Source organism: Methylobacterium ajmalii (genome assembly GCF_016613415.1).
GTDB classification, from domain to species: domain Bacteria; phylum Pseudomonadota; class Alphaproteobacteria; order Rhizobiales; family Beijerinckiaceae; genus Methylobacterium; species Methylobacterium ajmalii.
In genome coordinates, this window is record NZ_JACWCT010000037.1 from 16044 (window position 1) to 71681 (window position 55638).

Below are 55638 nucleotides of genomic sequence, written 5' to 3' on the forward strand. Positions count from 1 at the left end.
GCATCGCCGAGAACGAGCCGGTCCAGAACTCCCAAGGCAGCCCTCCAAAAAGCAGCCTTCAATCACTTCTCGCCCAACCAGGAAACCCCAAGAGTCCACACCGCCTAGCGCCCCGTCTGCCGATAGCAGCGAATCTCCGCCTCGGCCTGAGCCCGGCGCAGCTCCGCCACCTGGTCGTCGAACATCTTGGTCGAGCGGAACTCGTTGGCGCGCTGGCCGATGCCCTGGCGCATGCCCAGGATGGTCGAGGCCTGGACGTACTTGTCGTAGGGCAGGATGGCCGCGATGGCGTCGATCGAGCAGGCGCATTTCGTCAGCGCCTCCCGGGTCTGGCCGTTCGCCGCCATGCATCCGAAGACGTAATCGGCCCGGGCCTCGGTCGGGTAGTCGTTGTCGTCGGCACGCGCGGAGGTGAGCCCCGCCGCGAAGGCGAAACCGCCGAGGAAGACCGCCTTAGCCAGCATTCGGTTCATGGGTCAGCGTTTCCTGGAGCAGGATCCCGCCCTCCGGGTTGGTGGCCCGCGCGTCGATCGAGACGATCTGGCCGGGCACCGCGGGGGAGAGCACGAAGGTGTAGGTCAGGCCGTCGAAGCCGCGCAGGCGGTCGCGCACCGGATCGTCGACGAAGGGCCGGACGACGATCTGCCAGCCCGGCTTCTTGCCGCCGCCGGTATCGACCTCGGTCGCGGTCACGCTGGCATTCTCGCGCAACGCGCGCCGGATGGCGTTCTTGATGTAGCGCGGGTTGCCCTTGAGCACCTTGGCCAGGTCCTCGAGATGATGCTCGAGGAAGCGCACCAGCACCGGGTTGCCGGGGAAGTCCTGGTAGGTCGCGGTCGGCATCCGGCGCTCGCCGGAGAACATCTCGACCCGCAGGTTGCGGGTGTCCGGCTTCTCGCCCGCGCTCACCTCCTCGCGGATGCGGTCCTCGATCGGCGGCCCGAACGGCGCGCCCTCGATGCCGCTGAAGCGGGTGTAGCGGTAGCTCAGCGCCTGCCCGACCGGGGCGTTGCCGATCTGGTTGGTCTCGAACAGCAGGGTGGTGGGATCGGGCGGCCCGTCCTTTCGCGCCGCGTTCGCCGGAGCGGCATCGTTTCGGGGCACGGCGCCTTGTGGCACGGCGTCTTGCGGCACGGCCTTCGCGCCGGGCGCGGCGTCCTGCGCGGAGGCGGCGCCCGCGAGGCCGGCGGCCAGGGCGGCAACCAGGACGAGACGTCTCTTCACACGGGCGCTCCCTCGGGCGTGGCGACGCGGGGCGCGCCGCCGATGGTGCGATACTGATAGTCCGGCGCCGTCTCCAGCGCCGATTCGGCCACCGCCAGGGCCTGGACCTTGCCGTGCAGCGGCGAGAGCGAGCAGGCCGGGTCGGTGGCCTTGGCGTCGCCGGCGAGCGCCAGGGCCTGGCAGCGGCAGCCGCCCCAGTCCTTCTCGCGCCGGTCGCAGGAGCGGCAGGGCTCCTGCATCCACTCGGTGCCGCGATAGGCCCGGAAGGCGGGCGAGTCCGCCCAGATCTCGCCGAGCGGGCGGTCCTGGACGTGCCAGAATTCGAGGCCGGGGATCGTCTCGGCGGCGTGGCAGGGCAGCACCTTGCCGGTGGGCGTGACGTTCATCAGCCGCCGGCCCCAGCCGCCGGCGCAGGCCTTCGGGTACTTGGCGTAGTAGTCCGGCACCACGAGATCGATGACGAGCTGGCCTTTCAGCCTCTCGCGCGCCTCCTCGACGATGCGGATCGAGCGGTCGACGTCGGGCTTGGCCGGCATCAGGGCGGCGCGGTTGACGTAGGCCCAGCCGTAATACTGCGTGTGGGCCACCTCGAGCCGCTTGGCGCCGAGGCGGACCGCAAGGTCGATCAGCGCCGGCACCTCGGCGATGTTGCCGCGGTGGATCACGGCGTTCAGGGTCAGCGGCAGGCCGAGCGCCGTCACCCGCTCGGCGAAGGCGAACTTTTGCGGCTGCGCGTCCTTCAGGCCGCCGATCCGCTCGGCATTGCCGGCTTCCGCCGCCTGGACCGAGAGCTGGACGTGGTCGAGCCCGGCCTCCGACAGGGCATCGAGCTTCCCCAGCGCGCCCGCCACCCCGGAGGTGATCAGATTCGAGTAGAGGCCGAGCTCGGCGCAGGTGCGGGTGATCTCGACGATGTCCTGGCGCGCCGTCGGCTCGCCGCCCGAGAGGTGGACGTGGAGCACGCCGAGGGCCGCCGCCTCCCGCAGCACCCGCTGCCAGGTCGCGGTGTCGAGCTCGGCCGAGCGCCGGTCGAGCTCCAGCGGGTTCGAGCAGTACGGGCAGCGCAGCGGGCAGCGGTGCGTCAGCTCGGCCAGAAGCCCGATCGGAGCCGGCAGGGGCGGGGGCGCGACGGCGTTCATGGTAGCTCTCCCAGGCTCTGCACCCGCGGCGTCAGGCAGCCGGCACGGTCTCGAGCACGCGCTTCACGAGGAGGCCGTCGAGCATCGCGATCACGTCGGGCTCGATGACGCTGCGCTCGGCCTCGTATTGCCGCGCCAGCACCTCCGCGATGGCGCGGATGCTGCGGGTGCCGTCGACGAGGCTGAGCACTGCCACGGCGTTCGGGTCGAGGTCGAAGGTGCGCTCGGGCGCCAGCAGGACGTGGGCGTCGCGCACCGTGTCGTGGCGCAGCCGCACCCCGCGGGGCAGGCGCGGCACGCTGTCGGGGGTCAGGCTCACGCGGCGACGCTCCCGATCGCGTCGGACCGCAGGCCCTCGCCCGGGCGCCAGGCATCCGGCGGAATCATCCCGGGCGCCACGTAGGCGAAGTAGAGTGCGTCGAGCTGGGTCCACAGCACGCTGCACTTGAAGCGCAGGGCGTCGAGGGCCTGACGCTGCTGCTCCGGCGTCACGGCATGGCGCACGACGTAGTCGAGGGCGAAGTCGGCGTCCCGCGGCGCCTGCGTCAGGCGCTTGTCGAAATACGCCAGGGTCTCGCGGGTGATGAACTCGTAGTTCTTGAGCATCCCGGCGACGCGCTCGGAGATGATGGTCGGCGAGAACATCTCGGTGAGCGAGGAGGCGATGGCCTCGAGCAGCGAGCGCTCGGCGACGAAGTGGACGTAGGCCTCGACCGAGAAGCGGGTAGCCGACAGGATGCCCCGCGTGGAGAGCACGTAGTCGCGGTCGAAGCCGACGCCCTCGGCAAGCTTCAGCCAGCGCTCGATGCCGCCGTCGCCGTCGTGGTCGCCGTCATGGTCGACGATGCGCTGGCGCCAGACCCGGCGGAGCGCGGCATCCGGCAGGCGCGCCAGCAGGGTGGCGTCCTTCACCGGGATCATCGCCTGGTAATAGTAGCGGTTGAGCGCCCAGGCCCGGACCTGGTCCTTGTCGAGCTTGCCGTCGTGCAACAGCCGGTGGAACGGGTGCAGGTTGTGGTAGCGCCGCGCGCCGATGTCGCGGAGCGCCGCCTCGAGCTCGGCCGGCGAGAGCAGGCGGCCGGGGGTCTCGGTCGGGGGAAGGGGCATCGAGAGGGCGGTGGTGGCGAGGGAAGCGGGCATGGCGTCGGGCGTCCTGGCGTATCCGGTTTCTTCGTTGTCCGTGATCCCGTGGGGGGACATTGATCCGCCTCAACGACGGGTCAAGAGCGACCAAAGTGCCCGGGGCGTCCCTCTCATCCCGGTGAGGCCCTGAGGATCCTGTACCGTCCTCGTCCGATGAATGCGCACCTTGGGGCAGGGCGGCACGAGCCGCCCCCTCACAGGCTCAGCGCCAGCCCGTCATGGGCCACGACCCAGCCGGCGGCCTCTATGCTGCGACGCTCGGGCGAATCCTCGACCAGCACCGGATTGGTGTTGTTGATGTGGACGAAGACCTTCCGGCCGATCGGCACCTCGGAGAGCGCCGCCACCGAGCCGCCCTCGCCGGTCATCGGCACGTGGCCCATGCGCCAGCCGGTCTTGGTGCCGACCCCGGCCCGGATCATGTCGTCGTCGGCCAGCACGGTCCCGTCGAACAGGAGCGCGTCCACGCCCGAGAGCCGGTCCTTGAGGCCGTCGGTGACGCGGGCGCAGCCCGGCACGTAGGCGAGGCGCCTGGGTCCGGCCTCGATCATCGCGCCGACCGTGCTCTCGGTCTCGGCACCGATCTCCGGCGTGCCGTCCTCGAGCCAGAGCGGCACCTTGCCGGGAACCGGAAAGAGCGTGACGGAGAGGCCCGGCACCGGCGAGAACGTTTCGTTCAGCGCGATCTCGGTGCGCTCCACCACGCCCTGGGCCATCACGTCGAACACGCGGTTGGCCGCGATCGAATCGAGGATACCGCGCGTGGCGTGGAGGCGGAAGGGCTGGCCCTCGCGCAGGGTGAGAAGGCCCGCGACGTGGTCGACGTCGCCGTTGGTCAGCAGCACGGCCCGAATCGGCGAGTGCCGCAGGCCCTCGCGCGGGTGGAGGGCCGGCGTGTGGAAGAGCTGCTGGCGGATGTCCGGCGAGGCGTTCACCAGGAGCCACTCATCGCCGTCGGCGGAGACGGCCAGGCTCGACTGGGTGCGCGGCAGGACGCGGCGGTCTCCCGACCGCGCCATCGCGCAGATCGGGCAGCGACAGTTCCACTGCGGTACGCCTCCGCCCGCACCGGAACCCAGAACGATGGCCTGCATGGTCCGTCCCGGTGCGGTGGCTTGATCCTGGACTGAGGGACTTGGCCTCAGTTGAAGGGATCGATCTCGGCGGACTCGTAGCTGGTGACTTCCATGCCGACGCAGACTTCGGCGACGACGGGCATCGACCACTTCATGATGCTTCTCCTGGACAGTGCGTGAGGGTTCGGGACGACGATATCGAGGCTGGGCGCCATCCGGCGGGGATCGCCGGAGGCGCTTCAGGCGAGCCCTTAGTTGAAGGGATCGATCTCGGCGGACTCGTAGCTGGTGACTTCCATGCCGACACAGACCTCGGCGACGACGGGCATCGACCACTTCATGGCGCTTCTCCTATCGGCGGAAACCTCTAAGAGTTTCCTAAGATGTTGAGATGACAGTGGTTTTCTGTCACGCAGGATATATCGGCAATCCCGGCCCGGAGCGCAAGCGCTATTTTGCCGAAATCCAGGGCCGCGGTGGGCCCGGGCTTCTCAGACCGGTCTTATTGTGCAGGACGGGCATGACGTTAGCCCGCATCGATTGCGCCCAAAATAATTTCGTCACTGACGAAAACCGGCCTCGTGCAGGTCGAGCATGAAGCCGCGGCCGCGCACGGTGACGAGGCTCGGGCCGCCGGCGCGGGCGATGTCGGCGAGCTTGGTGCGCAGGTAGCCGACATAGACGTCGACCACGTTGAGGGAGAGGCCGCCCTGGCTGGCCCAGAGCCGGTCGAAGATGTCGCCCCGGGTGACCGGGCGGCTCGCCTGCTCCATCAGGATCGCCAGCAGCTCGGCCTCGCGCTGGGTCAGGCGGGCGGTGGTCTCGCCGAACCGCACCTGGCGCGTGGCGAGGTCGAGGGAGAGCCGCCCGGCGGTCATCAGCGTGCGGGCCTCGCCGGCCGCGCGCCGCCGCTGCAGGTGGACGCGCAGGCGCGCGAGCAGCTCGTCGAACACGAACGGCTTGACGATGTAGTCGTCGGCCCCGACCGACAGGCCCTCGACCCGGTCGCCGACCTCGTCCTTGGCGCTCAGGAACAGGATCGCGCCGGGATAGCCGCCCTCGCGCAGGGAGCGGCAGACGTCCTGGCCGGTGCCGTCCGGCAGCATGTTGTCGAGGAGCACCGCTTCGGGCACCCGCTCGCGGGCCGCCGACAGGGCCTCGTCGACGCCGCCCGCGAGGTCGACCGCGAACCCCTCCGCGCTCAGGCCCCGGGCCAGCATGGCGCGGATGTCGCCGTCGTCCTCGACGATCAGAACGCTGTTCATGATTGCCCCCGGATACCCTCTCGCCAGCTCATGCCGCGTCCTCTCTCATGGTCTCGCCGGGCAGCTCCAGGACCACGCGGGCCCCGGTCGCCCGGTCGTCCGGTCCCCCCGCCTGCGAGCGGATGGTTTCCAGGCGGATCTCGCCATCATGGCGCTCAACGACCCAGCGCGCCAGTGCGAGCCCGATCCCGAATCCGGCCGAGACGGCGCCCCGCGCCTCGCCGCGCCGGAAGCGCTCGAACAGGGCCTCGGCCGCCGGCGGGAAGCCGGGGCCGTCATCCGTCACCGTGACGACGGCGCCGTCGGCCTCGCCGCGGGCGGAGAACCCGACCCGCACCCGGGTCGCTCCGGCGGCGTGCCGCAGGGCGTTGTCGATCAGCCCCTCGACGATCTGGCGCAGCCATTCGGCATCGGCCACGACCTCGACGTCGGCCGGGCTCGGCGCCAGGGCGAGGTCGATGCGGCGGCGCCTCGCCTCCGGGGCGCAGCTCTCCACCGCCTCGGCAAGGATCGTCGCGAGGCCGACCGGGCGGCGCTCCAGCTCGATCTGGCCGGATTCCGATCGGGCGACCCGGAGCATGTCGCCGACCCTGCGGTGCAGCCGCAGCGCCCGGTTGCGGATGGTGGCGATGACAGGCCGGAAGGCGTCGGGCGTGTCGGGGGAGCGGGCGGCGAGGTCGCATTCGCCGAGGATCACGGTGAGCGGCGTGCGCAATTCGTGGCTGACATCGGCGAAGAAGCGCCGGCGCGAGCGGTCGATCTCCTCCAGCCGGGCGTTGGCGCCGCGCAGGTCGGCGGTGGCGCGGGCGACGATTTCCTCCAGCGCGGCCCGGTCGGCGGCGACCCGGGCCTCGCGCCGCTTCAGCCGCGCCGCCATCCGGTTGAAGCTGGCGACCAGCAGGCCGAGCTCGTCGCGGCTCGCCACCGGCAGGCGGGTGTCGAGCTCGCCCCGGCCGATGGCGGCGGCGCCGGCCCGGATCGCCTCGAGGCGGCGCAGGATCGGCCGGGTCAGGCTCTGGTGCAGCAGCAGCAGCAGGATCACGATCAGCCCGGCCGCCGCGAGGGCGACGCCGCGCATCCGGCCGGCCAGGGTGCGGACCTCGGCGGAGGAGGCCTCGACGGCCCGGCGTTCGGCCTCGACCAGGAAGGTGAGGGGCTGCCCGGTCATCGCCCCGAAGGCGTTGAGCGCGCCACGGATCGCGTCGGCGCGGCGGGCCGGATCCGGCTCGCGCTGGATCTGCGCCACCTGGCGGTCGAGGGTGGCGCGGGCCGCCCGCAGGCGGGCGAGCGGCCGGGCGCGCGCGGTGTACTGGGTGCGGTCGAGGACGCCGCCGGAGCCGGCGACCGCGCGGCTGAGGCCGTCATCGACCGCGACCAAGGCCCGGTCGACCTCGTTGCGGGCGTTGGCCAGCCGCTCGGGCCGGCCCGGATTGTCGCCGACCGCCTCGATCGCCGCGAGGCCGAACTCGGTCAGGCGGCCGGACAATTCGGCGATCAGCTCCAGGCGCACCTGCGCGTCGAGCGTCGCGTCGAGCGTGCGCTCGGCGGTGTGGAGCGCCGCGTAGAGGCCGATCGCCGCCAGCACCACCAGCGCCGCCGCGCTGCCGACGAGCAGTCCGAACCGTAGCCTGAGCGATCCCATTCCGGCGCCGTCCTCCCGCGTCGTCTGCCGCATCCATCCTGCACGGGACCGGGGAGGGGGCGAGCGGCGGACCTTGCGTGAGCTGGTGCCTCAAGCGGGCAGGCACCTCAAGCCCACCAAGGTCTCCCTCACCGCCCGGTCGAGGGGCGTGTGCGGCTCGGCGCCGAGGAACGCCAAAAGCCCGGCATTGTCCATCCGCAGCGGCTCGCACCAGAGGTAGCGCATCTCGCCGATCTCCCGGGCGAGCGGCCAGAACGGCGCGGCGAGCGGCAGCAGGAGCCAGGGAAAGCGCCGCACCGGAACCTTGCCGCCGGCCGCCCGGACGATGGCGGCGACCATCTGCCGTCCGTCCGGGTCCCAGTGACCGTCCATGCTGAAGGCGGCAGCCCGGGGCAGGTCGGCCTCGCGCTCGGCGAGGCGCACCATCGTCTCGGCGACGTCGGGCAGGTAGGCCCATTGGTGGCCGATACCCGGCGTGCCGGGATCGAGCACGCGCCGCACCGGCTTGCCCGGGCTCACGAGGGCGGAGGAGAACCAGGAATTGGCGGTGGTGTTCGGCCCGAAGAAGTCGCCGGCCCGCACGATCAGGCTGCGGATGTCGGCCTCCCGCAGACGGCGCTCCATCGCGATGCGGATGCGGCCCTTCACTGTCCGCGGCGTCTGGGGGGCGTCGTCGCCCGGGTTCGGGCCGGCGTCGCGGCCGTAGACGTAGACGTTGCCCGGCAGGAGCAGCCGGGCATCCACGGCCTTCGCCGCCGCGATTCCGGCGTCGAGCATCGGCAGGACCAGCCGGTCCCAGCCGCGGTAGCCGGGCGGGTTGACCGCGTGGACGATCAGGGACGCGCCCGCGGCCGCCGCCGTCACGTCGGCCGGCACCATCGCGTCGCCCCGCACCCATTCGAGCCCGTCCGCTCCCATCGCCACCCGGGCGGGATCGCGGTGTAGGGCCCGCACCCGCCATCCGCTGGCAGCGAGCCGCCGCGCCACCGCGCCGCCGACCCCGCCGGTCGCCCCCAGGACCAGTGCCGTCCTCGTCGTCATCGCGCATCCCTTCCCGTCGATGCGCGGAGATGTGCCAAAGCACCGGTCCTTCGAAAATTGCCGAAGCGCGATGATCGGCTATACGAAATCATATGGCCGAACCGAGCTGGGACCATTACCGCGCCGCGCTCGCCGTGCTGGAGGAGGGTTCGCTCTCCGGCGCGGCGCGGGCGCTCGGCCTGACGCAGCCGACGCTGGGCCGGCAGGTCGCGGCCCTGGAGCGGGCGCTCGGCGTCGCGCTGTTCACCCGCTCGCCCACGGGTCTGGCACCGACCGAGGCGGCGCTGATCCTGGCGCCCTACGCCCGCTCCCTGAAGGCGACCGCGGACGCGCTGCACCGCGCGGTGGCCTCGGACGCCGAGGGCCTGTCGGGCCGGGTCCGGATCACCGCCTCCGAGGTGGTCGGCGCCGAGGTGCTGCCGCCGATCCTCGCCGCGCTGCATGCCCGCCATCCCGGCCTGTCCGTCGACGTGATGCTGTCCGACCGGATGCAGGACCTCCTGCGCCGCGACGCCGATATCGCGGTGCGGATGGCGCCGCCGACGCAGGCCGCCCTGGTGGCGCGCCGGGTGGGCACCATCCGTCTCGGCCTCTACGGCCATCGCCGCTACCTCGCGGCCCGCGGCCTCCCGGAGCGCCCGGCCGACCTCGCCCACCACAGCGTGATCGGCTTCGACGCCGAGACGCCGTTTCTGCGGGCGATGATGCGGGAGACCCCCGCCCTCGCGGCGGCGCGCTTCGCCTGGCGCAGCGACAGCACGCTGGCGCAGCTCGCCGCGGTCCGGGCCGGGTTCGGCCTCGGCGCCTGCCACACCGCGCTCGCCGCCCGCGACCCGGACCTGATCCGGGTCCTCCCGGAGATCGTCTGGGACTTGCCGACCTTCGTGGCGATGCACGAGGACCTGCGCTCCCTGCGCCGTTGCCGGGCCGCCTTCGACACCCTCGCCGACGGGATGGCGGCGTATTGCGCGGGGTGAGACGAGGGGGCTCGGGCGGCCCCCTCCGGTCAGGTCTTGTCGAGGCCGGCGATCGCCCGGGCGAAGTCCCGCGCCGCGAAGGGTTCGAGGTCGTCCACTCCCTCACCGACGCCGATGAAGTGGACCGGCAGGCCGAACTTGGCGGCGAGCGCCACCAGGATGCCGCCCCGCGCCGTCCCGTCGAGCTTGGTCATGACGAGGCCGGTGACGCCCGCGGCCTTCTGGAAGATCTCGACCTGGCTCAGCGCGTTCTGGCCGACCGTGGCGTCGAGGACGAGGAGCACGGCGTGGGGCGCCTCCGCATCGAGCTTGCGGATGACGCGCAGCACCTTCTCCAGCTCCGCCATCAGCCCGGTCTTGTTCTGAAGCCGGCCGGCGGTGTCGATGAGCAGGATGTCGGTGCCGGCGTCGCGCGCCGCCTGGAGCGCGTCGTAGGCGAGGCCGGCGGCGTCCGACCCTTGCGGGCGCGCCACCACCGGCGCGCCGGTGCGCTCGCCCCAAACCCTCAGCTGCTCGATCGCCGCGGCCCGGAAGGTGTCGCCGGCGGCCAGCATCACGCTGTGCCCCTGCGCCCGGAACTTTTGAGTGAGCTTGCCGATCGTCGTGGTCTTGCCGGCACCGTTGACGCCGATCATCAGGATCACGAACGGCTTCTTGGTCGTGTCGATCACGAGGGGTAGCGCCACCGGATCGAGGGCGCGCTCGACCTCCGCGGCCAGGATCGCCCGCACCTCGTCGGGGGCGATACCCTTTTCGTAGCGGCCCTTCCCGACGGCCTCGGCGATCCGGGTCGCGGTCTCGAGGCCGAAATCGGCCTGGATCAGCGCGTCCTCCAGCTCCTCCAGGGTGTCGGCGTCGAGCTTGCGCTTGGTGAACAGCCCGGTCACCCGGTCCGACAGGGCCGAGGAGGTGCGCTTGAGTCCGCCGGTCAGCCGGCTCCACCAGCCGCGCTTCTCAGCCGCCGCCTCGGGCTCGGCCGGGGGCTGGTAGATCACCAGCGGAGCGGCCTCTTCGGCTTCCGGAGCGTCCGGCTCCTCGCTCGTGGGCGCCTCCGGCTGCTCGTGAGTCTCGGTCGCCTCCGGCTCCTGAATCTCGGCGGCGGCGGGCGCGACCTCGACCGGCTCGGGCTCGGGAGCGGCCGGCACCACGCCCTCGGGCTGGACGCCCTCGACGGGTTCGAGGTCGGCCCCGGCCAGCTCGTCGGGGAGGTCGTGCTCGGGGGCGGTCTCGGGCGAGGCCTCGGTCACGGTCGGGGGAGCCGGGAGCACGTCGTCGGCGCCGGTGGCGAAGTCGGGCACGCCCTCCGAGAGGGTGCCGGTCGGCTCCGTCGGCATCGTCGCGGCCGGATCGGGCTCGGCGGGCACGGCCGGAGCGTCGGCGGGGGTCTCGGCAGGCGTCTCCGTCGGCGTCTCGGCCTTCCGGCCGAACAGTCGGCCGAACCAGCCCGGCTGTTTCGTCTCACTCATCCGCACTTGCTCCAGACCCTGCGGACGATCTAGGGCGGCCTGCCCCGAACTTCGCCCGCCCCCGCCGCCCCTGCGACAGACCGATGATCGTTGACGACATACTCTCGCGGCTCCTCTACCGCGATGCCCTCGTGCTCGTCATCGACAAGCCGGCGGGTCTGCCGGTGCATCCGGGTCCGAAGGGCGGCGAGACGCTGACCCAGCACCTCGACGCCCTGCGCTTCGGCCTGCCGCGCCGGCCCGAGGCCGCCCACCGCCTCGATCGCGACACCTCCGGGTGCCTCGCGCTCGGCCGCCACGCCAAGGCGCTCGCGCGGCTCAACGCGCTCTTTGCACAGGGGAAAGCCGACAAGACCTACTGGGCGCTGGTCGAGGGCGGGCCGTCGGAAGAATCGGGCGAGATCGACTTGGCCCTCGTCCGCCGCTCCGACGACCCCCGCAGCTGGTGGATGAAGACCGATCCCGCCGGCGACCCCTCGCTCACCCGCTGGCGGGTGATGGGGCGCGACCCGGCCGCCGGCCGGACCTGGCTGGCCCTCGCCCCGGTGACCGGGCGCACCCACCAGCTCCGCGTCCATTGCGCCGCGATGGGCTGGCCGATCCTGGGCGACTCCGTCTACGGCAGCGCCCCGCGCCAGGGCGGACCGGGCCTGCAGCTCCACGCCCGCACCCTCGCCCTGCCGCTCTACCCGAAGAAGCCGGCGATCACCGTCGAGGCGCCGGCGCCGGGGCACATGCGCGAGGGGCTGCGGGCTTGCGGGCTTGCCGAAGGGTGAGGGGGCGGCGTCCTACGGACCTCCGGCGCCCGTTCGGTCCGCTCCACGAGCCGTCGCGTGGCACTCGTTCCGAAGTGAAATCGAAGAGGCGTCAGAAGAACGATCGCACCAAGCCGCTCACCAGCAGGTTCCATCCGTCGATCAGGATGAAGAACAGCACCTTGAACGGCAGCGAGATCACCGTGGGCGGCAGCATCATCATGCCCATCGACATCACGATGGTCGAGACGATCATGTCGATGACGAGGAAGGGGAGGGCGATGAGGAACCCGATCTCGAAGCCGCGGCGCAGTTCCGAGATCATGAAGGCCGGGATCAGGATCCGCAGGTCGATCTTCTCGCCCTCCTGGGGCTTCGGGAAGGTGCGGCTGGCGAGGTCCTGGAAGGTCTGAAGATCCTTCGGCCGGACCTGGGCCGACATGAACTCGCGGAACGGATCGGTGATGCGGGTGAAGGCCTCCTCCTCGGTGATCCGGTTCTCCTGGAGCGGGCGCACGCCCTCGTTCCAGGCCCGGTCGAAGGTCGGCGCCATGACGTAGAAGGTCATGAACAGCGACAGGCTGACGAGGAACAGGTTGGCCGGCGTGCTCTGCAGGCCGATGCCGGAGCGCAGGAACGAGAACGCGACGGCAAAGCGCGTGAAGCTCGTCACCATCACGAGGAGCCCCGGCGCCAGCGACAGCACCGTGAGGAGCGCGACGATCTGGAGGATGCGCCCGCTCGCGGCGCCGTTGCCGGGCGGCAGGAGGGCGTCGAGGCCCGGGATGCCGGTGACGCCGGCGGCTCCCCCGCCGGCACCCTGCGCCAGGGCGGCTCCGGCCGAGAGCAGGAAGAGCGTCGCCGCGAGGGCGACCTTGCCGGAATGCCTCACTGGACCACCAAAGCCTCGACGATGAGCTCGCGCACGGCGCCCTTGGTGCGCAGGGCCACCCGCTCGTTGAGATCCTCGCGCAGGTGCTGCAGGCCGCTCGCCCCCTCGATCTGGGCGGTCGAGAGCGTGCGGAGGTAGGCGACGAGGTCGGCCTTGATCTCCGCGAGGGTGATGTCCGGGGTCGGCAGGCTGCCGGTCTTGAACACCACCGACGATTCGATGCGGACCCAGGAATCGGCCGGCTCGGCGAGGTTCGTCACCACCGAGCCGACGCTGCGCAGGGTCAGCTCGCCGGTGTAGTTCAGCACCTTGGCGGCCTTCTCGTGCTCCTGGGCCTCGCGGGTCTTCTGGTCGACCGCCTTCTCGACGCTCGTCATCAGGTACATGCCCAGACCCGCCCCGGTGCCGACGGCGACCAGGGTGCAGAGGGCGAGCGCGCCGATCCAGGCCTTGCCGCCGCCCTTCTTCTCGTCCTTGTCCGCCATCGCACGCTCCTGGATGCCGCCGTCAGAACGGCGCGACGGTCTCGAAGATCTGCTGGCCCAGGGTCGGGCCCTGCACGTCGGTCAGGCGGCCGCGGCCGCCGTAGGAGACGCGGGCCTCGGCGATCTTGTCGTAGTCGATGGTGTTCTTGCGCGAGATGTCGCGCGGCCGGACGATGCCGGCGACGTTGAGGACGCGAACCTCGTTGTTGACCCGGATCTCCTGCGAGCCGCTGATCAGCAGGTTGCCGTTCGGCAGCACCTCGGTGATCACCGCGGCCACCGACAGGCTCAGGTTCTCCTTGCGGTCGATGGTGCCCTGGCCCTTGGTCTCGGTACCCGAGCGGATGCCGGTATCGGCGGTGGCCGAGTCCTTCAGGCCCGAGACGCCGTAGCCGAAATCGAAGCCGAGGCTCGACTTCTGGCTGCGCGAGCGATCGCTGGCGTTGTCGAACTGCGCCTTGTCGTTGATCAGGATGCTGACCGTCAGCACGTCGCCGATGTTGCGGGCGCGGGGATCCTGGAACAGGTCGGCGCTCGCCGGCGACCAGGTCGAGTGGTAGCCGTGCCGGCTCTGGAGCGAGCCGAAGCTCGACGGCAGGGCCTCGCGCGGGGCGGCGAGCCCGGTCCCGATCGGCGTCAGGACCGGCGGGCGGCCGAACTCGTCGAGCCTGCTCTGGCAGCCGGCGAGGGAGAGACCCGCCACGGCGAGGGCAAGGAGGCGGGAAGCCGGAGCTCTGCGGGTCATCACGATCTCTCGTTGTCCTTGCGGCGGCCGGCCTCGGCCATCTTGCGGGCCAGCGACGCGGCGCGGGAGGCCTCCATCTCGGCGAGCACCGCGCTCGCCGTGCGGGCGTTGAGCTTCACCAGGATCGCCGCGGCGTTGTCCTCGGGCATGTTGGTGAGCTGGAGCGCGGCCGCGTCGGCGCGCATCTTGGCGTAGACCGCCACCACGCTCTCGTCGGCCTTGGCCAGGAACTCCTTGCGCCGCTGGACCACCGCCTCGTACTCGGCGCGCTTCTCCTCCAGGCGGCGGATGCGCTCCTCGACCTGCTTCTCGAGCGCGGCGAGCTGCTCCTTCTGCCAGGCGAAGCGGGCATCGGCCGCCGCGTCCGCGATGGTGGCGCAGTAGCCGGTCTTCGACGGATCCTTGGCGGCGGCCCCGGCGGCGAAGTCCTGGGCGGTCGGCTCCTTGGGGGCGTCGCGGGCGGCGATGGCGCGCATCGCCGCGTCCTTGGCCGGGTCGCTCGCCGCGCCGCCATGGCCGTCGCCGGCGGCGAAGGCCGGGCCCGCGAGGACCAGCAGGAGGGCCGTGAGGAGGATCCGGGTCATTGGACGACGAGCTCCGCCTGGAGGGCGCCGGCGGTCTTCACCGCCTGGAGGATCGCGATGATGTCGGTGGGCTTCAGGCCGACCTGGTTGAGGCCGCGCACCAGCGTCTGCAGGTCGGAGCCGCCGAGCACCGCGAGCTTGCCCTGCTCCTCGCGCGCCGCCACCTCCGTGCGCGGCACCACCGTGGTCTGGCCGTTGGAGAACGGTGCGGGCTGGGACACCTCCGGCGTCTCGGTGACCCGCACCGTGAGGTTGCCGTGGGTGACCGCCACCGTGGAGATCTGCACGTTGCGGCCGATCACCACCGTGCCGGTGCGCTGGTCGACCACGACCCGGGCCGGCACGTCGGGCTGGATCGTCAGGTCGCCGATCTCGGCCACCAGCCGCGGCAGGATCATGTCGCGGGGGCGCTGGAGCACCACCGAGCGCTGGTCGCGCGGGCTGGCGATGCGGCGGTGGAAGCGGCCCATCGCGTAAGCGTTGATCGCGTCGGCCACCATCGTGGCGGTCTTGAAGTCCGGGTTCTTCAGCTCGAAGATCAGCTCGGGCAGGTCGCGGAACGCGCCCGGCACCTCGCGCTCGATGAGCGCGCCGTTGGGGATGCGGCCGGCGGTCGGCACGCCCTGCGTCAGCTGCTCGGCCTGGCCCTGCGCCGAGAAGCCCGAGACCGCGAGCGGGCCTTGCGCGGCGGCGTAGACGTTGCCGTCGCCGCCCGACAGGGGCGTCATCAGCAGGGTGCCGCCGCGCAGCGAGGTCGCATCGCCGAGCGAGGTCACGGTCACGTCGATGCGCGAGCCGGCGCCGACATAGGGCGGCAGGTCGGCCGTCACCATCACGGCGGCGACGTTGCGGGTGCGCAGGCGCGCGTCCCGCACGTTGATGCCCATCCGGTCGAGCATCGATTGCAGCGACTGCTCGGTGAACTGGGCGTTGCGCAGGGTGTCGCCGGTGCCCTGCAGGCCGGTGACGAGGCCGTACCCGACGATCTGGTTGTCGCGCACGCCCTTCAGGCTGGCGACGTCCTTGATGCGGGCGTAGCCGCCGCCGGCGATGACCGGGGCGACCGCGAAGGCCGGCACGGCCGGGGCCGCGAGGGCCGAGCCGAGCGCGAGAAGGCCGAGGACGACGCGCGCCGCGCGCAAGCCGGCGCGCATCAGAAGCCGCCGATCTTGATGCGGCCGTCGGCCATCACGGTGCCGAGCACGATGCGGTTGGTGTCGGTGTTGCGCACCCGGATCGTCTCGCCGAGGCCGCCGTTCTGCAGCGGCTGGCCGACCGCCGTGATGACGAGGCCGTTCTCCTCGAAGACCATCTGGGTCGGCGTGCCGCGGCTGACGAGGCGCGGGTCGTCGACGGCGTTGACCGGCACCGGCTCGCCCGGCAGCAGCATCCGGCGGGCGGTGCGCCCGACGATGGCGAGCGGCGCGTCGATCACCGCGGCCCGGGCCCGGTAGGTCGTCGGGTAGGACTGGAGCCGCAGCATCGTCTCCTTGATCGTGTCGCCCGGGTAGATCGTCACGGTCGGGACCGGCAGCAGCATCTCGCCCGCGGTCAGGGCGGCAGGCGAATCGACCGACGACGACGACGGGGCCGGGGCGGCCACGCCGAGGGCGGCCGGCAGGCAGAGGCCGACGAGCGCCAGGAGGAGGCGGGAGCGCCGGAGGCGGAAATGCCAGAGGGAGGAGGACATGGAGCGAGGGGAGGACATGGGGTGCCGCGCCGGGAGGAGGGGCGCCGCCGGGTCCGGCGGCGAGGCAGTCTCACCGTGGAGGGGGTCCGGAAGGCCGGGACTCCCGGGATCCCGGCTCAGCGGATGCCCTTGGAGATCGTGCCCGCCATCTCGTCGACGGCCTGGATCACCTTGGAGTTCATCTCGAACGAGCGCTGGGCGGTGATCAGGCTGGTGATCTCCTTGACCGGATCGACGTTCGATCCTTCGAGGTAGCCCTGCTGGATCTTGCCGTAGCTGACGTCGCCGGGATTGCCGATCACCGCCGCGCCGGAGGCCGGAGTCTCGCGGTAGAGGCCGTTGCCGAGCGGCTCGAGGCCCGATTCGTTGGCGAAGTTGGCGATGGTGAGCTGGCCGATGTTCTGCTGCGCGACCTGGCCCTCGATCTTGGCGAAGACCTGGCCCGACTGGTTGATGGTGATCTCGGTGGCGTTGTTCGGGATCAGGATCGCCGGGTCGACGGTGTAGCCCTCGAGCGTGACGAGCTGGCCGGTGGCGTTCTTGTTGAAGGCGCCGGCACGGGTGTAGTTGACCTCGCCGCTCGGGCTCTGGATCTGGAAGTAGCCGCGGCCGTTGATGGCGAGATCCAGCTGGTTCGCCGTGTTGGTCAGCTGGCCCTGGCGGTGCAGGTTGCGGATCGCGGCGGCGCGCACGCCCAGGCCGAGCATCGCGCCCTCGGGAATCGCCTCCTGGCCGGCCTGGTTCGGCACGCCCTGCTGCCGCTCGGCCTGGTAGAGCAGGTCGGTGAACTCCGCCCGCGCGCCCTTGAACCCGGTGGTGTTCAGGTTGGCGATGTTGTTGGCGATGACCTCGAGGTTGAGCTGCTGGGCGGACATGCCCGTGGCGGCGACGGCGAGCGCTCTCATCTGCGTATAATCCTCAGATCGCCATGCGGCTCAGTTCGAGGTAGGCGGCCACGACCTTGTCGCGGATGGCGACAGCGGTCTGCAGGCTCTGCTCGGCGGACATCACCGCCTCGACGACCTGCTGGGTCGAGGCCTTGCCCTGGATGCCGGCGATCGAGGCGGCCTCGCCGGCGCGCAGCTGGTCGCGCACGCCGGTGGCGAAGCTCGCCATGATCTGCCCGAAATCCGCCGGGGCGGCGGCATCGGCGCCCGGGACGGCGCCGGTCACCGGGGGCAGCATCGCCCGCTGGACGGACGCGGCGGCCTCGGGCCGGGCGGAGGCAGCGGCCCGGTCGAAGGCCGAGAGGGTGAGGGCCTCGATCATCGGATGCTCATGTCCTCAGGAGGTCGATCACGCTGGCCACCATGGCGCGGGCCTGCTTGATCACCTGCAGGTTGGCTTCGTAGGAGCGGTTGGCCTCGCGCATGTCGGCCATCTCGATCAGGGCGTTCACGTTCGGCAGCTTGACGTTGCCGTTCTGGTCCGCCGCCGGGTTGCTCGGGTCGTGCTCGACCCGGAACGGGGTCTTGTCGGTGTCGATGTCGCGCACCCGCACCGACGCGGCGCCGATCGCCCGGTCGAGCTCGGCCTTGAAGGTCACGGTCTTGCGCGCATACGGGTCGGCGCCCGGCGCGGCGCCGGTCGACTGGGCGTTGGCGAGGTTCTCCGACACCACGCGCATGCGCAGGGACTGGGCCTCGAGGCCCGCGCTCGCCAGCCGCGACGCGGTCTGCAGGGGGTCGATCACGATCCGCTCCTCACGGCCGACATCAGCATGCGGTGGAAGCTGCGCACCACGCCGACATCGAGGTTGTGCTGGCGCGAGACCTCGCTCGCCTTGAGCATCTCCTGCTCGAGGCTGACGCTGCTCGAGGTCTCGAGCACGTCCCAGCCGGACTTGTCGGTCCGCACCGGCACGCCGAGGCCGGGGGCCTGGAGATGACTCTGCGCCGTCGTCGCCATGTCGGCGCCGGTCCGGGCCAGGACCTGGGCGAAGGGCACCGTGTCCTTGGCGAGATAGCCCTGCGTGTTGGCGTTCGCCACGTTGCCGGCGATCGCCGACTGGCGCACCGACAGGTAGCGGGTGTGCAGCGAGGCGAGATCGAACAGGTAGATCCCCGTCACGCGAACCCCTCCATGCCCGTCACTCCATCCTGTCCCGAAACGACCCGACGCCCGGGCCCTGCCGCGTAACGGCGGGTTTAGGAGCGCAACCTTGTCCGAGGCTGACGGAGCTTGCGGGGAGGCCGATGCGGCCCGTCCGGGCCGGGACGTCCGCGCTGCGGGTGGGCCGCATGTCCCTCCGTCTCACAAATTGGACCAGGCATCCCAAAGATCAGTTTGCCGGCTTTCGCAATATCTCGCCGGTTGCCCGGGCCGATCGACAAGAGCATACGTGCACTCTCGTAGGGCGAGAGGCGCCGTCGAACCCATGCCGCGTTATCGCTTCAGGCTGAGTCTCTACGAGCGGCTGCTCGACGGGGGAGATTGGGTCGAGCTCGCGGACGCCGCCGCGGCCCTCGGTGCCGCACGCCGGCTCGCCCGGGCGCTTCTCGACGTGGCGGACCCGACGGTGCCATGGACGGACGGCGCGCTGGTGATCGAGAGCGGCGACGGCAGCGCGCCGGTGATCCTGCCGCTCCGCGACGTGGCCGCGGATCTGAACATGGACCCAGGCCCGGGCCTGGCGACGACCCGCCACTGAACCGTCCGCCGCGCGCCCTTGCCGGCGATACCGCGCTCTTGGACGATGAGGCGCCTGGACGACGGGGCGCTTGGACGATGGGGCTCTTGGACGACGAATTCGCGCGAGGCGGCGCGAGGTCGACAGGCGGGCCGGAAGGGAAGAGGCGGCAGCCCGACGCCCGGAGGGGGCGAAGCACGGGCACCAGGCTGCCGCCGAGCCCGGGCAGGCAGAGACCTGCGGGCTCTCCCTCCGTCTAGCTCCGGCCCTGGCGCGCGGGCTGTGCGGCGGCGCACCGCCGGACCCTCCGGCGCCGCGGGAATGACCAGCCATGTCACGCTCCGCCGCCGGTTCCCACGCGGCTCCCCCGCGCAAGCGGGGCTCGGCCCCGGCCGACGGCCAACCGATACGGTGGCCCCCGCCTGATGGTCCCCGGCGCGGGCCGTCCGGGCCCGCCGAGCGCTCGCGAAGCAGCGCCTTCAATGCGCCGGGGCTCGCGCTCCGCTCCCAGCCGGCATCGAACTGCCCGTCCCCATCGGCAGCCCGACATAGTTCTCCGCCAAGGCCGTCTGCGCCGCCTCCGATCCCCGGATATAGGCCAGCTCCGCGACCTGCATCCGGCGTGCGAACGCGTCCATGTCGGGGAAGCGGTGCGTGAGGCCGGTGAACCACCAGCTGAAGCGCTCGGCCTTCCACACCCGGGCGAGCGCCCGGGCCGAGTAGCCGTCGAGGCCGGTGGAATCGCGCTCGGCGTAGTGCAGGGTCAGGGCCTCGGCCAGCATCGCGACGTCGGAGACGGCGAGGTTCATGCCCTTGGCACCCGTCGGCGGGACGATGTGGGCGGCGTCGCCGGCGAGGAAGAGGCGGCCGTAGCGCATGGGCTCGGCGACGAAGCTGCGGAGCGGCGCGATGCTCTTCTCGAAGGAGGGGCCGCGCACCAGGCCGGCGGAGGCCTGCGGCCCGAGGCGGGTCTCGACCTCGTCCCAGAAGCGGTCGTCGGACCAGTCCTCGATCCGCTCGTCGAGGCCGACCTGGACGTAGTAGCGGCTGCGGGTGGGCGAACGCATGCTGGCGAGCGCGAAGCCGTGGGCGTGGTTGGCGTAGATCAGCTCGTGGTTGACCGGCGGCACCTCGGCCAGGATGCCGAGCCAGCCGAAGGGATAGACCCGCTCGTAGACCTTGAGGATGTCGGCCGGGATCGCCGCGCGGCCGACGCCGTGGAAGCCGTCGCAGGCCGCGATGAAGTCGCAGGCGAGGGTCCGCACCTCGCCGTCCTTGGTGAAGCTGACGCTCGGGCTTTCGCCGTTCAGGCCGTCGAGCCGCAGGTCCTCGGCCTCGAACACGATGCGGACGCCGCGGGGTTCGGCGGCGTCGAACAAGTCGCGCATCACCTCCTGCTGGCCGTAGACCGTGACGGCCGCGCCGCCGGTCAGGGCCGCCATGTCGATGCGGAAGATCTCGCCGTCGTAGACGAGGTTGGTGCCGGTATGGACCAGGCCCTCGGCCTTGAGCCGCGCGTCGAGCCCGAGTTCCCGCATCAGCGCGACGGTGCCCTGCTCGAGCACGCCGGCCCGGACCCGGCCCTCGACGTAGTCGCGGGTACGCCGCTCCAGCACCACCGCGTCGATCCCGGCGCGCGCCAGCAGGTGGGCGAGAAACAGGCCGGCCGGGCCGGCGCCGATGATGGCGACCTGCGTGCGCATGAGCGTTTCCTTGGCTGTCGCCGCGATCCCGCGGCGGCGCCCCCGTCTGCGCGAGGGCTCTCCTGTGACGGAAAGGTGAACCGCGCCGGCCCGGTTGACGATGGACGGGACGCGGAAAAAGTTGGACTTTTCGATCACCCCTCCCGCCCGGCCCGGGACCGTCCGCGATGCGCATCGATTCCGTCCAACCCCCTGCGGTGCCGCACTTCTTCCTCTACGGCGAGGCACCGCGGGACGCGGACGACCGCTTCCTGCACCTCGAGGCCTTGGACGATCGCAGCCGGCCGAACCGCTGGACCATCCGCCCCCACGTCCATTCCGGGCTGCACCAGCTCCTGCTCATCGCCGAGGGCGCCGGCGAGATGCGGGCGGAGGAGGCGCGCTTCGGTTTCGCGGCGCCCTGCCTGCTGGCGGTACCGGCCGGCACCGCCCACGGCTTCCGCTTCACCGACGGCACGGTCGGCACGGTCGTGACCCTCTCGTCGCGCTACCTGCGCGACCTGTGCGGCCGCGAGCCGGAGCTGGCGGCCCTGTTCGCCGACCCCGCCGCCCTCGCGCTGCCGGAGCCGGGCGCGGTCGAGGAGGCGGTGGCCGAACTCGCCCGCGAGCTCGCCTGGGCGGCGCCGGGGCGGCGCGGCGCCATCGAGGCGCACCTGATGCTGGTCCTGGTCGCCGGCCTGCGCCGGCTCGCCGCGAGCCGCGCGCCGGCGGCTCCACCGGGCCCGCAGGCGCTGCTCGCCGCGCGCTTCCGCGAATTGGTCGAGGCGCATCACCGCCGCGAGCGCCCGCTATCCGCCTACGCGGACGATCTCGGGGTGAGCGAGGCGCGGCTGCGTACCGCCTGCCGGGCGGTGACAGGCGCGAGCCCGGGCCGGATCATCCGCGAGCGCCGCCTCCTCGAGGCCAAGCGCAGCCTGCTCTATTCCGACCTCGGCATCGCCGAGATCGCCTACGGCCTCGGCTTCACCGACCCGGCCTATTTCTCGCGCTTCTTCGCCAAGGGCACCGGCGAGTGCCCGCGGGCGTTTCGCGACCGGCGCGGCGCCGACAGGGGAGAGACGCGATGACGATCGGACGGGACGGGCTGACCCGGCAGGGGTTTCTGGGCGCCGCGCTGGCGGCGGCGGTCGGTGGCGGGGCGGCGGCGCAGGGCGGCACGGCACCGGCGCTGCACCGGCGGGCGATTCCCGGCACCGGCGAGACCCTGCCGGTGATCGGGCTCGGCACCTGGCGGGGCTTCGACGTCGGCGAGACTCCTGCCGAGCGGGCGCCCTTGCGTGGCGTGGTGGCGACCCTGCTCGCCGGCGGCGGAAGGGTGATCGATTCCTCGCCGATGTACGGCCGGGCCGAGGGCGTGACAGGCGACCTCGTGGCGGAAGCCGGGGCCAGCGACACGGCTTTTCTCGCCACAAAGGTCTGGACCAGCGGCCGCGAGGCGGGGATCGCCCAGATGCAGCGCTCCCTCCGGCTCCTGCGGACCGAGCGGCTCGACCTGATGCAGATCCACAACCTGCTCGACTGGCGCACCCACCTGCCGGTCCTGCGGGAGTGGAAGGCGGCGGGCCGCATCCGCCACCTCGGCATCTCGCACTACACCGAGAGCGCCTACGACGCCGTCGAGGCGGTGCTGCGGGCCGAGCGGCTGGACGTCCTTCAGATCAACTACGCCCTCGACGACCGGGCGGCGGAGGAGCGGCTGCTGCCGCTCGCCGCGGAGCGCGGCGTGGCGGTCCTGGTCAACCGGCCGTTCGGCGGCGGCGGGCTGCTGCGGCGCTTGGCCGGCAGGCCGCTGCCGGGCTACGCGGCGGATCTCGGCAGCGGCTCCTGGGCCGAACTCCTGCTGAAGTTCGCGGTCTCCCACCCGGCCGTGACCTGCGCGATCCCCGGCACCGCCGATCCCGGCCACATGGCGGCGAACCTGCGCGCCGGCATCGGACCACTGCCGGACGAAGCCCTGCGCCGCCGCATGGCCGCGGACATGACCCCGTGAACCGAACCGGATCCATGATCCGAGCCGAACGGCATGACGATCCAAGTCACCGAGATCCATTTCTCGGTCAAGCGCGGCCATTCGCGAAGTCGATCCGGCCTGCAAGCGTATCCTTGACGCCGTCAGGCGTGTCCTCTGCGCCTTATTGCTGCCGTTCTGCCCATGTTAAGGAACCGCCATCTACATCGCTTCACGCCGACCCCGCGGCCTCCCGTCATCGCATCACGGTTCGAGTGGAACCGCGCGAGAGACCGGCCACGCGCGCAATGTCGGCGAACACCGAACGATCCAGAGGGGGTTCTTCCATGCGCAAGCCGTCCATCGCCGCTCTCGTCCTGTGCGCCGCCCTGCCGGCCAGCCTGCAGCCGGCGGCGGCCGACGGGCGCGGGGCGGGTGCCGGCTTCAACGGCACGTGGTCGGTGCAGCTCGTTACCGAATCGGGCCTGTGCGACAGCCGCTACACCGTCGCCCTCGCGATCGACGGCGGCGACGTGCGGGTGGCCTCGGCGGGAGAGGGCGGCGCGAGCGTGAGCGGGCGCATCGGGTCGGATGGCCAGGTCGGGCTGACCGTGCGCCACGGCTCGGCCAGCGGCGCCGCCTCGGGCCGGCTCCAGGCCAATTCCGGCGCCGGTACCTGGAGCGTCTCCGCCCTGTGCTCCGGCCGCTGGACGGCGCAGCGCCGCTCGACCCGGGTCGCGCAGGCCGACTGATCCGGTCGATCGCTGCAGGACGCAGCGATCAGCCTTTGGTGCCGGCGCACAGCCGGCTCCAGTGCTGCGCATGCACCGTGCCGATGATGCCCGAGGCCCAGGCCAGGCGGCAATCCGGCATCAGGGGCGCGTTGTGGCTCTCGAGGTGGTAGGTGCCCCGCTGCGAGCCGCGCAGGATCTTCTTCAGGTAGCGGTGCCCCTCGACCGTGGCGACCGCAGCGTAGAGGTCGAGCAGCCGGTCCGGGCTCTCACCGGCCTCGGCGCAGAGCACCACGTCGTCGGGCTCGTATTTCGGGTACATCGACAGGCCGGCGACCCGGAATGCCGCGGTGCCCGGCGGGACCCCGAACGGCACCGTGATGCGGAAGAGGTCGCCCCCCGGCCCGAGCTGCTCGTCGCCGGTCTCGATCAGGCCGCCGGCGCTGATCAACCCCTTCACTCCCACGACCTGCCCGCCCTCCGCGGATGCCTCACCCGCCTCGTCGTCGCCGAACAGGAGGCCCTTGGCGGTGACCTCGACGCCGTCGCGGCGGAAACGCGCGGCGTAGCGCTCGGCGTCGTCCTGGCCGATCGTCCGGGTCCCGGCCTCGTGCGCCCGGTAGGTGCTCTCCGGCCACGTATTCTGCAGCGCGGCATCCCGCGCCGAGCGATAGCCGGCGGCCAGCCGCGCCTGCCGCAATCGCTCTCCCTGGGCGGTCCGCACCCGGTTCTCTCCCAGCTTGATCACCTCAGCGACCGCTCCCGACACTTGAGGTATTGAGAAGGATCACTACATCATGTAATGATCCTCATCGCAAGGCATGCCCGATGCCCATGCCGGGTCCGGCGAGCAGCGCTGTTCGCGCCTGCTCTCCTTCCCCCCGCACCCTACCCCGAAGCCGGTCTTGCGCCGTCCCCTCGTTGCGGGAGTTTCCCGATGGTCCACCGTTTCCTCGCCGTCCTCCGCGGACCGCCCGATCGGGGAGCCGGCGGCCAATCGCCGCGATCCCGGGTCGCCGCGGGAGCCGGGCGGAGTCCCGGGCGCGATGGTGCTCGCCTCGCGGCTCGCGCCGGTGCAGGAGAAGCGCATGAAGGTTGCCCTGATCGTGCTCTGGACCCTCGCGGCGGGGGTCGGCCTGTTCCTGATGGTCCGCTCGCGGATCGTGACCGCGACCGCGGCAATGACGCGGGATGCCGCCGAGGATCCCGGGTCCGAGAGTCCGCCGGATCCTCCCCGCGATCCGTCCGGCCCGGCCTGAACCGCGCCGCCCGCCGGCATCCGGGGAGGGCGGCATGACCAAGGGCAAGCGCCGCATCGCCCGCCGCCGGCGGGAGGCCCTGGCGCATGACCGGCCCCCGGTGGATCGGGCGGTCGAGATCCGGCGTCGCCGCCGTCGGCGGGTCCGCCCGGCCCGGATCGTACTCTGCGCCGACCGGGTCTGGCTCGTCGCCGAGACGAGGCCGCGCTGGGCCGCGCGCGCGGCCCGCGATCTCGAAGCGATCGGTATCGCCGCCTTCGATCCGCGGGAGGAGATCGAGCTGACCTCGCCCTCGGGCCATCGCCGCACCGCCCGGGTGCCTCTCCTTCACCGCCTGGTCTTCGTCGGCCTGCGCGACGATGCCGACCTCGCCCGGGTCGAGGCGCATCCGGGCGTCGACCGTGTCCTGTTTCGCGACGGCCGCGCCGTCGTGATCGCACCCGCCGTGCTCCAGGGCTTCGCCGACGCGATCACCGGGCACGGCCGCAAGGATGGACGGGAGGGTGATGACGCGGACGGTGGCGACGCGGAGGCGGTCGCGGCACTCCTGTTCGCTCTCGGCGACGGCGTGCGGGTGGCGACGGGTCCCCTCGCGGCGCTCAGCGGCACGGTGGAGGGGATCGACCCCGCCCGTCGGCGCTACCGGGTCGCCCTGTCGCTCTTCGGACGCGAGACGCCGGTGGTGCTCGACGAGGACCGGATCGTGCGGGAGCCGGACGATCGCGCCTGACCCGGGCCGTGGGCCGTCGCAGTCCCTGGATTCCGGTCGACCGTCCGGCGGTCGGACGATCTCACGGGGATAACGGCGATAGCCCGGCGAAACCGCGCCGCGTCGCGACCGATGTTCCACGCGCTCGTGCAGATGCGACAGCCACGATCCCGCAAGGGGAGGCCCCGCCTTGGGAAACGTTCGTGCGCGGGGCCCGAGACGGGCAGCGCGACGCAGGTCCGGGAGCCGTCCACCGGACCGCGACACCCCGACCTGGAGCGGCAGCCCTCCGCCGGCTCACTGGGTTCGCCCCCCCGGGGACGGGAGGGCTCGGGCGCAGAAGTATTCCAATCGACGTGCGACCGCCGCTCAGTACTCGTCGTCGTCCTCGTCCTGCTCGCCCTTGCGCATCGGCTTGAGGCGGGCGAACACCGAATCGGCATCGAGGCGCTCGTCGCCACGGCCGGGGCGGCGCTCGTCGTGGTCCTCGGGCTCGGGCATGACCGAGAGCTCGGGCGGCATCAGGGTGGCGCCGCCCTCGGCGGCATCGACCACCGGACGGTCCTTGGCGGCGCGCTGGACCTCGAAGTCGAGGTCGATCTGCGAGCACAGGCCCAGCGTCACCGGGTCCATGGGCTGCAGCGAGCCGGAATTCCAGTGGGTGCGCTCGCGGATCTGCTGGATCGTCGCCTTGGTGGTGCCGACGAGGCGCATCACCTGCGCGTCCTTCAGCTCCGGGTGGTTGCGCAGCAGCCACAGGATGGCGTTCGGCCGGTCCTGGCGGCGCGACAGCGGGGTGTAGCGCGGGCCCTTGGTGCGTTTGACCTCAGGCAGCTTCACCTTGGACACCGCCACCTTCATGCGGTGGTTCGGATTGGTCTGCGCCCGCTCGATCTCCTCGCGGGTGAGCTGGCCGGTCGAGACCGGGTCGAGCCCCTTGATGCCGGCCGCCACCTCGCCGTCGGCGATGCCCTTCACCTCGAGGGGGTGGAGCTTGCAGAAGTCGGCGATCTGATCGAAGGACAGCGACGTGTTCTCGACGAGCCAGACGGCCGTCGCCTTCGGCATCAACGGACCCTGGGACATACACACCTCCTCGGGGCGCTCCCGCCCGGCGGAAGCGCGGCGGCCGCTCCCTCGGGAGGCGGCCTTGCGACACGGGCCCCTCGGCGGCGACAGGGCGCCCGGGGCGGAGCCTTTCGGCCCCGCCGGCGTCCCGGGATGATCGGGACGGCCTGTCTCACGCTGTGAGGGAATCGCCCGATATATAGGCGCGTCGCCGGCCCGGTGCAAACCGGTTTCGCGGGGGACGTGCGGGCATTCGGACCGACTTTCGGGCCCGGATCATCTTGCGCCCGCCGGACGAGGCCGGCGGGCGTCGCGGCGCGATCAGGCGAACAGGCTCGAGACGCTCGACTCGTCGGCGGTGCGCCCGATCGCCTCGCCGAGCAGCGGCGCGATGGTCACGACCCGGATGTTGCGGGCGAGCTTGACCGCGGCGGTCGGCTGGATCGAGTCGGTGATCACCAGCTCCTTGAGCTTCGAGGAGGCGATGCGCGACACCGCCCCCCCCGAGAGCACGCCGTGGGTGATGTAGGCCGAGACGTCCTTGGCGCCCTTGGCGAGCAGGGCCTCGGCGGCGTTGACGAGGGTGCCGCCGGAATCGACGATGTCGTCGACGAGGATGCAGGAGCGGCCCTCGACCTCGCCGATGATGTTCATGACCTCGGACTCGCCGGGCCGGTCGCGGCGCTTGTCGACGATGGCCAGCGGCGCGTCGATGCGCTTGGCGAGCGCGCGGGCGCGGACCACGCCGCCGACGTCGGGCGACACCACCATCATGTCGGCGGGGTCCATCCGCTCCTTGATGTCGCGCACCATCACGGGGGCGGCGAACAGGTTGTCGGTCGGGATGTCGAAGAAGCCCTGGATCTGGCCGGCATGCAGGTCGAGGGTCATCACCCGGTCGGCGCCGGCCTCGGTGATGAGGTTGGCGACGAGCTTGGCCGAGATCGGGGTCCGGCCCGAGGTGCGCCGGTCCTGGCGGGCATAGCCGAAATACGGGATCACGGCGGTGATGCGCCGCGCCGAGGAGCGCCGCGCGGCGTCGATCATGATGAGCAGTTCCATCAGGTGATCGTTGGCCGGGAACGAGGTCGACTGGACGATGTACACGTCCTCGCCGCGCACGTTCTCCTGGAGCTCGACGAAGATCTCCATGTCGGCGAAGCGGCGCACGGAGCAGACCGCCAGCGGCTTCTCGAGATAGGCCGCGATCGCCTCGGCCAGCGGGCGGCTCGCATTGCCGGCGACGATCTTGATCGAGGATTTCATCGTGCTTCCATCGTGGCCCGCGCCGCGAGCCCCGGCGCTGCCGCGCGGTGCCCTCGTAGAGACCGCGCGCGCCGGGGTGAGGGGAGGGATCGCATCGCGCGGCGCGCGAATGCGGGCCCCTCGCGCGGCGATGCTCTCATGTGTGACGGGCGAGGCTCTTACCAGTGCCGGGATATCGTCACAATGCTTTCATGTGCGCCGGCATGCGCAAGTCCCCGCGTTTCACATGCGCGGTGACTGCATGCCTGGACGCAAGCATTCGCCTCAGGGCTGCAGCAGCCGGTGGAGATGCACGATGAAGTAGCGCGTCTGGGCGCTGTCGACCGTCTGCTGCGCCTTCGCCTTCCAGGCCATGGCGGCGCTGGCGTAGTCGGGGAAGATGCCGACCACGTCGAGCTTCGAGAGGTCGCGGAAGGTAACGCTGTCGAGGTCGGTCAGCTCGCCACCGAACACCAGGTGGAGGAGCTGCTTGGGCTCCTGGGAGCTGGCAGGAGTGTTGCCCGGGTTGCTCATGCGCCTCGTCTCCGCGTGCCGCGATGATGCCGCCCATCCGGTCCGACGGACGACGCCCGCCCCGTGGGCAGGCGTCGAGCGGCGTCGCAAACGCGGGGTTCCGCGTCAAGCCGGATCATGGTGCGGCGCACGCGGCCGGGCCCCGCGCGCCGCCAGGATCCGTGACGACGCCCTCATGCGGCGTCGAGGGTCGGCAGAAGCCGCCCTCAGGCGGCGTCGAGAGAGGGATAGTCGATGTAGCCCTCGGGCCCCTGGCTGTACCAGGTCTTGTAGTTGTCCTTGTTGAGGGGAGCGCCCTTGGCGATCCGCTCCGGCAGGTCGGGGTTGGCGATGAAGGTGCGGCCGAACGCGATCGCGTCGGCGCGGCCCTCGTCGAGGGCGGCCTGTCCCTTCGGGCCGTCGTAGTCCGAATTCAGCACCAGCGGCCCGCGGAAGGCGGCCTTGATGGCGGGCGCCACCGCCGGGCGGGCGGCCTTGCCGAAGGTGCCGTTCGGGCCCGGCTCGCGCAGCTCCAGGAAGGCGACGCCGATCTGCGAGAGCGCAGCGGCGGCGGCCGGGAACAGCGCCTCGGGCTCGGGATCGTCGACGCCCTGGATCGGCTCGTTCGGCGACAGGCGCACGCCGGTGCGGTCGGCCCCGACGGTATCGGCCACGGTACGGGCGACCTCGGACAGCAGCCGGATGCGGTTCTCCACGGGACCGCCGTAGCGGTCCTGGCGCAGGTTGGTGCCCGAGCGCAGGAACTGGTCGATCAGGTAGCCGTTCGCGGCGTGGATCTGCACCCCGTCGAAACCGGCCTCGACCGCGTTGCGGGCGGCCTTGGCATAATCGGCGAGCAGCCGCGGGATCTCGTCCTCGCGCAGGGGCCGCGCCTCGGCGTAGGGCTTCTTGCCCTCGTAGGTGTGGGCCTGGTCGGGCGCCGTGGTGGCGGAGGCCGAAACCGGCGCCTGCCCGCCGAGGAAGTCGGGATGGACCACCCGGCCCATGTGCCAGAGCTGCGCGACGATGCGCCCGCCGGCCTCGTGAACCGCGGCGACCACCGGCTTCCAGGCCTCGACCTGCTCAGGGCTCCACAGGCCCGGGGCGAAGGGCCAGCCGGTGCCTTCCTGCGAGATGCCGGTCGCCTCGCTGATGATCAGGCCGGCGCTGGCGCGCTGGCGGTAGTATTCCGCCATGATCGGGGTCGGGACGTGGGTCCGCGAGGCGCGGCCACGGGTCAGCGGCGCCATCAGGATGCGGTTCGGAGCCTGGATGGCGCCGAGCTGGATCGGGTCGAACAGGGAGGTCACGTGGGCTCGTCTCCGGATCGAGCCCGGCTTCAAGGGCCGGGCGATACACGGGTGATGTGGGTGCTGCAGCGCAGCGGACCAGGGCCGGAGCGGGCCGCCCGGACCGCGATGTGCGCTGCCTCACGTCCCGGGACGGATTAAGTGTCTCTCACAAAACTCCCGATCACTGCCTCGGCTTGTTGTGGCAGCGACATTGCGTCGGGAGTTTTGTGAGGTGCACTAAACCGGGCCGGGGCTCACGACCTGTCCATCTGCTCCTTGGCGTCCGACACCGCCTTCATGCAGCCGGCCTCGTCGCCCTTCTTGTCGAGCTCGCGGGCGCGATTGAGGCTGGCGCGGGCCTCCATCACGCCGGTGCCGCCGCCGCTCGCCTTGGCGACGTCGGCGATCGACTTGGTCTCGGCGGAGCCGGGCTCCGGGCCCTTCGGGAGGGCGGAGGGGCTGGTACCCTTCTCGGTCGCCGCCTCGGCCTGGGCCTCGCGCCGCGCCGCCACTTCCTTGCCGCCGCTCGACGCCGCGATGGTCTCGCGGCCCTTGGCGTCGAGGCGCGGCTCCAGGGACGAGATCTCGGTGCCGCAGGCGCCGGCGAAGGCCGGGCCGGCGAGACCGGCCAGCAGGCCGGCGGCGAGGACGAGCTTCATGGCGGATCTCTCTCCCTTTGCGCGAGCCGTGGCGGGCACCGAACCTCGGCGCGTCCGGCTCATCGTCGCGAACACCCGCCCGGGGGCGGGGGTTCCCCACGGGGCTCGGGCGGACGGGAAAAACCGGCAGAAAAAAGGGCCGCCTCCCGGCGGGAAGCGGCCCTGGTCGTCCGATTCCACGGGGCTAGGGTGCCCCGCGGGTTCTCCGGCTCACGCGCTCAGCTTGTCGCGCATCGGCAGCTGGCGGATGCGCCGGCCGGTCGCCGCGAAGATCGCGTTGGCGATGGCCGGCGCCACCGGCGGCACGCCGGGCTCGCCGACGCCGCCGAGCGGCTTGTCCCAGCCACCGCCCTGCACGAGGTGCACGTTGATGATCTTGGGCGCCTCGTTGATCCGGGTCAGCTCGTAGGTGTCGTAGTTGTCCTGGACGGCGCGGCCGTTCTTGAAGGTGATCTGGGCGGTGAGCGCGAGGCCCATGCCCATCACCACGGCGCCTTCCAGCTGCGAGCGCGCCCGCTCCGGGTTGACCTGCTGGCCGCTGTCGATGGCGATGTCGACCCGCTCGACGGTGACCTCGCCCTTCGGCCCGACCGAGACCTCGGCCACGGCAGCCGTGTAGCTGACGAAGCTGTAATGCGCGGCGATGCCGAGGCCACGGCCCTTGTCGACCTTGCGGCCCCAACCGGCGCCCTTCGCCACCGTCTCGATCACGTTGCGCAGGCGCCCGGTATCGAACGGATAGCGCGAGGGATCCTCGCCGTAGTTCCAGGCGTCGCCGAGCTTGACCGGGTCGATGATCCGGGCCGGGCCGATGACGTCGAGGAGGTAGTCCTTCGGGTCGCGGCCGGCCATGTGGGCGAGCTCGTTGATGAAGGACTGCACCGCGAAGGCCCGCGGGATGTTCGACACCGAGCGGAACCAGCCGATGCGGACATGCGCGTCGGCGGGCGGGTTCTCCATCCGCATGTTGGGGATGGCGAACGGCACGTTGACGAGGCCCATCCCGAGCTCGATCGGGATCTGCTCCTTGGCGCCGGCCACGAAGGTCGAGCCGATGGTCGGGGCCGCGCTGCGGTGCAGCCAGGCGACCGGCATGCCCTTGTCGTCGAGGCCGGCCTCCAGCCGCTCCACCGAGACGGTGTGGTAGTAGCCGTGGTGGAGGTCGTCCTCGCGGGTCCAGGTCAGCTTGACCGGGGCGCCGTCCATCGCCTTCGAGCAGAGCGCCGCCTCGACGAAGTAGTCGGGCTTCGACTTGCGGCCGAAGCCGCCGCCGAGCAGCGTCACGTTCACCGTGACGGCCTTCGGGTCGACCCCGAGGCGCTTGGCGATGCGGTCGCGGGCGGCCTGCGGGGACTGCACGCAGCCCCAGGCCTCGATCGCGCCGTCCTTGGCGATCCTGACGGTCGCGGCCGGCGGCTCCATCGGGGCCTGGACGAGGTGGGGGATGTAGTACTCGGCCTCGAGGCGCTTCACCGCCTTCTTCATCGCCGCGTCGACGTCGCCCTCCTGGCGCACCACCTTGCCGGGCTTGCGCACGGCCTCTTCCAGGGTGGCCCGGTAGGCGTCGGAATCGTAACTGGCGTTCGGCCCGTCCTCGAAGGTCGGGTTCAGGGCCTCGCGGCCCTTGATCGCCGCCCAGGTGTTGCGGGCGATGACCGCGACGCCGCCGGTCGGCATGAACTCGTAGGGCGGGGCCGGGGGATCGATGGTCACGACCTTGACGACGCCCGGCACCTTCAGGGCGGCGGCCTCGTCGAAGCTCTTGACCTTGCCGCCGAAGACCGGCGGACGGGCGACCACGGCGTAGAGCATCCCCTCGACGCGGGTATCGAGGCCGTACTGCGCCTTGCCGGTGGTGATGCCGACATTGTCGATCAGGCCGACGCGGCCCTTGCCGATGTAGCGGAAGGCCGACGGGTCCTTGAGCGTCACCGTCGCGCGGTCGGGCACCGGCATGGAGGCCGCGGCCTGCGCCACCTCGCCGAAACCGATCCGGCGGCCGGACTTGGCGTGGACGAGGGCGTGGTTCTCCGCCGTCACCTCGGCGGCCGGCACGTTCCACTGCTTGGCGGCGGCGGCGACCAGCATCGTGCGGGCGGCGGCACCGGCGCGGCGCATCGGCATGAAGAAGTGCCGGAGCGAACGCGAGCCGTCGGTGTCCTGGTTGCCGAAGCGCTCCTCGTCGCCGTGCGCCTGGACGACCTTGACCTTGGCCCAGTCGGCCTCGAGCTCGTCGGCGATGACGAAGGCCACCGAGGTGCGAACCCCCTGGCCCATCTCGGCGCGGATGCAGGTGACCGTGACGGTGCCGTCCGGGGCGATCGCCACGAACAGGGTCGGGTCGTCGCGCCAGCCATGCGGCATGCCGTCGGCGCCGAATTTCGGCGGGTCGGCGGCGAGCGCGCCTTGGGGCTTGAGCGACAGGGCGAGCACCAGGGCGCCGGCGCCCGCCAGCAGGCCGCGGCGGCTGAGCTGGCCGGGCGAGGCCTTCTCGATCGCGGAAACCGGCTCGTCGGCCGGGGCGGCGGTCATGAAGGAGAGGTCGTGAATCACAGGCGATCTCCCTGGCCGGCCTTCGGGGTCAGCCCCGCCGCCTGCTTGATGGCGGCGCGGATGCGCGGATAGGTGCCGCAGCGGCACAGGTTGCCGCTCATCTGGTTGTCGATGTCGGCATCGGTCGGCTTCGGGGTCTCCTTGAGGAGCGCCGCCGCCTGCATGATCTGCCCGGTCTGGCAGTAGCCGCACTGCGCCACGTTCAGCTCGCGCCAGGCCGCCTGGACCGGGTGGTTGCCGTCCGGAGACAGGCCCTCGATCGTCACGACCGGCTGGCCGTCCGCGGCCGAGACCGGGGTCTGGCAGGCCCGCATCGCGGTGCCGCCGACATGGATGGTGCAGGCGCCGCAGGCCGCGACGCCGCAGCCGAACTTGGTGCCCGTCAGGCCGAGCTCGTCCCGCAGGTACCACAGGAGCGGCATTTCGGGGTCGCCGTCGAAGCGGCGCTCCTCCCCGTTCACGTTGAGCTTGATCATCGTCGCCCTCCGGCTTCGGGAGGCTTGCCGGCGCCCCGCGGACACGATTCCGGTCGCGGCGCCGCCTCCCTCTCGTCGATTGCGGTCTCGCGGCGCCCCGGCCCCCCGGACCGGACCGCGCCGCTCTCCTCCCTCACGCCGTGCGTGCGGCGTGCGTTCCTGCATCTTGGACGCCCCGCCCCGGGATGCATCCCGCCGGCCGACGCGTCGGAAGCCCCGCACCACGCCCGAACATGAGAATGATTTAAGGCTAGGGATGGGTAACCCGGACCGGCGCGTGTCGGCAAGCCGCCTGCTCACCGTCAGGTTGCCGCGGCGAACCGGTGCAACGCCTTGCCGGGAGTTCGATTTTCGTGTATCGGGCCGATCTCCGGTCGTCCCATGCCGGGATGCCGCGTGCCGGGCCTGCGCCCGTCCGCACCGCGCCCCGGCTGGGACCTTCGGAGCACACGTTTCTGCCCGTCGATCATGCGCCGGCCCGCGTCCCGTTTCGGGGCGCGGCGGTTCCGAGACATCTCTCGGGACTCCGGCGGGCGGAAGCGGCCCGTCGATACGAGCCGCCGGCGCCGTCCCCCCGGATAGGGTGGGGCGAAAAGGAGCATAGATGTCCGCAGGTTTGCAAGGCGCCTCGTCGAGCCGCGAAGATTTCGCCGCCCTTCTGGAAGAGTCGTTCCGCGAGCACGAGATCACGGAAGGTTCCGTGGTCAAGGGCCGCGTGGTGGCGATCGAGAAGGACGTCGCCGTCATCGACATCGGGGCGAAGACCGAGGGCCGCGTCGCCCTCAAGGAGTTCACGGGCCCCGGCCGTGACCAGCCGATCGGCGTCGGCGACGAGGTCGAGGTCTACGTCGACCGCATCGAGAACGCCCTCGGCGAAGCCGTCATCTCGCGCGACAAGGCGCGCCGCGAGGAGAGCTGGGTCAAGCTCGAGAAGGCGTTCGAGAACAACGAGCGCGTCAGCGGCACGATCTTCAACCAGGTCAAGGGCGGCTACACCGTCGACCTCGACGGCGCCGTGGCGTTCCTGCCGCGCTCGCAGGTCGACATCCGTCCGGTCCGCGACGTCACCCCGCTGATGGGCACGCCGCAGCCGTTCCAGATCCTCAAGATGGACCGCCGCCGCGGCAACATCGTGGTGTCGCGTCGTACCGTGCTCGAGGAGAGCCGGGCCGAGCAGCGCTCCGAGCTGGTGGCCAACCTCGAAGAGGGTCAGGTCATCGACGGCGTGGTCAAGAACATCACCGAGTACGGTGCGTTCGTCGACCTCGGCGGCATCGACGGCCTGCTGCACGTCACCGACATGGCGTGGCGCCGCGTCAACCACCCGTCCGAGGTGGTCAACATCGGTCAGACCGTCAAGGTCAAGATCATCAAGATCAACCACGAGACGCACCGCATCTCGCTCGGCATCAAGCAGCTGCTCGCCGATCCGTGGGAGGGCATCGCCGCCCGCTACCCGGTCGACGCCAAGCTCAAGGGCCGCGTGACCAACATCACCGACTACGGCGCCTTCGTGGAGCTGGAGCCGGGGATCGAGGGCCTGATCCACGTCTCGGAGATGAGCTGGACCAAGAAGAACGTCCATCCGGGCAAGATCGTCTCCACCTCCCAGGAGGTCGAGGTCCAGATCCTGGAAGTCGATCCGGTCAAGCGCCGCATCTCGCTCGGTCTCAAGCAGACCCTGCAGAACCCGTGGGAGGCCTTCTCCGAGAAGCACCCGGCCGGCACCGAGGTCGAGGGCGAGGTCAAGAACAAGACCGAGTTCGGTCTGTTCATCGGCCTCGAGGGCGACGTCGACGGCATGGTCCACCTCTCGGACCTCGACTGGAACCGTCCGGGCGAGCAGGTCATCGACGAGTTCAAGAAGGGCGACGTGGTGCGCGCCCAGGTTCTCGACGTCGACGTCGAGAAGGAGCGCATCTCGCTCGGCATCAAGCAGCTCGCCGGCGACCCCTTCGCCGATGCCGGTGACGGCATCCGCAAGAACCAGGTCGTCACCTGCGAGGTGCTCGAGGTCAAGGACTCGGGCATCGAGGTCAAGATCGTCGATTCCGATCTCCAGGCCTTCATCCGCCGCGCCGACCTCGCCCGCGAGCGCAACGACCAGCGCCCCGAGCGCTTCGCCGCCGGCGAGAAGCTCGACGCCCGCGTGACGCAGTTCGACCGCAAGGCCCGCCGCGTCCAGCTCTCCATCAAGGCCCTCGAGATGGCCGAGGAGAAGGAGGCGATCGCCCAGTTCGGCTCCGCCGATTCGGGCGCCTCGCTCGGCGACATCCTCGGCGCGGCCCTCAAGGCCCGCCAGGCCGACAAGAAGTAAGGGACCCGTCCGGGCCACGAAGGCCCGGACACCCCTCGACGATTCGGACGCCCGCGCGGAGCAGCCCTCCGCGCGGGCGTCCTCATGTCGGCTTTCTCCCGAGCGGGGAGGGGGATGCCGCCAATCCCGCTCTTGCCGCTGCGCGACGGCCGGGGGTAGAACACGCCGGGAGCGAGGTGCGCCAAGGACTTGCAGGGGAAACCCCTGCCGGGCGGGCGCACCCGGAGGTCGGACCAGGATACGGGCGCCGCATGGCCATCGATGCTGAACTTCTCCTCGACCGGCGTTCCTTGCGCCGGAAGCTGTCGGTCTGGCGCGCGGTCGGGATCGGGGCGCTGATCGTCGCCGCCGGTGCGGTCGGCTGGCGGGCGGCCGGGGGCACGGGGTTCTCCGCCGTCACCCCGCAGATCGCCCGCATCAGCATCGACGGCTTCATCGCCGGCAGCGAGAAGACCCGCGAGCTGATGAAGCGCGTGGGCGAGTCGAGCGCGGTCTCGGGCGTCGTCGTCGCGATCAACTCGCCGGGCGGCACCACCACCGGCTCGGAAGAGCTCTTCCGCAACCTGCGCACGCTGGCCGAGAAGAAGCCGATCGTCGCCTTCGTGGACGGTACGGCGGCGTCCGGCGCCTACATCACGGCGATCGCCGCCGATCACATCGTCGCCCGCGAGACCTCCCTCGTCGGCTCGATCGGCGTGCTGTTCCAGTACCCCGAGGTTTCCGGGCTCCTCGACAAGGTCGGGGTCAAGGTCGAGGAGGTGAAGTCCTCGCCGCTCAAGGCCGAGCCGAGCGGCTTCCACCCGACCCCGCCCGCCGCCCGCGAGGCCCTGCAGGCGATCGTCGGCGACACCTTCGGCTGGTTCAAGGACCTGGTGGCCGAGCGCCGCAAGATGAACCCCGACCAGATCAAGGCGGTGGCGGACGGCCGGGTGTTCAGCGGCCGCCAGAGCGTGCCGCTCGGCCTGATCGACGAGACCGGCAACGAGCGCCAGGCCATCGCCTGGCTCGAGCGCGAGAAGGGCGTGGCCAAGAACCTGCCGGTGCGGGACTGGAAGCCGCGCTCCGACAACCGCTTCGGCCTGTTCTCGGCCGCCGCCGCCGGCGCGGGCCTGCTGGGCTACGACGAGCTCGCCGCCAGGCTGCAGCAGGCCGGTTCCGAGACGGCCGCCCTGTCGCAGGGCGGGCTCCTCGCGGTCTGGCGCCCGTAAGGACCCTCACCGAGACGCGACCCCGCGCATCTCCCCGGCCGGCCCCGCCTCAGTCGAGACGATACTCCATGATCAAGTCAGAGCTGGTCCTCAAGATCGCCGAGCAGAACCCGCACCTCTACCAGCGCGACGTCGAGAACATCGTCAACGCGATCCTCGACACGATCGCCGACGCCCTGGCGCGGGGCGACCGGGTCGAACTGCGGGGCTTCGGTGCGTTCTCGGTCAAGCGCCGGGAGGCGCGGCGGGGCCGCAACCCGCGCACCGGCGCCGCCGTGGCGGTGGCCGAGAAGGCGATTCCCGTCTTCAAGACCGGCAAGGAGATGCGGCTGCGCCTGAACGCCGCCGGGATCGGCGCCGACGAGCCGAGCCGGGCCGAGGCCGCCCTGGGCTGACCGGGCCGCGGCGCCCCCCTGGCGCCGGCGCGCCCGCGCGTTACAATTTTGTTCGACGGGGCTCCCTCCGGCGGTCCCGCCCCCTTCCGCATCACCGACGAAAGACCGGGTTTTTCGATGATCCGCTTCCTCAAGGGCCTGATCCTGCTGCCCATCGCGATCGTGGTCGTGCTGCTGGCGGTGGCCAACCGCCAGCCGGTGATGCTCTCCTTCGATCCGTTCACCAACGGCACGCCGGCCTTCAGCCTGCAGATGCCGCTCTACGCGCTGATCTTCGCCGCGGTGGCGCTCGGCGTCGTCGTGGGCGGCGTCGGCTCCTGGCTCGGCCAGGGCGACAACCGCCGCGACCGCCGCGCCAAGGGCCGCGAGCTGTCCCGCCTGCGCCAAGAGGCCGAGCGCCTGCGCCAGGCCGCCCCGGCCCCGGCCACGATCGGCCGCACCGCCCTGCCGGCCCCGGTCGGCCGCGCCTGACCATGCGGTGGATCGGCGAGGGCGAGATCGACGCGGCGCTCGACCACGCCCGCCTGGCCGACGCGCTCGCCACCGCCTTCCGAGCCGGCGCCACGGTACCGACGCGCCACCATCACCCGATCGAGACCGCCCCCGACGGGGCCTCGCTTCTGCTGATGCCGGCCTGGACCGCCGACTATGTCGGCATCAAGATCCTGACCCTGTTTCCGGGCAACCGGGCGAACGGGCTCGACACGATCCAGGGCGGGGTCCTGCTCTGCGGTGGCCGCGACGGCCGGCCGCTGGCGCTCCTCGACGGCGCCCGCCTGACCGTGTGGCGCACCGCCGCCGCCTCGGCGCTCGCCGCCCGCCACCTCGCCCGGCCGGACGCCGCCCGGATGGTGATGGTGGGGGCGGGTGCCCTCGCCCCCTATCTGGTGCGGGCGCACGCGGCCGCGCGGCCGATCCGCCGCGTCGCGGTCTGGAACCGCCGGCCCGAGGGCGCGCGGCGACTCGCCGAGATCCTCGCCGCCGAGGGGTTCGACGCCGAGCCGGTGACCGATCTCGCGGCGGCGGTCGGGGAGGCGGATCTCGTCTCCTGCGCCACCCTGTCGACCGAGCCGCTGGTGCGGGGCGAGTGGTTGCGGCCCGGCACCCATCTCGACCTCGTCGGCGCCTTCACGCCGGCGATGCGCGAGGCCGACGACGCGGCCTTGCGGCGCGGTCCGCTCTACGTCGACACGCCCGACGCCCTCAAGAAGGGCGGCGACGTGGCGGTGGCGATCGCGTCCGGCGCGCTCGCCCCCGAGACGGTGACGGGCGACCTCGCCGCCCTGTGCCGGGGCGAGGCGCCCGGACGAGCCTCACCGGACGAGATCACGGTGTTCAAGTCGGTCGGCGCCGCGATCGAGGACCTCGCCGCGGCCATCGCGGTCTGGGAGAGCCCGGCGCCGTCGGCGTGAGCGCGCAACACCCGTGCGGGCGGGCGCCCGACGCCCTATAATCGGGGCATGTCGCCCGCACCCTTCCTCGTCAAGATCTGTGGTCTCAGCACGCCCGAGACGGTCGAGGCCGCCCTGGCAGCAGGGGCCGACCAGATCGGCCTCGTCCACTTTCCCAAGAGCCCGCGCCACGTCGACCTCGACCACGGTGCCGCCCTGTCGCGACAGGCCCTCGGCCGGACCGAGCGGGTGGTGCTGCTGGTCGATCCCGACGACGCCCTCGTCGCGGCGGCGGTGGCGGCGCTCCGTCCCGACTGGCTCCAGCTCCACGGCAGCGAGAGCCCCGAGCGGGTGGCGGTGCTTCGCGCGCGGACCGGGCTCCCGGTGATGAAGGCGCTCGGCATCGCCACCGCCGACGATCTTGCCCGCGCCGCCCGCTACCGCGGCATCGCCGACCGGCTGCTCTTCGACGCCAAGCCGGCGCCAGGCGCGGTCCTGCCCGGGGGCAACGGCCACGCCTTCGACTGGTCGCTGCTGGCCGGTGCCGGCCGGGACGATCCGTTCATGCTCTCGGGCGGCCTGACGCCCGACACGGTGGCCGACGCCGTGGCGATCACGGCCGCCCGGGCGGTCGACGTGTCGTCGGGCGTCGAGTCGAGCCCCGGCCGCAAGGATCCCGAGCGCATCGCCGCCTTCGTGTCGGCCGCCAAAGCCGCCGCAGGCACGAACGGGTCCGCCGCGCGGGTCGCCGGGGGTGCGACCGCACCAGAAATTGCCCCTGCGGCGCGAAGGGCGTAAGCCCCGCCGACACAGTTCTTTCGCGAATCCCTCCAGAGGCAGAGCTCCCGCCGTGACCGCTCCCCAGAATCCGAACTCGTTCCGCACCGGCCCCGACGAGCGCGGCCGCTTCGGCATCTTCGGCGGCCGTTTCGTCGCCGAGACCCTGATGCCGAACATCCTCGCCCTGGAGGAGGCCTACGCCGCCGCCAAGGCCGACCCGGCCTTCCAGGCCGAGATGAACGGCTACCTCACCCATTACGTCGGCCGGCCGAGCCCGCTCTATTACGCGGAGCGCCTGTCCCAGCACCTCGGCGGCGCGAAGATCTTCTTCAAGCGCGAGGAACTGAACCACACCGGCTCGCACAAGGTGAACAACGTGCTGGGCCAGATCATGCTCGCCCGGCGCATGGGCAAGCCGCGGATCATCGCCGAGACCGGCGCCGGCCAGCACGGCGTCGCCACCGCGACCCTGTGCGCCCGCTTCGGCCTCAAATGCGTCGTCTACATGGGCGCGGTCGACGTCGAGCGGCAGAAGCCGAACGTCTTCCGGATGAAGATGCTGGGCGCCGAGGTCATCCCGGTCGAGTCCGGCACCCGCACCCTCAAGGACGCGATGAACGAGGCCCTGCGCGACTGGGTCACCAACGTCGCCGACACCTTCTACTGCATCGGCACGGTGGCCGGCCCGCATCCCTATCCGGCGATGGTGCGCGACTTCCAGTCGATCATCGGCGTCGAGACCAAGGCGCAGATGCTGGAGATGGAGGGCCGCCTGCCGGACTCGCTCGTCGCCTGCATCGGCGGCGGCTCGAACGCCATGGGGCTGTTCCACCCCTTCCTCGACGATCGCGAGGTCGCGATCTACGGCGTCGAGGCGGCCGGCCACGGCGTGTCGAGCGGCCTGCACGCGGCCTCGCTCACCGGCGGCAAGCCGGGCGTGCTGCACGGCAACCGCACCTACCTCCTGATGGACGGCGACGGCCAGATCGCCGACGCGCACTCGATCTCCGCCGGCCTCGACTACCCGGGCATCGGCCCCGAGCACGCCTGGCTGCACGAGATGGGCCGCGTCACCTACCTGTCGGCGACCGATACGGAGACCCTGGAGGCCTTCCGGCTCTGCTCGCTGATGGAAGGCATCATCCCGGCCCTCGAGCCCGCCCACGCCCTCGCCAAGGTCGCCGAGCTCGCCCCGAGCCTGCCGCGCGACCACCTGATGGTCGTCAACCTCTCGGGCCGCGGCGACAAGGACATCCCCCAGGTCGCCGAGATCCTCGGCGACGCCCTCTGATCCGCCCGCGCCGCGCCCTGGATGGCGCGGCGCAAAAAGGCCTGCGACGGTTCCTTGACAGCCCCGCCGGCCTCCCCCTATACCGCCGCCATCGCAGCGGCGCACACGGACCGGCCGCAGCGGGGCGGAGTAGCTCAGTTGGTCAGAGCAGAGGAATCATAATCCTTGTGTCGGGGGTTCAAATCCCTCCTCCGCTACCAAAAACCTTCTGCCTGAACAGGCACTTAGAGCCGAGGCCCTGGACTTCCCGTCCGGGGCTTTTTGCTGTTCGGGCGGAACTCGGGCGGACTTTTCTGCACGCTTGCCGTCCGCGCCGCCCGAATTGGACGCTCGGGCGGGGCGTGAGAGGCCAGGCTCTCATCCCGCGTTGCGAGTGCCAAGCGCCGGGCTCGCGCCTCATCCGTGTCGCCACCACAGCCACGCGGCCGCGGCCGCCAGGCCGATCCCGACGGCGGCGAGCCTCCCCCACGCGTAGCGCTCCCGCAGGGGGAGGGTCCGGATCCGGTCGCGCTCCTGCCGGTCGTATTCGTCCGCAGCCCGCCATCCCATTGCCGTTCTCCCGCGCACCACCCGGAGGAGGGCATGCGGGCTGCTGGCGGCGCAAGCGCGAGGCGCGGTGAATTTTCCCTTACGACGGCCCTTGAAAGTACCGCAGATTGCGGTATCTTCAACTCACCGGCAGCGACGCCGAGGCCTCCCGGGGCGATCCGGGCCGAAGATGGAGACGACCATGACCGTGCGCATCACCGCCGCCACCCTCGCCAACAACGCCACCATCGAGCGCGCCCTCAACGACGTGCTGACGCAGGACGAGCTCGACACCGCGATCGCCGAGATCGCCAGCCTCAGCTACCCTGCCGAGACCGTCTCGGACGGCATCAACCTGCCCGGTCTGAGCTCGGACGCGATCGCCGTCCTCGGCGACGGCTCCGTTCTCGCTTCTGGCGAGGAGACGGTGATCTACGGCCGCTCCTACCGGGCCCTGGTCGTCTACCTCACCGACGAAGAGAGCGTCGGCGTCATGAGCGCCCAGCTCCAGTCCGAGATCTGGGAAGCCAGCCAGGCCGCCGAGGCCTGAGGCCAATCCGCCGGGGGCACCGCCTCCGGCAACCCTGATCCACGATGGCTCCCCGAGCTCCGTGCCGACCGGCGCGGGGCTCGTTGGCGAGTGAACCGGGAGAGCGTCTGTGAGCTGGATCGTCCGCCTGCGCGCCCAAGAGGGCGACATCCTGGAGAACGCGAGCTACGGCACGCCTTCGGCGGCCATGTCGGCCTATCGCGCCCTGCTTGGTCGCCAGGAGCTCGTCGGGCAGCACATGGCGGCCGTCTTCAAGCCGCCCCGTGGGCTGGTCACGCAGAGCAACACCTCGACCTGGTTCTCGCGCTTCGACCGCGAGCTCGGTGCCGGTCGGATCGGGCCCGACGACCCGCGCCTCGACCCCTACGCCGACGAGACCACCGCCGCCTCGGTGGCCAACACCCCACTGGGCCCCTTGCCGGAGCCCATCGATTGGGAGGCGGATCCGCGCCCGTTCGCCGAGGTCTGCAAGGCCTGGGCGAAGGCGGTCGGGAGCCGGGACGCCGCGGCCCACTGGCTGCGGGTCTCCCGCAAGACCTTCGACGGCTGGTGCGACGGCCGGGGCGCCTCGCAGGAGAAGATGGCCCGGCGCCTGATGACGCTGACCGATCGGCTGGCCTGATATCCGCACCCGCCTGGGCTTGCCCCGGTCCCCGGCCGGCCCGAGGATGCCTTCCTGCAGGGAGGGAGACATGGGCGATCTGCGGGAGGCTGTGAGGCAGGGGACGCTGACGCGGATGAAGGAGGCCCTCGCCGACGTGGACGCCCGGCTGGAGGGCCTTCGCGCCGACCGCGCCCGATTGGCCGCGTCGATATCGGAGGTGGAGGGGCGGCCCCCCGTCCAGGATGAAACCCTCCTCGCGGCGGTCCGCCTGCGCGCCGACGGCGCACTCGTCGTCTCCGCCCCGGGGACGTCCCTGACCCGCATCGTCGCCATCCGGGAGAAGCGCGCTCGCGCCGCGGCGCAGAAGGTTGCCGAGCTCGTCGAGGAGGCCCTCGTTGAGTGGGATCGCCAGGAGGATCCGGGAATTTCGGAAACGGATTAAGAAAGAACCGCGTAAGTGTCTTATTCTGTTTCCGAAATCCGGCCCTCGAGGGTTCGGAATCCTGACCTGGATGCGTACGAATCGGGGGAACCCCGAAAACTGGACGGTAGGGCAGGCCGTGCCATGGTGCCTGCAGACCAGGATACCCTCTCTTCTTCGAGCATCACCAGTGCCTCCAAGCCGAAGTCCGTACTCTGTGCGAGGCGAACACGGAGATCACCGACATTGAGCTCAAGCGCTCGACCCGCGTTCAGCAGATCAGGAAGGCGATTTTGGAACGCCTATGCTTCCCGCCAGTGTGGGAACTAGACATGTCAGCTGCCTCCATGCTTGAGGCAGCCGGCCGCGATCGCGGCCCGGTCAGACCCCGGAAGGTTTCGGTTCGGTGCGGGGGACGCGACGCCGGCCAGGAATGGCGACAGCCGTCACGGGCCGGTCGGAACGCCGGCGGGTCACCCGTTTTCGCGGGGCGCGCAGGGTTATCGGGAGAGCTTTCCGGGCTGGGTCCGCCCGAGCATCAGCTTCGAGGGCGGGATGGGGCTCCGGCACCGGGCAGGAAGCGCATGGAGCGGCGTCGAGGCGTAGGGAAACAGATACAGAACCGCAGGGTTCGGCGTCAACGCGGCCCGAGCACTTAGGTAGCGCGCGATCGCGTATCGGTGGATAGCGTGGATCACTCGAAAAAGCTCAATGTCGTGAACGATTTCGTAACCTCAAGGTGAACCCGCCACCGGCTCGCTTCGACGTGCGCGGCCATTATCGATCCTGTGAACGGGTCCTAAGGCGGATGCGAACGCGCGGCGAGCCGAACGCGGCGCCGAGTTCGTGAGAACGTTGCTCGACGGCCAGACGTCGCCGGCAACTATAGGTTGGGGATCCGATCCGAGCGCTAGGTGACGGCATAGCTTCGGGCTCCGTATAATCCGGCTTACGATTCGCAGGGTTCCCACCCTCGCGAAGCCCCTCACCGGACCCTCCACGTCGATGTTCGAGCCCTACCAGTCGCGTCCGCTCTCGATCGGAACCGCCTCCGTCCGGCACGCCCATCGAACATCCGAGCTTCGCTCGTTCCGTCCGTACCCCAGCCGTCCCGTGGCCTTCTGAAACTTGCAGGCACCTATGGCACCGTCGCTACGGAATGGCCGAGGATCCAACATGGGTAGGGGCAACCGAGACCGCCTGGTGAAACACCGTTTCGGTCGGATCGCCCAGCGTCGCGCCGAGCGCAAGGCACGCAGGTCGATCCGAATCTTTGAGCGGGAGCCGGAACACCGGCCAACCGGTATCGTGGCGATCGACTTGTTCTGCGGCGCCGGCGGCCTGACCTATGGCCTGAAGAACGTCGGAGTAGACGTTCGCCTGGGCGTCGATTTGGATGCTGCTTGCGAGTATCCGTACTCGGATAACAATAAAGTTGATTTTCTTAAAATTTCCGTAGCCGATCTGACCGGAGATAGCCTGAAGCAAATATTCGGCGACAATCCGTACAGGCTATTGGCAGGCTGTGCCCCGTGTCAGCCTTTCTCGTCATACCGACAGGCTCACAAATCTTCGGAGGATGAGCGATGGAACCTGCTGTCCGAGTTCGGGCGTCTGGTCTTCGAGTCCGGCGCCAATCTCGTCACCATGGAGAACGTCCCTCAGCTGGAACGCGAGAGCGTCTTCGAGGACTTCGTCAGGTCGCTGGAGGATGCCGGGTTCGAGGTGAGGCATCAGGTCGTCGAGTGCGTGCGTTACGGCGTGCCCCAGAGCAGAAGGCGTCTCGTTCTGCTGGCGTCGAAGCTTGGCCCGATCGAGCTCCTCCCGCCCGACGTGAACGCCGAGTTGGCGGTTCGGGACGTGATCGGCCATCTTCCCAAGCTGAGCGCCGGAGAGGCCGATGCCGAAGACCCGCTGCACGTTTCGGCGGGTCTGTCGGCGTTGAACCTCACCCGCATTCGAGCTTCCAGGCCCGGGGGGTCTTGGAAGGATTGGCCTCCGTCGCTCGTCGCCAAGTGCCACTCCAAGGCCACGGGAAAAACCTATCCCGGCGTCTACGGTCGAATGTCGTGGAGTGAACCGTCGCCCACGATCACCACCCAATACTACGGCTTCGGTAGCGGGCGTTTCGGCCATCCCGAACAGGATCGAGCCCTGTCCTTGCGCGAGGGCGCTCTTCTGCAGAGCTTTCCGCCAGGCTATCGCTTCGTTCCCTCGGGTGCCCCCGTCGAGCTCAAGAACATCGGGCGTCTGATCGGCAACGCGGTCCCGGTCAAGCTCGGGGAAGCGATCGGCAAAAGCCTGCTCCACCACGTCACGTCGCACGCACGCCCGAGGTAGCAGTGGTCCGGCTGTCGCCGTTCTGGGAATTCGAGCTGGCGCTGACGCGCCATTACCTCGGCGCCGATGGTCCGGAAGGCTCGGCTCCGCTGGAGTTCGTCGATGCCTCACGCCGCCGCATAGCCCTCGCGATGGGGCGCGGCGAGGCGGATGCGGACGCGACGTTCGAGCAATTCCTCCGCGTGTTCTCGCGAAGCGGCCTAGTCGACGCCTTCAGCCACGGATATGCCCTGTCGCCGCCCGGAGGCCTCAAGGTCATGGGCTGGTTCAACTATCTCGTCCTGTCCTGCCACGTGGCCTCCGTCTCGCCGGATGTGTCGGAATCCGGCCTCTTCAACGAGCGCTTGAGGGAAGTCCTTCGGCTCGATCGAGGCATTTCGTCCTTGAGCGGCCTCGCCGATCTCTGGCGCAAGGCACGGGACTGGTGCGAAGCCAGAAACGCCGCCGGGGACGACGTCCGTCGGATCGTCCTTCCCGATCCCTATCCGATGACCCGGATAGGGCACTCCATCCGCATCGTCTTTCCGTCGCGCCACGATCTCGGGCGAATGGAACGTCTGTTCGGTGACCTCGCTGCTGGGCCGCCGCCCAGGTCGGATGTTCTCGCGGCTCGGGTCAGGCGGGAGATCCCTTCCCACTCGTGGTCCCAAGGGTTCCTCAGGGCCTTCTCCGATTTCGACGCCCGGCAAGCCAGGCGGGAAAGGCTTCTTGCCGACCATCCCTTCTGGCTGGCGATGACCGCCTTGCGCCGTGACGTGGACGAAGAGCGACGCGAGACGTCGTTCGTCCTGGAAGCGTCCACGGATTTCGATGGCCTGGACACGTTTTCGATCACGACTGACGACGAACGGCTGTCGTCCGCTCTGGGCATTCCCCGAGCGGACGGAGATGCGACCGAGCCGTACACTATCGCCGCCTCCGTCGGTCAGATCGTAGCTCTCCTCTCAAGCGGGGATCGCGCACTGCCGAGGGAACTCGTCTCCTCTCTTACCGAAGGCGTCGTTCCGTTCGGTGAGGGCGATTGGGGCGTGTGGCGTGCGGCCCGTGACCCGGAATGCGCCACCGTCCGCCTCTTGGCCCGGGACGACGTGTGCAGGCTTTCCCCGGATACGTCCGGGCAGCGGAGCGGGTGGACGCTGCTCCGTCCTGTACCGTGGGAAGAAGCCCGGCGGATCCTCGCCAAGGTTCGCGGAACGCGCCTTACGGACACTTCAGACCTGGTCAAGGTGAGAGTGACCGGCGGCATCAGGATGGAAGGCTCGTACCTGGGCCGCCCCGGTTTCCTGCCGGTCGTGCGCGCGGTGGAAGGTTGCGATGCCGAGGCTGTCCCCGTCGGGGGCGTCGAGGGCACCTTGTCGGTCGATTTCGACGGGCCGGACATCCGACTGCACGCGGACGGCGCTGTTTCGGGCGTGTGGCGCATTTCCGTGGGCGAAGCCGGCTCGCGGCGAGCCTCTCCGGCGATCGTTTTCGAGCGCGACGCCCTGGAGACGACCGTCGAGCTTCCCGACCGCCTGGCTCCCGGATGGCGCGCCGACGAGCCGGCGATGCCGGAGGCGTCACCCATCGCCGTCGAGCCGCTCGACCTGCCGTACGTCGATGTCGAAGACACGGGCCCTCTCTACGACCTGCTCGAAGCGATCTACGCCGGAGGCGGACGCGGTTGGCCGGAACACCGGCTCGTCCCGTTGATCTCGGCGCGCATTCCCGACGAGCACGCGGGTTGGGACGTCCTGAGAATGCTCGCCGAGGTCGGTTGGCTGACGCCGCGGGTGTCCCGCGACTGGCGCGCTCGCAGATGGTTTCTGGCGCCGCCGAGACTGCTGCGTTTCGCGGACGGCAGGCTCGCGTTGGATGGAGCCGCGCCGGCACGGACGAGGCGCAAGTTTCGAGACTTGGCCATCGGGTCGGGTGGCAGAGTCGAGGTCCGTTGCCTGCACCGGCCTTGGTCGGTGTCCACCCTCGTCGCCGCTGGCGGAGCCTTCGACGCGCTTCCCCGAGAGCTGGGATTGGAGATCGTCCCGGCCGAAGCGTACGTCCCGCCCCCGGACGTGGCGGCGACCTTTCCGGTCTCCGTCTACACGGACAGCAGACGGCTCGTCGCGTCGACTTGGAGCTGGGCCAAGGGAAGGTTCGTGAGCTTCGGCGGTGACGCGTGCGACGGCGTGAGGATCGAGCATCTCGCCACGCACAAGCCGAACGCACCGGACATCTTCAGAGTGATCCGACACGAAGAGGTGCAGGGCCTGTTCGATGGACGGTCCGCCGCTATCGTGCTGGCCCATCGGCTGGCCGGGCGGCCGATGTTCCGGTTCGACGGATCTTCGGGAACCCTCGAACGAAACACGTCTGAAGGTTGCCTTCCGCCCCAGCTTTCTGCCTATCTGAGGTTGAGATCGCTCTGCGGTCCGGCAATAATCTTCGGTGCCGACGGCAGTCGGGTCTACCGAACTCCCTGCTCCCCGTCGGACGCCCGTCGGCTTCGTACGATCCTCGGCCCCGCGATCGACGCGGGTGAAGGCGTCGAAGCGTCGAAACCCGATCTCCTGAGGGCTCTGGCGATGGGAAGGGCGAGAGGTCCGGCAGGCAGACACTTCGCCTGGCGGGACTGGAGGGGCGGGACGTGCTGAAAAGGGAAGCCGACCTCGACGGGAACGACATCTACCTGGGCGAGACGATGTTCGAAGACCGGCGGATCGCCCGCCTGATGCCACGGGCGCTCGCTCGACCGGATGGTTGGGTTCCTGTGGATCCCGCGTGGTTTCCGACCGAGGGGTGCGTTTTCAGCATCGATCCACGCGTCGTCAACCGGCCCGCAGGCTACGTTGTCCTGTTCACGGTCGGGCCGACGAGCGCCCACGGAGGGCGTGACCGATTCGTCACGACCAGGGTCGATGAACCGATCGAAGTGATCCGATCGCTCGCGACCGTCGATCCCGCGACGCTTCGACGGAACGTGATGACCGAGGGTCTCGATCGAGGCCTCCAGACCGAACCTCGCGTCGTGATCGCCATCCAGGGTCGGAAGCTGGCCTGCCCGACGTTGCGCCTCGACGAAGCTCGGAGGCGGTGGACCCTGTCCCACCTGGAAAGCGCTGAGCGGATTGAGCTCCATCCGGACGATCTCGGACCGGAGGACACGTTCGCGATCGATGGGCGACATTACCTTCTGCCAGGCGATCTGCCATCCAAGGTCATCGCTCACGCCAATTGGCAGACGGATGTCGAGTTCCTGCAATACATACTGAAAGTTCTCAAAAAAATTCCTGATTTTCGATCCGACTCCGAAGATTACAAACTCAACGACAAGCTCACGCACAAGTTGTGGCTTCTCTATCGCGACACGGACATGATCGGCGACAAATCCGGTCATTTCGACGCCGCGCGAGGCCGCCTCGGAGAGTTCCTCTCCACGCTCACCAGCAGCTCGGAAGCGGCCGTTCGCATTGCCGACCAGATCTTCGCCGATCCGGCCGTCCAGGGCCGACTGGCCGCGTTGTCGGACGGCGAGAGGGAGGCGCTGAGGCGCGACGAGCTGGAGAGGATCCGACCTGCGATAGTGGCCGAAGTTGACCGGGAACTCGCCGACCGACGCGCCGAGGTGGAAGCCCTGTCCGGGCGTGTCCTTGAGCTTGAAGATGGCTTGTCGAAGAAGTCGGCCGAGCTCGCAGGGATTGAGGAGCTGTTCGGCTCAGCGATGGATCGCGTCCGCGGTAACGTCGGATCGATCCTCGGCGAAGTTCGGGAGACCGGCGAGGCCGTCACGCGCCTGATGGATCTCGCTGGCCTCGGGCGCCCCGAGGTCGTGCGGGACGCGCGTTCGGTCTCGACCTCTCCCTGGCTCGCGCCGCAAGCCGCGGCCGCTTCCAGGGTCGAACTGACGGAGCTGCCTAGGATCGGCGCGTCCCAGGTTCGAAAGCGCGGCCTCGACGAGGCGAAGTTCCGATGCCTGGACGTGTTGTGTCGCGCAGGCGAGATCCCCGTTGTCTACGGCGACTCCGCCGAGAGGCTCCTCGAAAGCTACGCGAGTGTCATCTCGGGTGGGCGGCTTCTGCGATCTCCACTTGATCCGACGATGTTGGGTCCGGAAGACCTTTGGCGCCACCCAGGGCTCGGTTCGCCGACACCGTTGGCGGTCGCATGGGGCGAGGCGTCGGAGGATCCGATTGCGGTCAGGCTGGTGTGTCTGGACGACATCGAGAGAGCGGCGCTTGCGGACTGGTTCCCCCGCTTCCGAACGCTGTTCCGTGCCCATCGCCCTCCCAACCTCCTCGTCGTGGCGACGTCGTCGGTACCCGTGACGCGTCCGGAAGCGGAGGTGCTTGATCTCGACACGGTCGTGCGCGCCGATGGCGGTGACGCGGCTTTCGCGGCCTCGATCATGAAGGCGGGATCTCGGTCGGACGCCATGACGATGCTGACGCCGCCACTCGTGACGTCGACCGTTACGGCCGAGGATCGCTCGTCGTTGCTCGTCCAGCTCTCCGAGCTCGAAGGTGCGGGCGGCGATCTGGGGGCCCGCCTCGCCGCCATCTATGCCGCCGCGCGTACATGGCTCGACCACGATGGCGCTGCCGCCTTCACGCTGGGCCTTGTTTCCGGCCGGACCGGAACGAAGACCAAAGGCGCCGTGACCACCGTCGCCTTCGACACGAAATCCGACAGGAAAATCTCGTCATGATCGATCCGATCGGCGGCTTCGAGCGTCTTCGCGACTTCTTCCTGACCTACCTCGACACGGCCTTCAGGATCCGCCAGACGGACTTGGCCGAAGCGCGTCGACGGCTCCTCCTCGAACCGGGGAACCTCGCGACCGACCCCTTGCTGGAACCCGTACCTCGCTACGAGACCACCGAATATCGGCTCGAAGCTCTGCTGGACGATTGGTCCGGGAACCCGATCGGTGGCATGGATCCCGAGGCGAGAGAGGCGTTCGTGGAAATCGTCCTGTCGGGGCTCTTCCCAGGCAAGGACGTGGAAGGCGGTCGTATCGCCCGAGAGAGCATCTACAAGCCCTACAAGCATCAGATGGAGATGCTCGCCCGAGGGTTGAAGGCCGGGCATCCCGCGATCGTGACCTCGGGGACCGGCTCCGGGAAGACCGAGTCCTTCATGCTGCCGGTCCTCGCCGCCCTGATCCAGGAGGCGAAGCGTTGGCCACGGCCCGCGGCCGGCTACCTCCGCGGCCGCTGGTGGCGCGAACGCGAGACCGATTTCGTCCGGAAGAGGATCGGTGAGAACCGAGCGCGCAAGCCGGCGGTGAGGGCCCTGATCCTCTATCCGATGAACGCCCTGGTCGAAGATCAGATGACGAGATTGCGCCGGACACTCGACTCACCGGAGGCGAGACTGGCGATGGACCGCCACTTGCAGGGCAATCGGATCTTCTTCGGCCGGTATACCGGCGCGACCCCGGTGACCCAGTTCCTGGACCACCCGCGGCGTGGGGGCACGCCGCAGGAGGAACGTCGCCGGGAGAACAAGATCGCCGAACTCGCCGGGAACATGAAGGAGTTCGAACGGGACCATCGCTTGGCATGCGATCACGACGCCGAGACCCATGGCAAGCCGGAAGCCACCCGTTACCTCTTTCCTGCGACCGACGGTGGGGAGATGTTGTCCCGCTGGGACATGCAATTCGACCCGCCCGACATCCTCGTCACGAACGCGTCCATGCTCGGGACGATGCTCGCCCGCGAGGTGGAAGCGCCGATCTTCGCGCGAACCAGGGAGTGGTTGGCGACCGACCCCGACGCCTATTTCTACCTCGTCCTCGACGAGCTGCACCTGATCCGCGGGTCTGCCGGCACGGAAACGGCCGGCCTCATTAGAGCGCTACTGAGCAGACTGGGACTGGACGAGCCGGTCGTCCGCCACAAACTGAGGATACTCGCGTCGAGCGCGTCTCTGCCGACGACCGGGGACGAGGGTGACCGCAGCCTGAAGTATCTCGACGGGTTCTTCGGTCCGTTCGGCACCTCGACGACCGAAGGCGACGACGGTTTTCGGGATCGGTCGCAATGGGCGGAATGCGTGGTTCCGGGCACCCCGATCTTCCCGCCCCGCCCCGCCTACGCGAGCCTCCAGGTCGATCCTTTCGTGCGTCTGGTCGACGTCCTGGTGCCCGATGGTTCGTTGCTCAAAACCGTACCTGACACACCCGCGGTGCGCGAAGCCGTCGAAGCCTGCCATCGGGCACTGATCGAGGCGCGGACTTCCGAGAGGCAATTTGGCGAGGCTCTGGCGGAAGCTGTCGAGGGCGCGGCCGCGGCGTTGGTCTGGGCCTGCAGGTCCGAAGGCGAACGCGGGCCGGCGACGCCGCGGGCGACGACCGTAGGCACGATCGCCGATCGTCTCTACGGAGGCGATACGGAGGTCGCCCGGAAGGGCGTGAGGGGGCTGGCGCTCCTGCGCGGTATCGGAGACGTCACGAAGGGGGTTTTCGGGGTCGCCCCGAGCGACGAGACGCCCAGCTTCAGGATCCACCAGTTCGTCCGCAGCATCGAAGGTTTGTTCGCCACCCCGGAGGCGGTCGACCACGAGAATATCGTACGCTACGACGGCGTCACGGTCGACCGCGGGCTGACCTACACTTCGACGGCGAGCGGCCACCGTCGCAAGTTCGAACTGATCTACTGCGAAGCCTGCGGCGAGACGTTCCTCGGGGGGATGCGTGGCGTCCAGGCCAACGGATCGTCCGAGATTGAGCTGCTGCCGTCGGCTCCGGATCTGGGCGCCTTACCCGAGGCGGGTGGGATCGGTCACTACGAGGACCTCAGCTTCCACCAGTTCGCGATGTTCTGGCCCAAGACGCGAGCGCCGGAGGACGCGGGCGAGAACGAGAGTTGGCCCGCCGCCACCCTCGATACCAAGACCGGCGTCGTCTCCAAGGGGACGATCGGGGCCGGCGATCCGTCCATGGTACCCGGAAGGATCTTCCATTGCACCAAGCCTGAGAGGTCCCACAAGCGAAAGCTAGACTCCGTTGGGACCGCAGGTCCGGACTGCTGCCCTGCGTGCGGCGTCAGCTACGCCCCACGGCAGAAGCCGAGGTTCTCGCCCATCCGGAGCTTCCGAACCGGTTTCAACAAGACCTCCCAGCTCCTGGCCACCGAGATGTTCGAGGTGCTCCACGCGAGCGGCTCCCTGCCGAAGGCAGTGGCCTTCTCGGACAGCCGACAGGACGCCGCCAAGGCGGCCATGGTCATCGAAGGCGCCCACTACCAGGACCTCCGGCGCCTGATGATCATTGAGATCGCGAGCCGGGTATCCGACGCCGAGGGTAACGCGGCCGCCATCGCTCAACTGAAGAAGGATAAGGACCGGTACGAGGAGGAGGACGACTGGGACCAGGCGAGCATCGTCGCCAAGAAGATCGCGGACCTGAAGAAGGCGGGCGGGCAGGACAGGGTTCCGCTCAAGGTCGTGGTCGAACAGTCCATCGCCAAGGCAGGCGTTTCCACGAGCCCGATGCTGCAGGATATGCTGAAGCTCGGCATCCACCCCACGGACGACGTCGGAGTGAAGCGCTACGGGCGCTTCGAGTGGCCCGAGTTGTTCGAGCGGGATGGCGACCGCTTCATCTGGAAGACCGACGGCATCTATGCGGCCGACATCGAGAGCATTCGCAGCGAGGTCATCGAGAGCCAGAACCCGCACATCGACGAGGTGCTCTTTTCGCGGTCGTACTTCGCGCTCGAAGAAACCGGTCTCGGCTACCCGACGCTCTTCAGCGACAAGGTTCCGGCGGATGCGGATCGTTGGGACGCCTGGCTGCGCGTTTTCGGTGACGCCTATCGCGTTTCCTCCAATCGTTACCTGACGGAGGAGAGCAAACCCTGGGAACGGGTGCCGAAACGCAACCGTGTCATGGCCATGGCGCAAGCGGTGGATCCTCGGGATCCAGACACGGTCGCCAACAACGTGCTCGCCGGATTGCGGGAGCTCCAACATTTCGACGGCATCATCGACGCGTCCAGGCTTGCCGTGAAGATGGCCAAGGCGACGGATCCGTTCTGGCGCTGTGGAAAGTGCTCGCGCATCCATCTCCATCGTGGCCTAGCGCTCTGCACGCGATGCCGTGAGCCGTTGCCTGAGGGTGCGACCGACAAGGTGGAGACGCTCTGGAAGGGCAACTTCCTCGCACAACGCGTCGTTCGCTCAAGGACGGAAAACGTGCCTGCGTTCCGGCTTCGTTGCGAGGAACTGACCGGTCAAACCGGCAGCCCTGCGGACCGTCTGCGTCGCTTCAAGGGCATCTTCGTCGCGGAGGACGCCAATTCAGATCCCGAGCTCCGCAAGGCCGCCTCCGAGATCGACCTGCTCTCCGTCACGACGACCATGGAGGTCGGAATCGACATCGGTGCGCTTCAGGCGGTCTACCAGGGCAACATGCCCCCGCAGCGCTTCAACTATCAGCAGCGCGTGGGTCGCGCCGGCCGAAGAGGCCAAGCGTATTCGACGGTCGTCACGTTGTGCAGGAGCCGAAGCCACGATCTACACTACTTTCGAGTTCCGCAAGCGATCACGGGAGACCTTCCTCCTCCCCCGTTCCTAGCCGTCGAGCACATCGACATTCCGCTGCGCTTGGTGAGGAAGGTCTGGCTCGGAGCCGCTTTCGCTCTTCTGCGCGACCGCTGGGGAGAGGGATACCCGGGAGACGGCGGCAAGCCCGATCCACATGGCGAATTCGTTCCCACCCAGGTCTTCTTCGTGGAAGGGTCACCTTGGCCCGACCAACTGAGGGGCGCTCTCGACGAGACCGTCGCCGTCCGGGATCGGTTCGCCGCGACGCTCGGCGAGGGCATTCCGAACCGGGCGGAGGAACTCGTGGCGTTCTGCGACACCTCCTCGCTCCTCGACGAGATCATGCGCGAACGCGGGTCCGGACTGCATTTCGTCGGTGGCCTGGGCGAGTTCCTCGCGGAGAAGGGGCTGTTCCCGATGTACGGGATGCCCACTCGCGTACGGAACCTCTACCTCGGCTTGAGACGGGACGGGCGCAGCAAGGTGGCGTGGGACGCGATCGATCGCGACCTCGACGTGGCCATCTTCGAGTTCGCACCGGGGCAGACGCTGGTTCGCGACAAGCGCATACACAAGGCCGCCGGATTCACCTCCGGACTAATGGCCCCCAAAATCCACGGTACGTTCGTTCCTCCGCTGGAGCCCGACGCACAATGGTACGACGCGTCGTATCACGTGTCGGATTGCCCTCAGTGCCGCGGTAGGAGCCTCCACGACGAACGTCCGGCCGAAGCGTTCGAGTGCGTCGACTGTGGGTTCGAGGTCCCACCGGAAAACTCCAACAAGTACCATGTGCCGTCCGGCTTCCGGACCTCCTTCCAAACCGAGGACCCCAAAGAGGACCACCAGACGGCACCGATTCGGAGGGTCGTCGCGGCCGAGATCCGAGAGGTGGAAGTCGTGGACGTGGACGGGACCAACCTGTCGATCCACGCTGGATCCGGAGCCTCGATCCTCAGGCTCAACGACGGACCGCTCAGCGAGAACGAAGAGGTGCCGGACGGCTTCGCGGTCGAGTTCGCCCACCAGAAGTCCGTGTTCATGCCGTGGGGCGTCAAGGCGAAGAACCCTCGGCTTGAGAACCAGTGGGTCGTCCCCGACGTCTGTCGAGGCAAGCCATGGTGGGAAGTCCAGGAAAACGCGGGCGAGAACGGTATCCGTCTGATCTCGCGCAAGCCGACGGAGGCGCTCTATCTGAGGTTGCGCGACGTGCCCCGGGGCCTCCGGCTCGCCAACCTGGACAGGGGTCCGCAGAACGCGGCCGTCCGCGCGGCCGCGATCAGCGCGACTCAGATGATCCTGATGAGAGCGTCCCTCGAACTGGACGTCGATCCCGACGAGTTCGAGGCGTTGGAGCCGCGGCTGCCCGGCGGCATGCCGATGCTGCAGATCGCCGATAACCTGATCAACGGTGCCGGCTTCTGCAGACGCCTCGCCGAGGAGGAGAGGGACGGCACGCCTACGATCGTGAGGCTGGTCCGATCCATGCTGGACCGCCACGACGATCCCATCGTGTCCGCTTTTCGGAAGGGCACGCACCGGGACGAGTGCGCTCAGGCCTGCTACCAGTGTCTCCGTCGCTATGGGAACCGGCAGTACCACGGATTGCTGGACTGGCGGTTGGGACTGGGCTTCCTCAGGGCGCTCGTCGACGCCGACTATCGATCCGGCCTGGACGGGGATTGGGGTTCCGATCTGGAGCTGTTGGATTGGCCCCGAATGGCGCGGGACGTCCGTGGCGAGCTCTGCCGCCTGAACGAGACCCGGAGGACGCCCGTGCAGCTGGGAAGCATGAAGCTTCCTGGGATCCGGGAGCGCACGGATGCGGGGGACAGGTTCTATCTGATCGTCCACCCTTTCTGGCGCGTCGATCCGAGCGTGAGACGCGGCGAACCGTTCGCGAGTGTCGCACGGGATGCCGACGGCAGCCCGGTGTTCTATGTCGACACCTTTGATGCCGGGCGCCGTCCGGTGTCGGCTTTGGAAACCGCGCGTTCACGTGATGCCGATTGAGGCATGACCCGAGAGAGGGGGGCGAATGGATCGCGTCGACGCGGAGAAGCGATCCGCCATCATGCGAAGCGTCCGGCAGAGCGACACCACGCCGGAATTGGCTTTACGTTCGGCCCTCCACGCACGAGGATTGAGATATCGGCTACACGCGAAGGAGTTGAGGGGCCGTCCGGACATCGTCTCTCGAAAGTATCGTACCTGCATATTCGTCCATGGCTGCTTCTGGCATCGGCATGGCTGCACCAAAACCACGACGCCGAAATCGAACGTTCCGTTCTGGACCGAAAAATTCGAAGCCAACGTGAAACGCGATCGGCGTGCGGTGGTGGAACTCCTGGACGCTGGATGGCGCGTGTTGACGATCT

General features: G+C 70.1%; 52 protein-coding genes, 1 tRNA gene and 1 pseudogene (1 of these 54 cut by a window edge). 24 read left to right on the forward strand and 30 right to left on the reverse strand.

Annotated elements, in window-relative coordinates; translation table 11 throughout:
• Window positions 1-104: 104 nt before the first annotated feature.
• From HPY23_RS06980 to HPY23_RS07030, 10 genes and pseudogenes are all read right to left on the reverse strand, one after another.
• On the reverse strand, window positions 105-473 hold the full coding sequence (locus HPY23_RS06980; RefSeq protein WP_060845955.1) for a hypothetical protein: 369 nt from the start codon (window positions 471-473) through the stop codon (window positions 105-107).
• Complete coding sequence (locus tag HPY23_RS06985) at window positions 454-1224, reverse strand: hypothetical protein (protein WP_091889394.1); 771 nt, start codon at window positions 1222-1224, stop codon at window positions 454-456. Before HPY23_RS06985 ends, HPY23_RS06980 begins: the two co-directional genes overlap by 20 nt.
• Window positions 1221-2363: a pyrroloquinoline quinone biosynthesis protein PqqE gene (pqqE, locus tag HPY23_RS06990; protein WP_091889397.1), complete on the reverse strand. Its 1143-nt coding sequence runs from the start codon at window positions 2361-2363 to the stop codon at window positions 1221-1223. The genes HPY23_RS06985 and pqqE overlap by 4 nt, the downstream gene beginning before the upstream one ends.
• Before the next feature lie 31 nt (window positions 2364-2394).
• A pseudogene (gene pqqC / locus HPY23_RS07000) lies at window positions 2395-3470 on the reverse strand (pyrroloquinoline-quinone synthase PqqC).
• A 230-nt stretch (window positions 3471-3700) separates the two neighbouring features.
• Window positions 3701-4600 carry a pyrroloquinoline quinone biosynthesis protein PqqB gene (gene pqqB / locus HPY23_RS07005; RefSeq protein ID WP_091889400.1) on the reverse strand — a complete coding sequence of 300 codons (900 nt, stop codon included), beginning with the start codon at window positions 4598-4600 and terminating at the stop codon, window positions 3701-3703.
• Window positions 4601-4647: 47 nt separating this feature from the next.
• Complete coding sequence (gene pqqA, locus HPY23_RS07010) at window positions 4648-4737, reverse strand: pyrroloquinoline quinone precursor peptide PqqA (RefSeq protein WP_048426854.1); 90 nt, start codon at window positions 4735-4737, stop codon at window positions 4648-4650.
• A gap of 96 nt (window positions 4738-4833) precedes the next feature.
• On the reverse strand, window positions 4834-4923 hold the full coding sequence (gene pqqA / locus HPY23_RS07015) for a pyrroloquinoline quinone precursor peptide PqqA (RefSeq protein WP_048426854.1): 90 nt from the start codon (window positions 4921-4923) through the stop codon (window positions 4834-4836).
• Between the two features lie 219 nt (window positions 4924-5142).
• The gene (locus HPY23_RS07020) at window positions 5143-5847 is read right to left on the reverse strand and encodes a response regulator transcription factor (RefSeq protein WP_060845960.1); all 705 of its coding nucleotides are present in this window, start codon (window positions 5845-5847) and stop codon (window positions 5143-5145) included.
• A 28-nt stretch (window positions 5848-5875) separates the two neighbouring features.
• Complete coding sequence (locus tag HPY23_RS07025; RefSeq protein WP_060849210.1) at window positions 5876-7489, reverse strand: sensor histidine kinase; 1614 nt, start codon at window positions 7487-7489, stop codon at window positions 5876-5878.
• A 90-nt stretch (window positions 7490-7579) separates the two neighbouring features.
• A complete protein-coding gene (locus HPY23_RS07030) occupies window positions 7580-8530 on the reverse strand; it encodes an NAD(P)H-binding protein (RefSeq protein WP_091889402.1) in 951 nt (316 codons plus the stop codon).
• 92 nt (window positions 8531-8622) lie between these two features.
• On the opposite strand from HPY23_RS07030, the gene HPY23_RS07035 reads away from it, so the two are divergent.
• Entirely contained in the window at window positions 8623-9507 is an 885-nt protein-coding gene (locus tag HPY23_RS07035; protein ID WP_091889404.1) for a LysR family transcriptional regulator, read from the forward strand.
• 29 nt (window positions 9508-9536) lie between these two features.
• Here the strand turns inward: HPY23_RS07035 and ftsY are convergent, their stop codons facing one another.
• Window positions 9537-10973: a signal recognition particle-docking protein FtsY gene (ftsY, locus tag HPY23_RS07040; RefSeq protein ID WP_091889406.1), complete on the reverse strand. Its 1437-nt coding sequence runs from the start codon at window positions 10971-10973 to the stop codon at window positions 9537-9539.
• A gap of 83 nt (window positions 10974-11056) precedes the next feature.
• On the opposite strand from ftsY, the gene HPY23_RS07045 reads away from it, so the two are divergent.
• Window positions 11057-11749, forward strand: a complete 693-nt coding sequence (locus tag HPY23_RS07045) for an RluA family pseudouridine synthase (protein ID WP_091889408.1) — start codon at window positions 11057-11059, stop codon at window positions 11747-11749.
• Window positions 11750-11840: 91 nt separating this feature from the next.
• Here HPY23_RS07045 and fliP read toward each other — a convergent pair whose 3' ends face one another.
• From fliP to flgB, 10 genes are all read right to left on the reverse strand, one after another.
• Entirely contained in the window at window positions 11841-12620 is a 780-nt protein-coding gene (fliP, locus tag HPY23_RS07050) for a flagellar type III secretion system pore protein FliP (RefSeq protein ID WP_091889410.1), read from the reverse strand.
• On the reverse strand, window positions 12617-13105 hold the full coding sequence (locus HPY23_RS07055) for a flagellar basal body-associated FliL family protein (protein ID WP_060845966.1): 489 nt from the start codon (window positions 13103-13105) through the stop codon (window positions 12617-12619). Before HPY23_RS07055 ends, fliP begins: the two co-directional genes overlap by 4 nt.
• Window positions 13106-13127: 22 nt before the next feature.
• Window positions 13128-13850, reverse strand: coding sequence for a flagellar basal body L-ring protein FlgH (gene flgH, locus HPY23_RS07060; protein ID WP_060845967.1), 723 nt, complete (start codon window positions 13848-13850; stop codon window positions 13128-13130).
• Window positions 13850-14434, reverse strand: coding sequence for a MotE family protein (locus tag HPY23_RS07065; RefSeq protein WP_060845968.1), 585 nt, complete (start codon window positions 14432-14434; stop codon window positions 13850-13852). Before HPY23_RS07065 ends, flgH begins: the two co-directional genes overlap by 1 nt.
• Window positions 14431-15588 carry a flagellar basal body P-ring protein FlgI gene (gene flgI / locus HPY23_RS07070; RefSeq protein ID WP_091889412.1) on the reverse strand — a complete coding sequence of 386 codons (1158 nt, stop codon included), beginning with the start codon at window positions 15586-15588 and terminating at the stop codon, window positions 14431-14433. The genes HPY23_RS07065 and flgI overlap by 4 nt, the downstream gene beginning before the upstream one ends.
• Window positions 15588-16124: a flagellar basal body P-ring formation chaperone FlgA gene (gene flgA, locus HPY23_RS07075; protein WP_091889414.1), complete on the reverse strand. Its 537-nt coding sequence runs from the start codon at window positions 16122-16124 to the stop codon at window positions 15588-15590. The genes flgI and flgA overlap by 1 nt, the downstream gene beginning before the upstream one ends.
• A 116-nt stretch (window positions 16125-16240) precedes the next feature.
• On the reverse strand, window positions 16241-17029 hold the full coding sequence (gene flgG, locus HPY23_RS07080; RefSeq protein ID WP_048451387.1) for a flagellar basal-body rod protein FlgG: 789 nt from the start codon (window positions 17027-17029) through the stop codon (window positions 16241-16243).
• 13 nt (window positions 17030-17042) lie between these two features.
• A complete protein-coding gene (gene fliE, locus HPY23_RS07085; RefSeq protein ID WP_407942688.1) occupies window positions 17043-17309 on the reverse strand; it encodes a flagellar hook-basal body complex protein FliE in 267 nt (88 codons plus the stop codon).
• Between the two features lie 91 nt (window positions 17310-17400).
• Complete coding sequence (gene flgC / locus HPY23_RS07090; protein ID WP_060845971.1) at window positions 17401-17817, reverse strand: flagellar basal body rod protein FlgC; 417 nt, start codon at window positions 17815-17817, stop codon at window positions 17401-17403.
• Window positions 17814-18194, reverse strand: coding sequence for a flagellar basal body rod protein FlgB (gene flgB, locus HPY23_RS07095; RefSeq protein ID WP_091748846.1), 381 nt, complete (start codon window positions 18192-18194; stop codon window positions 17814-17816). Before flgB ends, flgC begins: the two co-directional genes overlap by 4 nt.
• A gap of 307 nt (window positions 18195-18501) precedes the next feature.
• Here flgB and HPY23_RS07100 point away from each other — a divergent pair, with 307 nt between their 5' ends.
• A complete protein-coding gene (locus HPY23_RS07100; RefSeq protein ID WP_091889416.1) occupies window positions 18502-18774 on the forward strand; it encodes a hypothetical protein in 273 nt (90 codons plus the stop codon).
• Between the two features lie 458 nt (window positions 18775-19232).
• On the opposite strand, the gene pobA is transcribed toward HPY23_RS07100, so the two are convergent.
• Window positions 19233-20456, reverse strand: a complete 1224-nt coding sequence (gene pobA / locus HPY23_RS07105; RefSeq protein WP_091889418.1) for a 4-hydroxybenzoate 3-monooxygenase — start codon at window positions 20454-20456, stop codon at window positions 19233-19235.
• A gap of 167 nt (window positions 20457-20623) precedes the next feature.
• On the opposite strand from pobA, the gene HPY23_RS07110 reads away from it, so the two are divergent.
• The 3 genes from HPY23_RS07110 to HPY23_RS07120 all read left to right on the forward strand — a co-directional run bounded on the left by HPY23_RS07110 (window position 20624) and on the right by HPY23_RS07120 (window position 23156).
• Entirely contained in the window at window positions 20624-21523 is a 900-nt protein-coding gene (locus HPY23_RS07110; RefSeq protein WP_091889420.1) for a helix-turn-helix domain-containing protein, read from the forward strand.
• Window positions 21520-22446: an aldo/keto reductase gene (locus tag HPY23_RS07115; RefSeq protein WP_091889422.1), complete on the forward strand. Its 927-nt coding sequence runs from the start codon at window positions 21520-21522 to the stop codon at window positions 22444-22446. The genes HPY23_RS07110 and HPY23_RS07115 overlap by 4 nt, the downstream gene beginning before the upstream one ends.
• Before the next feature lie 305 nt (window positions 22447-22751).
• Entirely contained in the window at window positions 22752-23156 is a 405-nt protein-coding gene (locus HPY23_RS07120) for a hypothetical protein (RefSeq protein ID WP_091748865.1), read from the forward strand.
• 28 nt (window positions 23157-23184) lie between these two features.
• Here HPY23_RS07120 and HPY23_RS07125 read toward each other — a convergent pair whose 3' ends face one another.
• A complete protein-coding gene (locus HPY23_RS07125) occupies window positions 23185-23883 on the reverse strand; it encodes a LexA family transcriptional regulator (RefSeq protein WP_244537657.1) in 699 nt (232 codons plus the stop codon).
• 298 nt (window positions 23884-24181) lie between these two features.
• Here HPY23_RS07125 and HPY23_RS07130 point away from each other — a divergent pair, with 298 nt between their 5' ends.
• Window positions 24182-24394, forward strand: a complete 213-nt coding sequence (locus tag HPY23_RS07130) for a hypothetical protein (RefSeq protein WP_060845978.1) — start codon at window positions 24182-24184, stop codon at window positions 24392-24394.
• A gap of 34 nt (window positions 24395-24428) precedes the next feature.
• The gene (nusG, locus tag HPY23_RS07135; RefSeq protein WP_091889424.1) at window positions 24429-25124 is read left to right on the forward strand and encodes a transcription termination/antitermination protein NusG; all 696 of its coding nucleotides are present in this window, start codon (window positions 24429-24431) and stop codon (window positions 25122-25124) included.
• A 348-nt stretch (window positions 25125-25472) separates the two neighbouring features.
• Here the strand turns inward: nusG and HPY23_RS07140 are convergent, their stop codons facing one another.
• The 7 genes from HPY23_RS07140 to HPY23_RS07170 form a co-directional block, all read right to left on the reverse strand.
• Window positions 25473-26189 carry a DUF1013 domain-containing protein gene (locus HPY23_RS07140; RefSeq protein ID WP_060845980.1) on the reverse strand — a complete coding sequence of 239 codons (717 nt, stop codon included), beginning with the start codon at window positions 26187-26189 and terminating at the stop codon, window positions 25473-25475.
• 303 nt (window positions 26190-26492) lie between these two features.
• Window positions 26493-27437, reverse strand: a complete 945-nt coding sequence (locus HPY23_RS07145; protein WP_060845981.1) for a ribose-phosphate pyrophosphokinase — start codon at window positions 27435-27437, stop codon at window positions 26493-26495.
• A 264-nt stretch (window positions 27438-27701) separates the two neighbouring features.
• The gene (locus HPY23_RS07150; protein ID WP_060845982.1) at window positions 27702-27950 is read right to left on the reverse strand and encodes a DUF4170 domain-containing protein; all 249 of its coding nucleotides are present in this window, start codon (window positions 27948-27950) and stop codon (window positions 27702-27704) included.
• A 206-nt stretch (window positions 27951-28156) separates the two neighbouring features.
• Window positions 28157-29239 carry an alkene reductase gene (locus tag HPY23_RS07155; protein WP_091889426.1) on the reverse strand — a complete coding sequence of 361 codons (1083 nt, stop codon included), beginning with the start codon at window positions 29237-29239 and terminating at the stop codon, window positions 28157-28159.
• Between the two features lie 236 nt (window positions 29240-29475).
• The gene (locus HPY23_RS07160; protein WP_091753794.1) at window positions 29476-29880 is read right to left on the reverse strand and encodes a hypothetical protein; all 405 of its coding nucleotides are present in this window, start codon (window positions 29878-29880) and stop codon (window positions 29476-29478) included.
• Window positions 29881-30090: 210 nt separating this feature from the next.
• Window positions 30091-32412: a xanthine dehydrogenase family protein molybdopterin-binding subunit gene (locus HPY23_RS07165; RefSeq protein ID WP_091889448.1), complete on the reverse strand. Its 2322-nt coding sequence runs from the start codon at window positions 32410-32412 to the stop codon at window positions 30091-30093.
• A gap of 17 nt (window positions 32413-32429) precedes the next feature.
• Window positions 32430-32909: a (2Fe-2S)-binding protein gene (locus HPY23_RS07170; protein ID WP_048428044.1), complete on the reverse strand. Its 480-nt coding sequence runs from the start codon at window positions 32907-32909 to the stop codon at window positions 32430-32432.
• Between the two features lie 604 nt (window positions 32910-33513).
• Here HPY23_RS07170 and rpsA point away from each other — a divergent pair.
• From rpsA to HPY23_RS07250, 16 genes are all read left to right on the forward strand, one after another.
• Window positions 33514-35226 carry a 30S ribosomal protein S1 gene (gene rpsA / locus HPY23_RS07175; protein ID WP_048428043.1) on the forward strand — a complete coding sequence of 571 codons (1713 nt, stop codon included), beginning with the start codon at window positions 33514-33516 and terminating at the stop codon, window positions 35224-35226.
• Between the two features lie 251 nt (window positions 35227-35477).
• Window positions 35478-36434, forward strand: coding sequence for a signal peptide peptidase SppA (sppA, locus tag HPY23_RS07180; protein WP_060845985.1), 957 nt, complete (start codon window positions 35478-35480; stop codon window positions 36432-36434).
• A gap of 68 nt (window positions 36435-36502) precedes the next feature.
• Window positions 36503-36829 (forward strand): integration host factor subunit beta, encoded by a 327-nt coding sequence (ihfB, locus tag HPY23_RS07185; RefSeq protein WP_060845986.1) that lies wholly within the window; start codon window positions 36503-36505, stop codon window positions 36827-36829.
• Between the two features lie 117 nt (window positions 36830-36946).
• Complete coding sequence (locus HPY23_RS07190) at window positions 36947-37300, forward strand: lipopolysaccharide assembly protein LapA domain-containing protein (protein ID WP_060845987.1); 354 nt, start codon at window positions 36947-36949, stop codon at window positions 37298-37300.
• A 2-nt stretch (window positions 37301-37302) separates the two neighbouring features.
• The gene (gene lhpI / locus HPY23_RS07195; protein WP_091889428.1) at window positions 37303-38241 is read left to right on the forward strand and encodes a bifunctional Delta(1)-pyrroline-2-carboxylate/Delta(1)-piperideine-2-carboxylate reductase; all 939 of its coding nucleotides are present in this window, start codon (window positions 37303-37305) and stop codon (window positions 38239-38241) included.
• A gap of 48 nt (window positions 38242-38289) precedes the next feature.
• On the forward strand, window positions 38290-39018 hold the full coding sequence (locus tag HPY23_RS07200; protein ID WP_091889430.1) for a phosphoribosylanthranilate isomerase: 729 nt from the start codon (window positions 38290-38292) through the stop codon (window positions 39016-39018).
• A 52-nt stretch (window positions 39019-39070) separates the two neighbouring features.
• The gene (trpB, locus tag HPY23_RS07205; protein WP_060845989.1) at window positions 39071-40291 is read left to right on the forward strand and encodes a tryptophan synthase subunit beta; all 1221 of its coding nucleotides are present in this window, start codon (window positions 39071-39073) and stop codon (window positions 40289-40291) included.
• Between the two features lie 123 nt (window positions 40292-40414).
• A tRNA-Met gene (locus HPY23_RS07210) sits at window positions 40415-40491 on the forward strand.
• A 530-nt stretch (window positions 40492-41021) separates the two neighbouring features.
• Window positions 41022-41369: a hypothetical protein gene (locus tag HPY23_RS07215; RefSeq protein WP_200602118.1), complete on the forward strand. Its 348-nt coding sequence runs from the start codon at window positions 41022-41024 to the stop codon at window positions 41367-41369.
• A 109-nt stretch (window positions 41370-41478) separates the two neighbouring features.
• Window positions 41479-41991 carry a hypothetical protein gene (locus HPY23_RS07220; protein WP_200602117.1) on the forward strand — a complete coding sequence of 171 codons (513 nt, stop codon included), beginning with the start codon at window positions 41479-41481 and terminating at the stop codon, window positions 41989-41991.
• A 70-nt stretch (window positions 41992-42061) separates the two neighbouring features.
• Window positions 42062-42415, forward strand: coding sequence for a hypothetical protein (locus HPY23_RS07225; protein WP_200602116.1), 354 nt, complete (start codon window positions 42062-42064; stop codon window positions 42413-42415).
• Between the two features lie 1182 nt (window positions 42416-43597).
• Window positions 43598-44734: a DNA cytosine methyltransferase gene (locus tag HPY23_RS07230; protein WP_289052523.1), complete on the forward strand. Its 1137-nt coding sequence runs from the start codon at window positions 43598-43600 to the stop codon at window positions 44732-44734.
• A 2-nt stretch (window positions 44735-44736) separates the two neighbouring features.
• Window positions 44737-47364, forward strand: a complete 2628-nt coding sequence (locus HPY23_RS07235) for a hypothetical protein (protein ID WP_200602114.1) — start codon at window positions 44737-44739, stop codon at window positions 47362-47364.
• Window positions 47358-49415 (forward strand): hypothetical protein, encoded by a 2058-nt coding sequence (locus HPY23_RS07240; protein ID WP_200602113.1) that lies wholly within the window; start codon window positions 47358-47360, stop codon window positions 49413-49415. Before HPY23_RS07235 ends, HPY23_RS07240 begins: the two co-directional genes overlap by 7 nt.
• On the forward strand, window positions 49412-55273 hold the full coding sequence (locus HPY23_RS07245) for a DEAD/DEAH box helicase (protein ID WP_200602112.1): 5862 nt from the start codon (window positions 49412-49414) through the stop codon (window positions 55271-55273). Before HPY23_RS07240 ends, HPY23_RS07245 begins: the two co-directional genes overlap by 4 nt.
• Before the next feature lie 25 nt (window positions 55274-55298).
• Window positions 55299-55638, forward strand: partial view of a very short patch repair endonuclease gene (locus tag HPY23_RS07250; RefSeq protein ID WP_200602111.1) — the 5' portion only. It continues 164 nt past the right edge of the window; the window shows 340 of its 504 coding nt (coding positions 1-340); the start codon lies at window positions 55299-55301; its stop codon lies off the right edge, out of view.

What these genes read in the sequence shown, in the direction of transcription:
- HPY23_RS06980 (WP_060845955.1), bottom strand. Translation starts at nt 473, where the DNA reads ATGAACCGAATGCTGGCTAAGGCGGTCTTCCTCGGCGGTTTCGCCTTC.
- pqqE (WP_091889397.1), bottom strand. Translation starts at nt 2,363, where the DNA reads ATGAACGCCGTCGCGCCCCCGCCCCTGCCGGCTCCGATCGGGCTTCTG.
- pqqB (WP_091889400.1), bottom strand. Translation starts at nt 4,600, where the DNA reads ATGCAGGCCATCGTTCTGGGTTCCGGTGCGGGCGGAGGCGTACCGCAG.
- pqqA (WP_048426854.1), bottom strand. Translation starts at nt 4,737, where the DNA reads ATGAAGTGGTCGATGCCCGTCGTCGCCGAAGTCTGCGTCGGCATGGAA.
- pqqA (WP_048426854.1), bottom strand. Translation starts at nt 4,923, where the DNA reads ATGAAGTGGTCGATGCCCGTCGTCGCCGAGGTCTGTGTCGGCATGGAA.
- HPY23_RS07020 (WP_060845960.1), bottom strand. Translation starts at nt 5,847, where the DNA reads ATGAACAGCGTTCTGATCGTCGAGGACGACGGCGACATCCGCGCCATG.
- HPY23_RS07025 (WP_060849210.1), bottom strand. Translation starts at nt 7,489, where the DNA reads ATGGGATCGCTCAGGCTACGGTTCGGACTGCTCGTCGGCAGCGCGGCG.
- HPY23_RS07030 (WP_091889402.1), bottom strand. Translation starts at nt 8,530, where the DNA reads ATGACGACGAGGACGGCACTGGTCCTGGGGGCGACCGGCGGGGTCGGC.
- HPY23_RS07035 (WP_091889404.1), top strand. Translation starts at nt 8,623, where the DNA reads ATGGCCGAACCGAGCTGGGACCATTACCGCGCCGCGCTCGCCGTGCTG.
- ftsY (WP_091889406.1), bottom strand. Translation starts at nt 10,973, where the DNA reads ATGAGTGAGACGAAACAGCCGGGCTGGTTCGGCCGACTGTTCGGCCGG.
- HPY23_RS07045 (WP_091889408.1), top strand. Translation starts at nt 11,057, where the DNA reads ATGATCGTTGACGACATACTCTCGCGGCTCCTCTACCGCGATGCCCTC.
- HPY23_RS07055 (WP_060845966.1), bottom strand. Translation starts at nt 13,105, where the DNA reads ATGGCGGACAAGGACGAGAAGAAGGGCGGCGGCAAGGCCTGGATCGGC.
- flgH (WP_060845967.1), bottom strand. Translation starts at nt 13,850, where the DNA reads ATGACCCGCAGAGCTCCGGCTTCCCGCCTCCTTGCCCTCGCCGTGGCG.
- HPY23_RS07065 (WP_060845968.1), bottom strand. Translation starts at nt 14,434, where the DNA reads ATGACCCGGATCCTCCTCACGGCCCTCCTGCTGGTCCTCGCGGGCCCG.
- flgI (WP_091889412.1), bottom strand. Translation starts at nt 15,588, where the DNA reads ATGCGCGCCGGCTTGCGCGCGGCGCGCGTCGTCCTCGGCCTTCTCGCG.
- flgA (WP_091889414.1), bottom strand. Translation starts at nt 16,124, where the DNA reads ATGTCCTCCTCCCTCTGGCATTTCCGCCTCCGGCGCTCCCGCCTCCTC.
- flgG (WP_048451387.1), bottom strand. Translation starts at nt 17,029, where the DNA reads ATGAGAGCGCTCGCCGTCGCCGCCACGGGCATGTCCGCCCAGCAGCTC.
- fliE (WP_407942688.1), bottom strand. Translation starts at nt 17,309, where the DNA reads ATGCTGCCCCCGGTGACCGGCGCCGTCCCGGGCGCCGATGCCGCCGCC.
- HPY23_RS07100 (WP_091889416.1), top strand. Translation starts at nt 18,502, where the DNA reads ATGCCGCGTTATCGCTTCAGGCTGAGTCTCTACGAGCGGCTGCTCGAC.
- pobA (WP_091889418.1), bottom strand. Translation starts at nt 20,456, where the DNA reads ATGCGCACGCAGGTCGCCATCATCGGCGCCGGCCCGGCCGGCCTGTTT.
- HPY23_RS07110 (WP_091889420.1), top strand. Translation starts at nt 20,624, where the DNA reads ATGCGCATCGATTCCGTCCAACCCCCTGCGGTGCCGCACTTCTTCCTC.
- HPY23_RS07115 (WP_091889422.1), top strand. Translation starts at nt 21,520, where the DNA reads ATGACGATCGGACGGGACGGGCTGACCCGGCAGGGGTTTCTGGGCGCC.
- HPY23_RS07120 (WP_091748865.1), top strand. Translation starts at nt 22,752, where the DNA reads ATGCGCAAGCCGTCCATCGCCGCTCTCGTCCTGTGCGCCGCCCTGCCG.
- HPY23_RS07130 (WP_060845978.1), top strand. Translation starts at nt 24,182, where the DNA reads ATGGTGCTCGCCTCGCGGCTCGCGCCGGTGCAGGAGAAGCGCATGAAG.
- nusG (WP_091889424.1), top strand. Translation starts at nt 24,429, where the DNA reads ATGACCAAGGGCAAGCGCCGCATCGCCCGCCGCCGGCGGGAGGCCCTG.
- HPY23_RS07140 (WP_060845980.1), bottom strand. Translation starts at nt 26,189, where the DNA reads ATGTCCCAGGGTCCGTTGATGCCGAAGGCGACGGCCGTCTGGCTCGTC.
- HPY23_RS07145 (WP_060845981.1), bottom strand. Translation starts at nt 27,437, where the DNA reads ATGAAATCCTCGATCAAGATCGTCGCCGGCAATGCGAGCCGCCCGCTG.
- HPY23_RS07150 (WP_060845982.1), bottom strand. Translation starts at nt 27,950, where the DNA reads ATGAGCAACCCGGGCAACACTCCTGCCAGCTCCCAGGAGCCCAAGCAG.
- HPY23_RS07160 (WP_091753794.1), bottom strand. Translation starts at nt 29,880, where the DNA reads ATGAAGCTCGTCCTCGCCGCCGGCCTGCTGGCCGGTCTCGCCGGCCCG.
- HPY23_RS07165 (WP_091889448.1), bottom strand. Translation starts at nt 32,412, where the DNA reads ATGACCGCCGCCCCGGCCGACGAGCCGGTTTCCGCGATCGAGAAGGCC.
- HPY23_RS07170 (WP_048428044.1), bottom strand. Translation starts at nt 32,909, where the DNA reads ATGATCAAGCTCAACGTGAACGGGGAGGAGCGCCGCTTCGACGGCGAC.
- rpsA (WP_048428043.1), top strand. Translation starts at nt 33,514, where the DNA reads ATGTCCGCAGGTTTGCAAGGCGCCTCGTCGAGCCGCGAAGATTTCGCC.
- sppA (WP_060845985.1), top strand. Translation starts at nt 35,478, where the DNA reads ATGGCCATCGATGCTGAACTTCTCCTCGACCGGCGTTCCTTGCGCCGG.
- ihfB (WP_060845986.1), top strand. Translation starts at nt 36,503, where the DNA reads ATGATCAAGTCAGAGCTGGTCCTCAAGATCGCCGAGCAGAACCCGCAC.
- HPY23_RS07190 (WP_060845987.1), top strand. Translation starts at nt 36,947, where the DNA reads ATGATCCGCTTCCTCAAGGGCCTGATCCTGCTGCCCATCGCGATCGTG.
- lhpI (WP_091889428.1), top strand. Translation starts at nt 37,303, where the DNA reads ATGCGGTGGATCGGCGAGGGCGAGATCGACGCGGCGCTCGACCACGCC.
- HPY23_RS07200 (WP_091889430.1), top strand. Translation starts at nt 38,290, where the DNA reads ATGTCGCCCGCACCCTTCCTCGTCAAGATCTGTGGTCTCAGCACGCCC.
- HPY23_RS07215 (WP_200602118.1), top strand. Translation starts at nt 41,022, where the DNA reads ATGACCGTGCGCATCACCGCCGCCACCCTCGCCAACAACGCCACCATC.
- HPY23_RS07225 (WP_200602116.1), top strand. Translation starts at nt 42,062, where the DNA reads ATGGGCGATCTGCGGGAGGCTGTGAGGCAGGGGACGCTGACGCGGATG.
- HPY23_RS07245 (WP_200602112.1), top strand. Translation starts at nt 49,412, where the DNA reads ATGATCGATCCGATCGGCGGCTTCGAGCGTCTTCGCGACTTCTTCCTG.